The sequence below is a fragment of the Chromobacterium sp. LK11 genome, assembly GCF_001043705.1.
GTDB classification, from domain to species: domain Bacteria; phylum Pseudomonadota; class Gammaproteobacteria; order Burkholderiales; family Chromobacteriaceae; genus Chromobacterium; species Chromobacterium alkanivorans.
This window is the reverse complement of the sequence record NZ_LDUR01000013.1, coordinates 1-54,237: the sequence shown is the minus strand read 5'-3', so window position 1 is coordinate 54,237 and position 54,237 is coordinate 1. Positions and strand designations below refer to the sequence as shown.

The following is a 54,237-nucleotide window of genomic DNA, read 5'->3' as shown; positions in this document are numbered from 1 at the left end:
CGCGGCTGGGGCACGCTGGCGGCGGTGATCTCGGTGGCCACCGTGATTTCCTACCTGACCGGCCCGATCAGCGTGGCCGCGCTGCGCCGCTGCGCCGACGACCTGCCGCGCCCGTTGCGCCTGGCCGGCCTCGGCGTGATCGCGCCCTTCGCCTTCGTCTGCGCGTCCCTGGTGCTGTACTGGGCGCGCTGGCCGCTGACCGGCGAGATCATCTTCCTGATCGTGGCCGCGCTGCCGGTCTACTTCTGGTATCAGGCCCGCGCCGGCTGGCCGGAATTCGGCCGTGAACTGAAGGGCGCGCTGTGGATGGTGCTCTACCTGCCGACGATGGCGCTGCTGTCCTACATCGGCAGCCGGGACTTCGGCGGCATCGGCCTCTTGCCTTACGGCCCCGACATGGCGGTGGTGGCGGTGGTGTCGCTGGCCTTCTACTACTGGGGCGTCAACAGCGGCTGGCGCACCCGTTATCTGGACGCCGAGCACGACGCCCGCGCCGTCGCCGACATGGCGGCCGCCGAGAACGCGCCGCGCGGCAAGCTGGCCGGCCAGCAAGCTTAAGCCCCTCCCGGAGGCCGCTCAGCCGGCCTCCGTCGCGGGCGGCCCCGCGCCGCCCGCGCCTCTCTCAGCCTTCCCCCCGCTCCACGCCCTCGGCGCCCAACTCCTCTCCCAAAGCTTCCAACACCGGCAATGCCGCGCGCAAAGCGGCGCTGCGATAGGCGGCCTTGCGCGTCAGCACCGCCGCGCTGCGCGCCGGCAACGGCGTTCGCAAGCCCACCGCGCCCAGCTCCGGGTGCTGGCGCGTGATCGCCCGCGGCAGAATGGTGGCGCAATCGCTGTGACGGACGATTTCCATCACCGCGCCGATGCTGTTGGCTTGCGCCGCGATCCGCGGTTTCAGGCCCAGCTCCCGGAAATAACGATCGATGTGGCCGCGGGTGGCGAAGTCCGCGCTCAACAGCGCCCAGGGCGTCCGCGCCAGCGCTTCCGCGCCGACCGCCTCCGTCTGCCGCCGCCACAGGTGGCTGTCGCCCACCACCACGGCCAGGGTTTCGCTGAACAGCGGCCGCGCGTCGATCTCCGCCGAGCGCGCCTGATCGAAGGCGATCCCCGCGTCGATCTCGTCCTCCAGCAAGGCCAGCTCGATCGCGTCCAGCGTCGCCTCGCGCACGCAGAGCTCGATGCCGGGGTAGAGACGGCGCAGCCGCGCCGCCAGCGGCCCCAGCAGATAGCTGGCGAAAGTCGGCGTCATCGCCAGCCGCAGGCTGCCGCGCGACAGATCGCCGACATCGCGGGTGGCCCGCTGCGCCGCCTCCAGTTCGCGCAACGCGCGGCGCGCGTATTCCAGATAGGCGACGCCGGCGTCGGTGGGCCGCACCGTGCGCCCGCCGCGGTCCAGCAGCTGCGCGCCCACCGCCTCTTCCAGTTGCTTGATCTGCTGCGACAGCGTGGGCTGCGAGACATGCAGCGCCTCGGCCGCCCGGGTGAAGTTGCCGTGCTCGGCCACGGCCTGCAGATAACGGATGTGTCGGAGAATCATGCGCCCAAACTATAGGAAATAATTATGGAAATCATTTTATATCGGTCTTGGACCCTATAGAAAAAAAGCCTCATCCTTGGCGCATCCCTTCCCCGCCAAGGAGCAAGCCATGCAAACCCTCATCGACGGTTTTCTGAAATTCCAACAGGAAGCCTTTCCCCAGCGTTCGGCGCTGTTCCGCGAGCTGGCCGACAAGCAGGCGCCCGGCGCGCTGTTCATCACCTGCTCGGACAGCCGCGTGGTGCCGGAACTGCTGACTCAGCAAGAACCCGGCGAGCTGTTCGTGATCCGCAACGCCGGCAACATCGTGCCCTGCTACGGGCCGGAGCCGGGCGGCGTCACCGCCTCGGTGGAGTACGCGGTGGCCGCGCTGGGCGTCGCCGACATCGTGGTCTGCGGCCACTCCGACTGCGGCGCGATGACGGCGATCGCCAACGGCCACTGCCTGGACCATCTGCCAGCGGTGGCCGGCTGGCTGCGCCACGCCGACTCCGCCAAAGTGGTCAACGCGGCGCGCAGCCACGACAGCGCCCGCCAGCGGCTGGACGGCATGGTCAGGGAAAACGTCGTCGCCCAGCTGGCCAACCTCAAGACCCATCCCTCGGTGGCGCTGGCGATGCGCCAAGGCCGGCTGCGCCTGCACGGCTGGGTCTACGACATCGAAACCGGCGACATCCTGGCCCTGGACCACGCCAGCCAGCGCTTCGTTTCCCTGACGGATTTTCCGCTGACCCGCGCTGCCTGAAACCGGCGCATCCGACACCAACCCTAGAGAAAGGACCATCCCATGCAACAATCCAACATCAGCCAGGACCTCCGCGTCGAACTGACTGCCCGCGCCCTCGCCGCCAAGGCCTTGAAAGACCTGAGCTGGGAGCAAGTGGCCGCCGACACCGGCCTCAGCCTGGCCTATGTCACCGCCGCCGTGCTGGGCCAGCACGCGCTGCCCAAGCCGGCCGCGGAGCTGGTCTGCAAACGGCTGGGCCTGAGCGCGGCCGACGCCTTGCAACTGCAAGCCATTCCGCTGCGCGGCAGCATACCCGGCGGCATTCCCACCGACCCCACCATCTACCGCTTCTATGAAATGATCCAGATCTACGGCACCACGCTGAAGGCGCTGGTGCACGAGAAATTTGGCGACGGCATCATCAGCGCCATCAACTTCAAGCTGGACATCCGCAAAGTGGAAGACCCGGACGGCGGCGAACGCGCGGTGATCACCCTGGACGGCAAGTTCTTGCCCAATAAGCCCTATTAAGCACCCTTCACGCCCGCAAGGGCGTGAACACGTTCTGATGGCTTCCCCCAACCCAACGCGGCCCCAACCGTAGGGTGGGGGCGCGCAGCGATGCCCACGCGGAAACGGGTGCGACGCCACAGGCCGCCGGACAGCCGCGTGTTGGTGGGTATCGCCTACGGCTCCACCCACCCTACCCACGTGCCGCACACCCTACCCAAGAGCCCCCAACCGTAGGGAGGGAGGAGCGCAGCGATACCCACGCGGAAACGAATACGACGCCATCAACCTACCGGATAGCCGCCTGTTGGTGGGTATCGCCTACGGCTCCACCCACCCTACCCACGCGCCGCCAACCGTAGGGTGGGAGGAGCGAAGCGATGCCCACGCGGAAACGGACACGACGCCATCAACCTACCGGGCAGCCGTGCGTTGGTGGGTATCGCCTACGGCTCCACCCACCCTACCCAAGAGCCCCCAACCGTAGGGTGGGTGGAGCGCAGCGATACCCACGCGGAAACGGACACGACGCCATAAACCGACCGGACAGCCGCGCATTGGTGGGTATCGCCTTACGGCTCCGCCCACCCTACCCAAACGCCGCCAACCGTAGGGTGGGAGGAGCGTAGCGATACCCACGCGGAACGGGTTCGACGCCATCAACCTACCGGATAGACGCCTGTTGGTGGGTATCGCCTTACGGCTCCACCCACCCTACCCAAACGCCCCCAACCGTAGGGTGGGTGGAGCGCAGCGATACCCACGCGGAAACGGACACGACGCCATAAACCGACCGGGCAGCCGCGCATTGGTGGGTATCGCCTTACGGCTCCACCCACCCTACCCAAACGCCCCCAACCGTAGGGAGGGTGGAGCGCAGCGATACCCACGCGGAAGCGGACGCGACGCCATCAACCGACCGGACAGCCGCCTGTTGGTGGGTATCGCCTTACGGCTCCACCCACCCTACCCAAACGTCGCCAACCGTAGGGTGGGAGGAGCGCAGCGATACCCACGCGGAAAACGACCTCGGCGCCCAAAACCTGCCGAACAGCCGCGTGTTGGCGGGGTTCGCCTACAGTTTCACCCACAGCGCAGGCTGGCTTCGGACGGCCAAAGGCTCCGGCGCCGGCGCGCCCACCAGCGCCTGACGGGCGGTGACTATATTGCTGAAGCCCGCCAGGCGATAGCATTCCCGCGCACAGGTGTCGCGGTTGGTCCACTTGCCGGACGCCCACATCCGCAACAAGGCGACGCGGGCTGGTTCGTGCTCGCCACGCCATTTGTCCCATAGGTAAAAACTCGTCTGCGCCTGCCGGATCTCCAGATGGATGGCGGCGGTGTCCGCCGGATGGTCCGGGTGGTCGTCCGTCAGCGCAATGGATCCGATGCGCTCTTCATAGGCGGAGATCAAACTGGCGGCGCGTTGGAGGACGTCGCGGTGCTGGATCAGCAGCTTCATCATGGCAATGCTCTCTCTGATAGCCATCACTGCACGCCGTTAAGGTGTTCCAGCCCTTGTTTCAAGCGCTGCTGTATCGGCTCCAGCAAGGCCAGCGCTTCCTCGCTGCTGAACAGCAGCGGCTCGTCGCGGCGCTCCAGCAGCGTCACCAAGGCCTGCAGCCCGGTGTGAGCGGCGCGCATGTCCATCACGGCGCGCAGCAGGGCGGAGTCCAGCTCAATGTAATAGTGGTTCAGTTGCCAGCTCAGATCGCCCAGCAGCGCCTCGTCGGAGGAAACGACGGGCAAGCGTTGCAGGCAGAGGCGCAGTTGCTCCATGACCGGGGCAGCGGCGGGTGTGGCGGCTTGGCCTGCGCAATGGGGGCAGGCGGGAGGCGGCATGGCGGGGGGAAAGGTAGAGAAGGTCATCACGGTCTCCATGTCATCTGTGGAAACCTGCCCAGGCGAGGCTAGGGCAGGCACATGACAAGGTGGCAAGACCGGCTAACTCTACCAAAAACCGGCAATCCTTTCGGATTCCCTGCCACGGCCCGCCCCGAATGGGTACGGCGTGGCAGCAGACGTAACGGTGCCAAAGCGGACTGTCGTGTCTGCGGGAGAGTTAGTTATAGGCTTGCCAGCCCTGCGCCGCGTGATTGAGCACGACGCGGGACCAAGCCTAAACAGGCTGGGAGGGGGCGTCAAGGCATTGGGAGAGCCGCAAGCCGCGGGAAGATAAGCATGGCGTGTAATTCGCGGGATAGCCGCGCGCGGGCGTCAGGCCAATCAGGGGAGAGGAAGTATGGATTGATTAATGCGCTGCATCAGTTCGGGGCTGGCCTGCTTGCTACACATGATGTAGCGCTTGAGCCCTTCGGGAATGTCTTTGAAAGACAAGATCGTCAGTTTTTTCGCATCGATTTCTTTTTTCTGCAGCAAGTATTTGTAGTCCTCGACATCGATCAGCATATAGTCGGCGCGCTGAGAAACGATCATTTGCGCCAGTTCGCCCGGCGTCACCGTCGAATCCATCACCGCGGCGGCGGCGTGCTCAATCATCGCATCCAATTCAGGGCCATAGGAAACGCCGGCCACTTTGCCCAGCTTGAATTCAGGACTGGCGAACAGCGCTTTTAGCGTGCTGAATTTTTGGATGTTTTTTGCGGATTTGATATTGGCCAATACCAGGTGCGGCTTGTCTTGGTGAATGGCCGAGGAAAACAGCGCAAAGGCCTCGCGCTCCGGCGTTTTATACCAGCCGGGGGAACAAATCAGTTTCTTATTGGCTTGGATATTGTTGAGAATGCGTTTGGCGGGCACTTCCTCAAACTCCGCCGACACCGCCGCGCGGTGCAAGATTTCAATGGTCCGCTCCAATAAAAAACCTGCCGGTTTTCCATTCTGGCTATAGCTGTAGGGCGGTTTGTCTCGATACTGCAAAGACAGGGCCTGCTCCGCCAAGCAGCCCGGCGCGCACCCCAGCAATATGAGGGAAAAGAGTAGCCGCTTAGCCATATGTCCTCCAGCCGGGTTCCGTCGCGCGAGCATGGGCGCGATCTGGTTTGAGCATGCGGCGGCGTAACGGCTTGGGCCGTTAAGCCGCGCCCGCGTCGTATGGCTCAAGGTCGAATCTTTTGAAAAAATAAATTTAAAGCCGCGGTGATGGCTCCACTATAGGATTATTTTGCCCTGGCGGCGGCGCGTCGAACCGCTGAGTTGCGCATGCCCTGGAAGGGCTTGCCTTGCGGGGCAAGCCCGCGCCCGCCGGCCGGCTTCGGCATCCGCGCCGGGCGCAAAAAAACCCGCCGATTCATACCGGCGGGTTTGATTTGCGGACGCAGCTTACAGCGCGGCCAGCGCGGCGTCGTAGTTCGGCTCTTCGCCGATCTCGGCCACCAGCTCGCTGTGCAGCACCTTGTTGTCCTTGTCCAGCACCACCACCGCGCGGGCGGTCAGGCCGGCCAGCGGACCGGAGGCCAGCTTGACGCCGTAGTCGGCGGCGAACTGCGGGTTGCGGAAGGTGGACAGGGTCACCACATTGTCGATGCCCTCGGCGCCGCAGAAGCGCTTCTGCGCGAACGGCAGGTCGGCGGATACGCACAGCACCACGGTGTCGGCCAGCTTGGCGGCGCGTTCGTTGAACTTGCGCACCGACATCGCGCAGGTGGGGGTGTCCACGCTCGGGAAAATGTTCAGCACCTTGTTCTTGCCGGCATAGTTGTCCAGTTTGACCTCGGCCAGGTCGGCGGAGGTCAGGGTCAGCGCCGGAGCTTGCTGGCCCTTGGCCGGCAGCGCGCCGGCCACTTCAACCGGATTGCCGCGCAGAGTAACGGTAGCCATGTGGGAATTCCTTATTTGGGTTCAGGGGTGAGTGACTCCGCTAGTGTGCGGCACACTGGCCGAATTTCAACCCCTCCCAAAGTAGGGCCAAGCCCATCTCAGCCGGCCGGCCGGCTGCGCAAGCGCTCGGAACGGCCGCGCAACCACTCCAGCGTCAGCAGCATCAGCACCGAGAAACCAATCAACAGCGTGGCCGCCGCGGCGATGGCGGGGCTGAGGTTTTCGCGGATGCCGCTGAACATCGCCCGCGGTAGCGTCGTCTGGCCCGGCCCGGCGACGAACAGCGTCACCACCACCTCGTCGAAGGAGGTGCCGAAGGCGAACAGCGCGCCGGAGATCACCCCCGGCGCGATCAGCGGCAGCGTCACCTTGAAGAAAACCCGCAGCGGCGACGCGCCCAGGCTGGCGGCGGCGCGCACCAGATTGCGGTTGAAGCCCTGCAGCGTGGCGCTGACGGTGATCACCACGAAGGGCACGCCCAAGGCCGCGTGCAGCAACACCAGCGTCAGATAGCTGTTGTCCATGCCCAAGGGCGCGAAGAACAGATAGCCGGCCACGCCGACGATCACCACCGGCACCACCATCGGCGAGATCAGCACCGCCATCAGCAGGCCCTTGCCGGGAAACTCGGCGCGGGTCAGGCCGATGGCGGCCAGCGTGCCCAGCGTCATCGCCAGCACGGTGGCCAGCGGCGCGACGATCAGGCTGTTCTGCAAGGCGCGCATCCACTCCGCCGAGGAGAAGAACTCCTGGTACCAGCGCAGGGAAAAGCCGTTGAGCGGATAGACCAGGAAGGCGCTGCCGTTGAAGGACAGCGGGATGATCACCAGCACCGGCAGCACCAGGAACAGCAGCGTCAGGCCGCTCAGCAGGCGGTGCAGGTAAAACCACAAACGTTCTTCCGGCAAGGTGTGATGGCTTGGCATCGGTTTGGCTCTCCAGTATCGGTTTGGTCCAAGCGGCTATCCAGGCTGCGCTTCAGCCCAGCCGCAGCCGCTCGCTGCCCACCAGGCGGTGGTAAACCGCGTACAGCAGCAAGGTGGCCGCCAGCAGCAAGCCGCCCAGCGCGGTGGCCATGCCCCAGTTGATGGTGGTGTTGGTGTAGAAGGCGACGAAATAGCTGACCATCTGGTCGTTGGGGCTGCCCAGCAAGGCCGGGGTGATGTAGTAGCCGATGGACAGGATGAACACCAGCAGGCAGCCGGCGCCGACGCCGGCCACGGTCTGCGGCGCGTACACCCGCCAGAAGCTGGCGAAGGGATGGCAGCCCAGCGAGATCGCCGCGCGCAAATAGCTGGGCGAGATGCCCTTCATCACGCTGTAGATGGGCAGAATCATGAAGGGCAGCAGGATGTGCACCATGGCGATGTAGACGCCGACGCGGTTGAACACCAGCTGCAGCGGCTGCTCGATCAGGCCCAGGCTCATCAAGGCGGCGTTGATCAGGCCGCCTGACTGCAGCAGCACGATCCAGGCGGCCACCCGCACCAGCACCGAGGTCCAGAACGGCAGCAGCACCATGATCATCAGCAGATTGCTGCGGCGCGTGGGCAGGCTGGCCAGCAGATAAGCCAGCGGGTAGGCCAGCAGCAGGCACAGCGCGGTCACCACCAGGCTCATCCAGAAGGTGCGGGCGAACACGCTCAGGTAAATGCCCTGATCCGGCATCGCGCGGCTGAGCTCGCCCAGGTCGTCGATGCGGTGATCCAGCGACGCCAGCAGATAGTAAGGGGTGTAGGCGGACTGGTTGCGGCGTATCGCCAGCCAGTAGGCCGGATCGCCCCAGCGCTCGTCCAGCTCGGTCAGCGCCTGCTTGAACGAGGCCGGCGCCGGCTCCAGCGGCAAGGCGCGCGCGGTCTTGCCCAGCAGGCTGCGGTAGCCGGGCACTTCCATGTTCAGCCGCTTGCCCAGGTCGCCCAGCGTCTGCCGCTCGCCGGCCAGGCTCACGTCGTCGACGAGCGCGCGGTAGGCCGCTTCCGGCGGCAGCGATTTGCCGTCCCAGACCGCCAGCGCCCGCACCGTCCGCGGCAAGTTGCCCGCCACCTCGGGATTGTCGACGCTGCGCAGCAGCAGCGCGCCGATGGGCACGATGAAGGTCAGCAACAGGAACAACAGCAGCGGCGCCACCAGCGCCAGCGACTTGAGCTTGCCCAGCCGCTCCGCCCGGGCCAGCCGCGCCTTCAGGGGCCGCTCGTCCGGCGCGGACGCGCGGGAATGGGATACCGTGGAAGCCGTCATGACCTTACTCCGTTATGGCCGCCGAAAGGCGGCCTCCGCTAAATGAAGGACGAGCGCTTACTTAGCCGCCCAGGCGTTGAAACGCTGTTCCAAGCTCTCGGCGTGGTCGGCCCAGAATTCCAGATTGATCTTCAGCGCGTCCTTGATGTTCTGCGGCGCGGTGGGCAGATCCGGCAGCTCGCTCTTGTCCAGCAGCGGAATCGCCCGCTTATTGCTGGGACCGTAGGCGATGTTCTGCGAATAGACCTTCTGGTTTTCCGGCTTGCTGGCGAAGGCGATGAACTGGTAGGCCTGATCGCGCTTGGGCGTGCCCTTGGGAATCGACCAGTAATCGAAGTCGTAGAGGTTGCCGTTCCACACCACTTTCAGATTCTTGCCCTCCTTGCGCGCCACCGCGATGCGGCCGTTGAAGGCGGAGCTCATCACCACATCGCCGGAAGCCAGGTATTGCGGCGGCTGGGCGCCGGCCTCCCACCACTGCAGATAGGGCTTGATCTGATCCAGCTTCTTGAAGGCGCGGTCCACGCCGGCCGCGGTGCCCAGCGCCGGGTAAACGTCCTTGGCCGCCACGCCGTCGGCCAGCAAGGCGATCTCCAGCGTGCCCTTGGCGCCCTTGCGCAGGCCGCGCTTGCCGGGGAATTTCTTCACGTCCCAGAAATCCTTCCAGCCCGCCGGCGCGGTCTTCAGCTTGTCGGCGTTGTAGGCCAGCGCGGTGGACCAGACGAAGATGCCGATGCCGCAGGGCTGGGCCGCGCCGGGCACGAAATCCGCCTTATTGCCGATGCGCGCGTAGTCCAGCCGTTCCAGCAGGCCCTCGTCGCAGCCCCGCACCAGTTCCGGCGATTCCACTTCCAGCACGTCCCAGGACACGCTCTTGGTGTCCACCATCGCCTTGAGCTTGGCCATTTCGCCGTTGTACTCGCCGCTGACCAGCTTGAGCCCGGCGCTCTTCTGGAATGGCGCGTAATAGGCCTTGGCCTGGGCGTCCTTATTGGCGCCGCCGTAGGAAATCACCGTCAAATCCTTGGCCGAAGCCGCGCCGGCCAAAGCCAGCGCCGCGCCCAGCAGCATGCATCCTTGTTTCTTCACCATCCCCATTCTCCATTGTTGACTGCATCGTGACGCCGGCTTGGCCGGCGTGGCTTGCCAAACACTCTCTCAGCGCAGCGCCCAGGCCGTGAAGCGCTGCTCCAGGCTTTCGCCATGATCGGCCCAGAATTCCAGATCCACCTTCATCGCGTTCCTCATGTTCTGCGGCGCGGTGGGCAGCTCCTGCAGCTCCGCCTGGTTCAGCAGCGACAGCGTTTTCTTGTTGCTGGGGCCGTAACTCATGTTCTGGGAATAGACCTTCTGGTTTTCCGGCTTGCTGGCGAAGGCGATGAAGCGGTAAGCCGCGTCCTTGTTGGGCGAGCCTTTGGGAATGGCCCAGGAGTCGAAGTCGTACAGACTGCCGTCCCAGACGATCTTCAGGTTCTTGCCCTCTTTCCGCGCCGCGGCGATGCGGCCGCTGTAAACCGAGCTCATCACCACATCGCCGGAGGCCAGGTATTGCGGCGGCTGCGCGCCGGCCTCCCACCACTGGATATGAGGTTTGAGCTGGGCCAGCTTCCTGAAGGCGCGCTCGACGCCGGCCGGCGTGGCCAGCACGCGATACACGTCCTTGGCGGGAACGCCGTCGGCCAGCAAGGCGATTTCCAGCGTGTATTTGGCGCCTTTGCGCATGCCGCGTTTACCGGGGAAGCGCTTCACGTCCCAGAAATCCTTCCAGCCGGCCGGCGCGGTCTTGAGCTTGTCGGCGTTGTAGGCCAAGGCGGTGGACCAGACCAGGGTGCCGATGCCGCAGGCCTGGACCGCGCCCGGCAGAAAATCGGCCTTGCTGCCGATGCGCGCGTAATCCAGCCGTTCGAACAACCCTTCGTCGCAGCCGCGCGCCAGTTCCGGCGACTCCACTTCCAGCACGTCCCAGGACACGCTCTTGGTGTCCACCATCGCCTTGAGCTTGGCCATTTCGCCGTTGTACTCGCCGGCTAGCACCTTGATGCCGGTGGCTTGCTGAAACGGCTGGTAATAGGCCTTGGCCTGCGCCACCTTGCTGGCGCCGCCAAAGGAAATCACGGTCAAATCCCGGGCCTGAGCGGCGCCGGCCAGGCCGGCGATCAATACGGCCGCGGCCGGCAAGGCGTAACTACAGCGTGTCATCATCACTCTCCTGCGCGAGGGCGGCGGAACGGAGGAGCCGCCGCGATAAGAACCTGATTACGATCTGCTGCGCGTCGGCGATACGGCGTTGAAAACTGCTTCGAAATGCTCATGTACCGTTTGTACATTCCGCTTTCTCAGCCGTATTCGCCTTGTCTCGCTGTAGCTCGCGAGATCGTAAACACGTTCTAAGAACCAACGAGGAAGGCCGGCTTATTCCTGCAGCGTCAGCGCGTCCAGCGCCCGCGCGTGCTCCACCTGCCAACCCAGCGGCACCACGTCGCCCACCGCCAGTTGCGGGTCGAGATCGGCGATGGGCTGCTTGACGTAGAAATCGGCGCGGCCGCAGGCCTCCAGCCGCACCCGCACGTGATCGCCCAGATAAATGAATTCCGCCACCCGGCCGGAGAAGCGGTTGGCGCAGGCCTCGCTGCGCGCGTTCAGGTGCACGCGCTCCGGCCGCACCGACAAGGACACCTGGCTGCCGGTCTCGCCCACCTTCACCGCCAGCGCCGCCACCCGCTCGCCGCGTTCCAGCTCCACCAGGCAGCGCTCGCCGTCCTGGCTCAACAAAGTGCCTTGCAGCCGGTTGTTCTCGCCGATGAAGTTGGCGACGAAGGCGTTGCCCGGCCGCTCGTAAAGCTGGGCCGGCGCGTCGACCTGCTGGATTTCGCCCTGGTGGAACACCGCCACCCGGTCCGACATGGTCAGCGCCTCGCCCTGGTCATGGGTGACGTAGACCACGGTGACGCCCAGGCGCTGGTGCAGATGCTTGATCTCCATCTGCATGTGTTCGCGCAATTGCTTGTCCAGCGCGCCCAAGGGCTCGTCCATCAGCACCAGTTGCGGCTCGAACACCAAGGCGCGCGCCAGCGCCACCCGCTGCTGCTGGCCGCCGGACATCTGGCCCGGATAGCGGCCGGCGAAGGCGTCCAGCTGCACCATGGCCAGCGCCCGCTTGACCTTGTCCTGGATGTCCGTCTTGGACACGCCGCGCACCGATAGCGGAAAAGCCAGGTTTTCCGCCACCGTCATGTGCGGGAACAAGGCGTAGTTCTGGAACACCATGCCGATGTTGCGCTTGTGCGGCGGCACCCGGTTGATGGAACGGCCGGCCAGCTGGATTTCGCCGCCGGTGGGGGTTTCGAAGCCGGCCAGCATCATCAGGCTGGTGGTCTTGCCGGAGCCGGACGGCCCCAGCAGGGTGAGGAATTCGCCCTGGCGGATGTCCAGGTTCAGGTTTTTGACGATGAGGTTCTCGCCGTCATAGCTTTTCTGGACGTCGAGGAAGCGGACAAGCACATCGCTGGCTGCGGACATGGCGGCGGCACCTGAAAGTGAATGCGTACGCCAACCATGCTAGGGAGCGCGGCGCGCGCCCGCCATCGGCGGGCGGCGGATTTTGCCGTCGGGATAAACGGCGCTCGCTGTAGGGAAATTCTTAGTGCGCCGCAGCAGGCCGGGCGTTAAAACAATTGATGCTCGATCGCATAACGCACCAGATCCGCCAGCGATTGCGCTCGCAGCTTCTGCATCAGCCTGACCTTGTGGGTGCTGACGGTCTTGGCGCTGATCGCCAGCAGCTGCGCCACCTCGTTGACGTTGGCGCCCTGCGCCAGCCGCTGGAACACCTGGAACTCGCGCTCGGACAGCTGGGCATGCGGCGGCCGTTCGTCGCTGAGATTGACTTCGAACACCAGCCGGTCCGCCAGCTGCGGGTCGATGTAGCGGCCGCCGCCGGCCACCTTGCGGATCGCGGTCAGCAGCAGAGCCGGGTCGCTGTCCTTGGTGGCGTAGCCGGCGGCGCCGGCCTTGAGCGCGCGCGCCGCCATCTGCACCTCGTCGTGCATGGACAGCACCAGGATGGCCGGCGGCCGCGCCAGCGCTCGCAAGCGCGGAATCACGTCCAGGCCGCTCAGGCCCGGCATCGAAATGTCCAGCAACAGCACGTCGCAGGCGGCGGCGCGCAAGGCGTCGAACACCGCGCCGCCGTTGGCGGCTTCGCCAACCACTTGCAAATCTTCGGCCAGGCCGATCAGCTGTTTAATGCCTTCGCGCACAATGGTGTGGTCTTCCGCCACAATCACTCGAATCATGTCTTCTCCTCCCCTTCGTCCGGCCGCAAGGGCAGCCGGGCCGTCAAACTGCAGCCTTGCCCCGGCGCGCTGACGATTTCCAGGCTGCCGCCGAACATCAGCAGGCGCTCGCGCATGCCCACCAGGCCGTAGGAACTGCCCGCCTCCCCCGGCCGCCGCTCGAAGCCCTTGCCGTCGTCGACAATGCTCAGTGTCAGCTCGCCCGGCTGCGCCTGCAAATGCAGCGTCACCGTGTGGGCCTCGGCATGGCGCAGCACATTGGTCAGCGCCTCCTGCAATACCCGGAACAGGCCCACCGCCTTGGCGTCGTCCAGCCGCAGCGGCGCGTCCGGCACCAACACCAGACAGGGTATGCCGCTGCGGGCTTCGAAGCGGCGCGCCTGCCACTCCACCGCCGAGGCCAGGCCCGCGTCCAGGATGGGCGGCCGCAGCGCGGTGGCCACGTCGCGGACCAGGGCGAAAGTCTGGGCGATCAGCTTCTTGATGCTGGCCAGCCGCTGCGCCGCCGCGCCCTCAGGCCGCCCCAGGCTCAGTTCCAGCATCGAGGTTTCCAGCTTGAGCACGGTCAGCACCTGGCCCAGTTCGTCGTGCACCTCGCGCGCGATATGGGCTTTCTCCTCCTCGCGCACCGTCTCGAGGTGGGCGGCCAGGTCGCGCAGCATCGCGCGCGACGCGCTCAGTTCCAGTTCATGGCGCTTGCCGGCGCTGATATCCCACAGAATGCCATCCCACACCATGCCCGTCTCGCCGTGGCGGCGGGCGCTGGCGCGCAGATCGGCCCAGCGCTCCGCGCCGTCGCGGGTCAGAATCCGGCCCTGCCACGCCCAGTCGCGCTGCTCGCTCCACGCCGTCCGCCAGCTGTCGCTCAGACTGGCGGCGTCCTCCGGATGCGCCAGCGCCTGCAAGCCGTCCGGCCGCGCCAGCAAATCCGCGGCCGGATAACCGGTCAGCGCCAGGCTGGCCTCGCTGACGAAGGCCAGCCGCGGGTCTTCCGCCGCGTCGCCGCGCTCCAGCCGGAACACCAGGCCCGGCACATTGCCGGCCATCCCCTTGAAACGCGCCTCGCTTTCCCGCAAGGCGGCGCGTGCCTGCCGCTTCTCGCTGACGTCGTGCATGAAGGCCACCAGGTAGTCGGCGCCGCCGAAGCGCAGAAAGCTGAGCGAGACGTCCACCGGCAGGCGGCTGCCGTCGGCGCGCAGGCCGTCGGTCTCGAACTGGAGCAGGCCGCGGCGCCGCGCCCGGCTCCACAAGTCCAGCCAGCCGTCCATGTCCAGACCCGGCTGGAAGCGCGACAGCGGCTGCCCCACCGCCTGCGTCTCCGCGCAGCCCAGCATCGCCAGCGCGGCCTGGTTGGCGTAGCGCAACCGGCTTTCCCAGTTCAGCCATAGAATGCCCACCGTGCTGTGATCCACCGAGAACTGGGTCAGCCGCAAAGCCTCGGCGCTGGCCTCCCGCTGCGCCAGCGACTGCCGAGCCGCCGCCAAGGCCTGCCGCGATTGTCGCTGCTGCCGGCCCTGCCACAGCAGCGCGCCGACCAAGGCCAGGATCAGCAGACCCGCAAGCTGGCTCAGCCGCCGCCAGAACGGCAGGCTGTCGCCCAGCGGCGTTGGCTCGGCCTGCACCCAGCGCGTGTAAAGATGGCCGCGTTGCGAGGCCGGCAGCGCGCTCAGGGCCCGGTCCAGCAGCGTCGCCAGCTGCGGCCAGTCCTGCCGCGACGCCACCCGCAGCAGCCGGGTAGTTCCGCTGTCGCCCACCGCGCGCAGGGGCGAGAACTCCGGCTCGCGCAGCAACTGGTTCAGCTGCGCCTCGTCCACCACCGCGTAATCCGCCCGCTGGCGCAGCACCTGCTGCAGCGCGGAGCGATCCGAAGCGGCCGGCCAGCGCCGCAAGGCCGGGTAATTGGCGGCCAGGAAGGCCGCCGCCGCGCCCGGCTCAAGCACCGCCACCAGCGCGTTGCCGGGCAGTTGCTCCAGCTCCAGCGCCGCCGCCGGCTCGCCGCGGCCGACCAGCTTGTAGGGGATGCGCAGGAAGGGGCCGGAAAACAGCCAGTAGCGTAGTCCGGCCGGGGTCTGCTCCAGGCCGGGCGCGACATCCACTCGCCCCGCCCGCGCCGCCGCGCTCAATTGCGTCTTGTTCGGGTAAAAGGTCCAGGCCAGCTGGAGCCCAAGCTCGGCGGCCAGGCGGTTCATCAGCTCCACGTGCGCGCCGCTCAGCGACTGCCGCCGCGCGTCCAGCGCCGCGTACGGCGCTTGCGGCACCACGCCCACGCGCAGCACCGGATGCCGGCGCAGCCAGTCCCGCTCCTCCGCCGACAAGCTCAGCGCCCAGCTTGGCGACGCCAGCCACAGCGCCGCCAGTCCCGCCATCCACAATAAGGCTTTCAATGCGTCCCTCCGGCGCGCCGGACGGCGCGCATGACTCCATACTGTGGCAGCGCGGCGGCGCTGTCTAAAAAATCAAACGCAAAGCGGGAAAGGCTGTGGCAAGAGACGCAGGCTGCGGAGCGGAAGAAACGGCTGCGGGGAGGAGACAAGGCGGGCGGAACGCGGCGGAGCGGCCCCGGGCGTCGAAAATGCGCCGTCGTCGGCCAGAAAGCGCGAATTGCACTGCATGGCCGGCGACGACATCAGTATACTGTGACGCTATTTCGAAAAATTGTCGAAAATACTAAGCAGAGGCCGACAAAGGCACGCCACCGAGGTTACAGGCATGGATATTGGATTACGCGTCAAACAAGTGCGCGAGCACTTCGCGCTGTCGCAGCGCGAGCTGGCGAAACGGGCCGGCATGGCCAACGCCACCATCTCGCTGATAGAACAGAACCGGGTCAGCCCGTCCATCAGCTCGCTGTTGAAGCTGATTCAGGGCTTCCCGATGACGCTGACCGAATTCCTGACCTTTGGCGAACCGCCGCCCAGCGACCCTTACACCTTCCGCCGCGAACAGCAACCGGACCTGGGCCGCGACGGCCTGAAGCTGCTGATCATCGGCGCCTCCAACCCCAACCGTCAGATGCGCATGCTGCGCGAGCTGTATTCTCCGGGCGCGGACACCGGCAAGGAAATGATCACCCACCCGGAAGGCGAGGAATGCGGCGTGGTAGTGCGCGGCACCGTGGAGCTGACCGTGGACGGCCACATCAGCATTCTCTCCGCCGGCGACGGTTATTACTTCCCCAGCACCCTGCCGCACAAATTCCGCAATATCGGGCCGGACGAGGCCGAGATCATTAGCGCCAACACCCCGGCCAATTTCTGAGAACCAGTTTACGATCTGAGTTCCAAGAAGCTGTTCATGATCTTTTTATCCACGGGTATCCACATCGTTAATACAAAGGAAACGGCGTATTCGACGCGCCCCGGGTCCCTTCAAGCCTGCCATCGGGTGGCAGGCCCGAGGTCTTAAGCGGCTGCTTGTTCGAGCAGCGCGACGTTAGCGCGCTGCGAGTTCAGCCGCGCCTCGGTACTGACGGGAACCGGCGGGAAGCCGTAGGCCAGGCTTGCAGGGTGGCCTTTAGGAGTGGAGAGGATATTTGGCCAAGCAAATATCCTCTCCCTGCTCGCCGGGCAGCCCCGGCAATGCAAACCATCATCCGCGCAGCGGATTCAATGCATTGGGCAATGACCTTAGCCGAAAAAATCGTGAACCGGCACTGACTCAGCCTCGAGCCATCCCCGCCAGCGCCCCGCGCCCCAAGCGCTGCGGCAGCAGGCTGCCGGCCACCATGCCGAAGACGCTGAAGCCCAGGCCCACCAGCTGCGGCGGCCAGAACGGGTCCGCCGGGCCGAAGTAATCCAGCGCCAGCCAGCTGCCCAGGCCCAGCGCGATGGCCAGCAAGGCGCCCTGCGGCGTCGAACGCTTCCAGAACAGGCCGGCGAACAGCGGCGCCACCGCCGACACCAGCGTCACCTTGTAGGCATTGCCCACCATCTCGTAGATGGTGGCGTCGGACAAGAGCGCGAACACCGTGGTGACGATGGCCAGGCCCACCACGGTCAGCCGCATCGCCAGCAGGAACTGGCGGTCCGACATCACCGGGATGAAGCGGCTGAGCACGTTCTCGGTGAAGGTCACCGACGGCGCCAGCAAGGTGCCGGACGCGGTGGACATGATGGCGGACAGCAGCGCGCCGAAGAACATCACCTGCGCGAACAGCGGCGTGCGCTCCAGGATCAGACTGGGCAGAATCATCTGCGCGTCCTGCTGCATCCAGCGGCTGACCATGGTCGGATCGATCAGGGTGGCGGCGAAGCCGATGAAGATGGGCAGCATGCAGAAAGTCAGGTACAGGCCGCCGCCGACAATGGACGCGCGCGCCGCGACGTTCTCGTTCTTGGCCGACATCACCCGCTGGAAAATATCCTGCTGCGGAATCGAGCCCAGCATCATGGTCAGCAAGGCGCCGACGAAGCCGACCACGTCCTTGGGCGACAGGCTGGGAATCATGGTGAACTTGTCCTGCGCCGCCGCGTGCTGCAGCACCTTGACCGGGCCGCCGGCCATATCGCCTATCAGCCAGGTCAGGTAGAGCAGGCCGGCGACGATCACCGTCATCTGGAAGAAATCGGTCAGCGCCACCGACCACATGCCGCCGAACAGCGTGTACACCAGCACGATGCCGGCGCCCAGCAGCATGCCGGCGTTGGCGCTGATCGCGCCCTGGGACAGCACGTTGAACACCACGCCCAGCGCGGTCAGCTGCGCCGCCACCCAGCCCAGGTAGGAGGCGATGATGCACAGCGACACGAACAGCTCCACATTGCGGCCGAAACGCTGTTTGTAGAAGTCGCCTATGGTCAGCAGATTGAGCCGGTACAGCGGCCGCGCAAACAACAGCCCCACCAGCACCAGACACATGGACGAACCGAACGGGTCTTCGACGATGCCGGCGAAGCCCTTGTCGATGAAGGTGGCCGGAATGCCCAGCACCGCCTCCGAGCCGAACCAGGTGGCGAACACCATGGCGGTGACGATGGGAAACGGCAGGCTGCGGCCGGCCACGGCGAAATCGCGGGCATTGCGCACGCGGGTGGCGGCGAACAGGCCGATGCCCACGGACAGCAGCAGATAGACGACGACGAAGCCAATCAACATGGGAAGGATGTTCCTCTTCTTCTGGCGGCGCGCTCACGCGCCCAAACGGCGGCCCAAAAGCAAGAGGCCGGCGGGGGTGCCTGACACCCCGCCAGCCTCTCTCAATTCCTGAAAACCCTGATATCTTGCCTTTGCCATCAAGGGTTTGGGGGGCGATGATAACGCAGCTTTTTCCCGCTGTGTACCCATCGCCGGGCAGATTTTTCACACCCGGCCCAATTTGCCCGAATGTCATTGCCGGCGCGTCGCCGCCCGCCCCCATTTTCCGCTCGCCGTCCGCCGTCGCGGCCGGATTGCCCGGCGGTTTTCAAGCCGCCGGACAAGGGGCGCTCAGTCTCCCCAGTCCTCGATGAACAGCGCTTCTTGCTCCACCTTGCACTGCCGCTCCTGCATCTCCATCGCCAGTCCATGCAGCAAGGGCGGCAAGCCGCCGCCCATCAGCCGCGCCAGTTGCGCCTGGTCCGCCTCGCTCAAGGGCTGGGCGCCGTTGGCCAGCGTCAGTTGCTCCGGCTGCATCCGCCACGGCGACCACGGTCGGCCGGCCTGCTCCGCCACCTGGCCGGCGGCCATGGCGACGGCGATGCCGGACGGGGCCAGATCGCAGGCGATCTGCACCGGCACCCGCAGCAGAGTCAATAAATGGCGCACCGCCTCGCGCCAGCGCTGGTGCGGCTGGCCCGGCACCCAGATGGTCAGCACCGGCAACGCCTGCTGGCTCAGCGTCTGGAACACGCTGAGGTTCTCCACGATGCGCACGCTGCGGATCGCGCCTTCCACCGCGCTGACGCTCATCAAGGCCTCCGGCCCCAAGGCCACGCCCTGCTGCAACAAGGCGGCGGACAGCAGGCATTGCTGCCCGGCCCACAGGCCCAGCGGCCCGGACAGGAAAACGTGAGGGGTGTGGCCGGCGACGCCGCAGGCCTCCAGGTCGACGCCGAACTCCGCCAGCCACTGCCGGTCCGCGACGCCGAAGGCCTTGCTGCGCCCCAGCGCGCGCTGCGAAAACTGGCGCTCGGTGCCCCAGCAACCGTCCAGCAGCCATTGATCCAGCGCCTGGGCCAGCTTCAGCCGGCGCTCCAGCGTGGAGGATTGCAGATGCGGGCTCAGGCTTTCCGCCAAGCCCAACAACAGCGGATGGCGCGGCTGCCAGCCGCGCCACAGTTCCACCACCTCGGCCTGCGGCCGCGCGTCGGCCATGCCCAGCAAGTGGCGCAGGCCGTACATGTCCAGCCACTGCACCCAGAACGGCTGCAAGGGCTGGAAGCGCAGCCCGGTTTCGGCGTGCAGCTCCACCTCGCACCAGCCGGCCTCCAGCAGGCGGCGCAACAGGTTCTCCGCCAAGGTCGGGCTGTCCGCCGGCGCCAACAAGGTGCTCCAGCGCGCGCGGTCGCGCCGCGTCTTGAGCCAGCCGCGCACCATGTCCTGTTCCTCCGCGCTCAGCGGCAAGGACCGCGGCGCGGCCAGCGGCGTCAGCAGCAGATTGTGGCCGCGCGCGCCCAGCGGGGTGCGGCGAACGGAATCGGGATCGATCTGGGACAGCCAATGCGACATAGCGGACGACTCGATGAAAAGGCGGATGAGGAATAGACCATTTTTCCGCCAGAAATTCAATGCCGGCGCCGCGGATCGCCAGCGGCTTCTCAAGCCGCTTGCCAGGCGATCACCCGGTCGCGGCCGCCGGCCTTGGCCTGGTACAGCGCCTGGTCCGCCCGATGGAAAGCCTGCTGCAGCCCGCCGTTCCCCACCAGGCAAACGCCTGCGCTGACCGTCACCTGGCCATGGGGAAAGGGAGCGGCGCGCACCTGCTGGCGGAAACACTCCAGCCGCGCCTGCCCCGCCGCGTCGCTGCGCGCCGCCAGCAGCACGCCGAATTCCTCGCCGCCGATGCGGCCGTAGATCTGGTCGTGAAAGGTTTCGGCCAGCAAGGCGCTGACCTCGCGTATCGTCTGATCCCCCACCGCGTGGCCGTGGGTGTCGTTGATGCACTTGAACAGATCGATATCGATGATGGCCAGGTAGAAAACGATGTCATCGTGCCCAAGCGCGTACTCCGCCTGCTGCAGAAAGGAACGCCGGTTGGGCAGACTGCTCAGCGAATCGTAAAAAGCCTGCCGCCTCAGCTTGTTCAACAACAGATGATTGCTGCGCAGCGTCTGCACCACCTGCAGATGCACCAGCACCATGCCGCCGATGATGATGGCCAGAAAGCCGAAACCGTAAATCGCCTGCTCGCCGCCCCAGCGCAGAAACACCCGCGCGGGATCGAACACCAGCAGCAGCAGCCCCCAAAAGCTCAGCGTGTGCCATACGCTGGACATGCTGATCGACATCACCAGCGCCGACACGCCCAGCGTCGGCAACAGCAGGTATTCGCCGTAGCCGCCGGCGTCCAGCGCGCGTTTCATCGCCAGGCAATAGCCAATGGCGAACAGCACCTGCCACAACAGCAGGGAGCGGCCGCGCCGCGCCGCGATCTGCAACAGGATCAAGCCGCCCAGGCCCAGGCCCACCGCCAGGAACAGCCAGCCCGGCACCATGCCGCCGTACAGGCGGCGCACCAGCAGAAAGCCCAAAGCGCCCAACACCCCCACGCCCTGGAAACCCAGGCTGCGCCATTGGAAAGCGTCGATCAGATAAGCGTCGAAATCTTGTTCCAGCGGCCGCACCGGCGCAGGTATCGTCATCGCATCATGCTCCCGCCACACACTCGTCTGGCATTGCGTCTTGCTGTGGTATAGGCGGCAGGGCCGCGCCCATGCAATCCTCGGCGGCGCCGACTGGCTCCGCCTTCCCCGCCCGGCTATAATCGCCGCCTTCGACGCGGCGCGGCCTTGGCCGCGCGCTTTGCTTTTTGTCTTTCATGGATTGGCCGCACCCGATGTCCGCAGTCTGTCGCCGGCAGGACGCCATTGTCCTGCGCCCGATGCAAGTTCAAGATTTTCCCGCCGTGCTGCAAGTTCAGCAACACTGCTATCCGCCGTCGCTGATCGAGAGCCGCGACGCGCTGGCCTCGCGCCACCGGCTGTCGCCGGACGCGGCCGACACCCTGTTCATCCACGATCTGGCGCTGCATCCGGACGCGCGCGGCCACGGCTTGGGACCGCGCCTGGTGCAAACCGTTCTGGGCCAGGGCCGCCGACGCGGCTTGCGCCAGGCGCGGCTGGTGGCGGTGCAGGGCGCGGCGCGCTACTGGCGCCGCTTCGGCTACCAGGCCTGCGCGCGCGACGACTACACCCGCCGGACTTATGGCGAAGGCGCGGTCGGCATGCAACGCCCGCTCTAAGAACAGGTTCTAAATGCGGGCCGCGCCGGCACGCCAAAACGCCTATGCTGCAAGGAAGATTTGGCCAGCCCCCAGGCCAAGCTATGATAGAATCGCGCGCAACGTATTCAATTCCTTATGAAAATACTCATAGTCGCCCTGTGCGCGGCATGGCTCGCCGCCCCGGCCCTGGCCGGCCGTTTGCTGCCGATGGAACTGAAGGCCGGCACGGTCCGCGCCGCGGACGACGCCACCATCGAGTTCGTCAAGAAAGACCGCTCGCTGCTGGAAAGCCTGCTCGGCATCTTCATCCGCTCGGAACGCCAGTTCCCGTTGGCGCCCGGCCTGCGCATCTTCGACGAGAACAACCGTTTCCTGCTGCGCGGCCAACTGGACGGCCTGGAAGGCCGGCCGGTGGGCGTCACCTTCAATATGCAAGGCCAGATCAACCGGATCTGGGTGCTGCGCCCCGAGGAAGTGGAGCTGCTGAAGCAAAGGGAAGCCGAAGCGGCCGCCCAACCGTCCCGATAACCTCAGCCGCCCGCGGCGGCGCCTGCCGGGCCCGGCCCGGCGGGAACTGACAGAAACACGCTGGAATCTAGCCGCAATGAAAAAGGTATACATCAAGACGTTTGGCTGCCAAATGAACGAGTACGACTCGGACAAGATGGCGGACGTGCTGTCCGACTCCGAAGGCATGGTCAAAACGGACAAGCCGGAAGAGGCCGACATCATCCTGTTCAACACCTGTAGCGTGCGCGAAAAGGCGCAGGAGAAAGTGTTTTCGGACCTGGGCCGCATCCGCCCGCTGAAAGAGGCCAAGCCCGACCTGATCATCGGCGTCGGCGGCTGCGTGGCGTCGCAGGAAGGCGAAACCATCGTCAAGCGCGCACCCTACGTCGACGTGGTGTTCGGCCCGCAAACGCTGCACCGGCTGCCGGAGCTGATCAAGTCGCGCCAGTCCAGCGGCAGCTCGCAGGTGGACATCTCCTTCCCGGAGATCGAGAAGTTCGACCACATCCCGCCGGCCAAGGTGGAAGGCGGCGCGGCCTACGTCTCCATCATGGAAGGCTGTTCCAAGTATTGCTCCTTCTGCGTGGTGCCCTACACCCGCGGCGAGGAAGTCAGCCGCCCCTTCGACGACGTGCTGACCGAAATCGCCGGCCTGGCCGCGCAAGGCGTCAAGGAAATCACCCTGCTGGGCCAGAACGTCAACGCCTATCGCGGCGCGATGGCCGACGGCGAAATCGCCGACTTCGCGCTGTTGCTGGAATACGTGCACGAGGTGCCGGGCGTGGAGCGCATCCGCTTCACCACCAGCCACCCGCGCGAATTCAGCCAGCGCATCATCGACTGCTACGGCAAGCTGCCCAAGCTGGTGTCGCATCTGCACCTGCCGGTGCAAAGCGGCGCCGACCGCGTGCTGACCGCGATGAAACGCGGCTACACCGGCCTGGAATACAAGTCCATCATCCGCAAGCTGCGCGCGCTGCGGCCGGACCTGTGCCTGTCGTCCGACTTCATCGTCGGCTTCCCCGGCGAGACCGAGACCGACTTCGAGCAAACGCTGAAGCTGGTCAAGGACATGGAGTTCGATTTCAGCTTCGTGTTCATCTACAGCCCGCGTCCGGGCACGCCGGCGTCCAACCTGCCGGACGACACGCCGCACTCGGAAAAAGTGCGCCGGCTGGAAGCCCTGAACGAGGTGATCGAGGCCAAGGGCTTCGCCATCAACCAGGAGATGGTGGGCACGGTGCAGCGCGTGCTGGTGGAAAGCGTGTCCAAGAAAGACGCCACCATGCTGGCGGCGCGCACCGCCAACAACCGCGTGGTCAACTTCGTCGGCCACCCGCGGCTGTTGAATCAGATGATGGACGTGCGCATCACCGAAGCCCGCCCGCACTCGCTGGTGGGCGAGGCGCTGATCGCGGAAACCGTCTGAGCATGAGGCCCGTCCGCCATTTTTTCGCGCCGGACGCCGCGGGCGGGCGTATGCTTGGCGCTTTGCACTCACGCTGACGCCGCCATGTTCATCGTTTCGCTAAGCTATATCGCCCCGCTGTCCGACATCGACGCGCAGCTGGAAGCGCACGTCGCCTGGTTGCGGCAGGGCTACGCCTCCGGCCTGCTGCTGGCCTCCGGCCGCAAAAGCCCGCGCACCGGCGGCGTGATCCTGGCGCGCGGCGAACGCGCCGAGCTGGAAGCCCTGCTGGCGCGCGATCCGTTCGCCGTCGCCGGCCTCGCCCGCTACGAGATCACCGAGTTCCACGCCAGCATGAGCGCGCCGGAACTGGATTGTCTGCGGAACATTTGATGAACGCCGCAGCCTTAACCCTTGTCCATCGGTCGTCCCGCCCCGCCGCGGGCCGCCGACAACGACCCAGACTACGAGCCGCATGACTACATCGCACGCCGAACCCCTGAGCTTCAACCCTGTCGACAATGAACGGCTGGCCCGCCTGTGCGGCCCGCTGGACGAAAATCTGAAACAGATAGAAACCGGCCTGGACGTGACGGTGCAGCGCCGCGGCGAAAGCTTCCGCGTCCAAGGCGAACAGGCCAAGACCGCGGTGGAGGCGCTGACCCGGCTCTATCTGCTGGCGGAAAAACAGGAGCTGTCGATAGACGACGTGCAACTGTGCCTGGTGGAGCTGCGCCGCCACGCGCCCAACGGCGCCGCGGCGCCCGCCGACGACGAAGACGCGCCGGTGCTGGTGACCCGCCGCGGCGATCTGCGCGGCCGCACGCCGCGCCAGAGCCGCTACATCAAGGCCATCCAGCAACACGACATCACCTTCGGCATCGGCCCGGCCGGCACCGGCAAGACCTATCTGGCGGTGGGCTGCGCGGTGGACGCGATGGAGCGCGACACGGTCAAGCGCATCGTGCTGGTGCGCCCGGCGGTGGAAGCCGGCGAGAAGCTGGGTTTCCTGCCCGGCGACCTGGCGCAGAAGGTGGACCCGTATCTGCGGCCGCTGTACGACGCGCTGTACGATCTGATGGGCTTCGACCGCGTGACCCGGCTGTTCGAGAAGAACCTGATCGAAATCGCGCCGCTGGCCTATATGCGCGGCCGCACGCTGAACAACGCCTTCATCATTCTGGACGAGGCGCAGAACACTACGCCGGAACAGATGAAGATGTTCCTGACCCGCATCGGCTTCGGCTCCAGGGCGGTGATCACCGGCGACGTGACCCAGATCGACCTGGCCCGCCATCAGAAAAGCGGCCTGGTCGAGGTGGAGCGCATCCTGGACAAGGTGCGCGGCATCCATTTCCACCATTTCCAGAGCGACGACGTGGTGCGCCACCCGCTGGTGCAGAAAATCGTCGACGCCTACGACCAATACCAAAGCAAGCAAGATGAAAAGAGCCAAGCGTAACCCGCTGCTGGCGCGCCTGGCCGCGCGCCTGGAACTGAGCCTGGACGTGCGCAGCCAAACCGCGGCGCTGCCGCGGCCGGCCGACCTGCGCCGCTGGAGCCAGGCGGCGCTGCAAGCCGGCGTCAAACAGGCCCAGGTCAGCATCCTGATCGTGGACGCCGACGAAGGCCGCCAGATGAACCGCGACTACCGCGGCAAGGACTACGCCACCAATGTGCTGAGCTTCGCCCTCAACGAGGGCGAGCCGGTGCCCGGCCTGCCGCTGATCGGCGACCTGGTGCTGTGCGCGCCGGTGGTGGAAAAAGAGGCGGCCGAGCAAAACAAGCCGCTGCAAGCCCATTACGCCCACCTGCTGGTGCACGGCATGCTGCACTTGCAGGGCTTTGACCATGAGCAAGACGACGAAGCCGAAACCATGGAGACGCTTGAAACCGTCATCATGCAAAGGCTAGGATATCCCGACCCTTATCGAGAGGAGCAGTTCTAAGAAATGGAAGACCCCAGTAAACCGCGGCCGACTTGGCTGGAACGCCTGTCCACCATGTTGCTGCGCGAGCCGGAAGATCGCGAAGAGTTGATCGAACTCTTGCACAACGCCTTCGAGCGCAATCTGCTGGACGCGGAAGCGCTCGGCATGATCGAGGGCGTGCTGGAAGTCAGCGAGCTGACCGTGCGCGACGTGATGATTCCGCGCAGCCAGATGAACGTGATCAGCTGCGACGACCCGATCACCCGCTTCCTGCCTATGGTGATCGACTCCGGACACTCGCGCTTTCCGGTGATAGGCGACAGCAAGGACGACGTGCTGGGCATTCTGTTGGCCAAGGAACTGTTGCGCTATTTCCACGCGCCGGCCAGCTTCGACTTGAAGGCGGTGCTGCGCCCGGCGGTGTTCGTGCCGGAATCCAAGCCGCTGAACGTGCTGCTGCGCGATTTCCGCGCCACCCACAACCACATGGCGGTGGTGGTGGACGAATACGGCGGCGTGTCCGGCCTGGTGACCATCGAGGACGTGATCGAGCAGATCGTCGGCGACATCGAGGACGAATACGACACCGAGGACGACGAGGAAGACATCCTGCCGGTGCGCGGCCATCAACGCTACCGGGTCAAGGCGCTGACCGAAATCGAGGACTTCAACCATTACTTTGAAACCGATTTCGAAGACGACGACGTCGACACCGTCGGCGGCCTGGTGATCTCGCTGACCGGCCATCTGCCCAAGCGCGGCGAGGCGGTGGAAGCCTCCGGCCTGCGCTTCACCGTGTTGCGCGCCGACAACCGCCGCGTCGACACCCTGCTGGTGGAGCGGATACAAGCCGGCGAGACCAGCGAGGTCTGAAGCGGTTGACGATCCGGCGCGAGGCGCCGCGCGGCGAGTCACTTCGGAACGCGCATGCGCCGCATGTCCATTCCTGGTCCTCAGCCGCAAGGCCTTGCCTCGCTCCGGCTCACGAAACCATGAACGCTAGAACAGCCTGCGGGCGCCGGAGGCCGGATAGCACTTGGTGCCCGCGCCTCCCGTTTCTAAGATGAATATCAGCCATTTGACAATCCGTCGGCCGGCTTTTGCCGGCCGGCTTCGCCTGATGCCTACCATGCGCACTTTACTGGTCCTGCTGGCAGCCGCCTTGGCTGGCAGCCTCACACTGTTCGCCTTCGCCCCCTACCGGCTGTTCTGGATCATGCCGCTGTCGCTGGCGGCGCTGGCGGATCTGACCCAGCGCCACCCGCAACGCGCGTTCTGGATCGGCTATGTCTGGGGCCTGGCCGCCTACACCAGCAACTTCAACTGGATCTACAACAGCCTGCACGACGTGGCCGGCCTGCCGGTCTGGATCGCCTTGCCGCTGGTGCTGTTGCTGCCCGCCTATCTGGCGCTCTACCCCGGCCTCGCGATGTGGCTGAGCGCCCGCGTCACCGCCAAGCCGTGGCAGCGCTGGCTGCTGGCCTTTCCGGCGCTGTGGGAGCTGGGGGAATGGCTGCGCGGCTGGGTGCTGACCGGCTTCCCCTGGGCCGCCGCCGGCTATTCGCAGATCACCGAAAGCCCGCTGGCCGGCTACACGCCGCTGGGCGGCTCCCACCTGGTCAGCTATCTGGTGGCGCTGTCCGCCGGCGCGCTGGCGCTGATGGTCCACAGCGGCTGGAAGATGCGCGCCGGCCTGCTGATCGCCGCGCTGGCGGTGTGGGGCAACGGCTTCTGGCTGAAAAGCATCGAATGGACTCAGCCGCAGGGCAAGCCGATCAGCGTGGCGCTGGCCCAGGGCAATATCGCCCAGGAGCTGAAATGGTCGCCGGAAAACCTGGAAGAGTCGCTGCGCGTGTATTACCAGCAAGTGGCCACCGCCCGCGCCGACCTGATGCTGCTGCCGGAAACCGCGCTGCCGCTCTTCCTCGACGACCTGCCCTCCGGCTATCTGAGCATGATGGAAGGCCAGGCCCAGCGCGCCGGCATGGCGCTGGCCACCGGCGTGCCCCGCCGCACCAACGACGGCCGCGGCTATTTGAACGCGGTGGTGGCGCTGACCACGCCGGGCCGTCCGTATTTCGCCAAGGACCACCTGGTGCCCTTTGGCGAATTCATCCCGGTGCCGGGGCTGATAGGCTGGATCTACCAGTTCATGAATATGCCGATGTCCGGCTTCAGCAGCGGCGGCGCCAATCAGCCGCCGTTGGCGCTGGCCGGCGAGAAAATCGCCTTCAACGTCTGCTACGAGGACAGCTTCGGCGAGGAGTTGATAGGCCCGGCCTCCCAGGCCAGCATCATGGCCAACGTCAGCAATCTGGCCTGGTTCGGCAAGAGCGTGGCGATGAGCCAGCATCTGCAGCTGTCCCAGGCGCGCGCGCTGGAAAACGGCCGCTACATGCTGCGCGCCACCAATAACGGCATGACCGCCATCATCCGTCCGGACGGCGAGATCGCCTCGGTGGCGGCGCCCTACACCCGCCAGGTGCTGCAGGGCTTCGCCCAGGGCCGCCAGGGGCTGACCCCCTATATGCGCCACGGCAACGCGCCGGTCTTGATCGGCTGCGCGGCGCTGCTGCTGCTGGCCATGCTGCTGGGCCGCAAGCACCGGCCCTGAGCCTTGCCGCCTTCGCCTTGAAAACGCGCGATGTTTCCTCACCGGAACATCGCGCGTTTTGACATTCGGCCCCGGATTCCCGATCATCATTCGCCGGCGGCGCGAACCGGTCCCGCACCGGAACCACACCAAGAAAGACGCGCCGCCTCTACAAGGGAAAAACCATGAACGAGAGAAAACTGGAAGCCGGGATCGTCACCAACTTTTCCGAGCGCATGAGCTACGGCGGCTATCTGTGCCTGGACGAATTGCTGGCCTGCCAGAAGCCGCTGTCCAACCCGCCGCACCACGACGAGTTGCTGTTCGTGATCCAGCATCAGACGTCGGAATTGTGGATGAAGCTGATGCTGCACGAGTTGCAGGCCGCGGTGCGCTTCGTCCAGCAGGACACGCTGGGCCCCAGCTTCAAATGCCTGGCGCGGGTCAAACAGATCCAGCGCCTGCTGTTCGAACAATGGGCGGTGCTGGAAACGCTGACGCCGTCCGAGTACATGGAATTCCGCGACGTGCTGGGCAACTCCTCCGGTTTTCAGTCGCACCAATACCGCTCCATCGAATTCCTGCTGGGCAACAAGAACCAGGCGATGCTGAACGTGTTCGCCCATGAGCCGGACAAGCACGCGGCGCTGAAAGCCATTCTGGACGCGCCCAGCCTCTACGACGAATTCCTGCGCCACCTGGCGCGGCGCGGCCTGCCGGTGCCGGCCTCCAGCCTGGAGCGCGACTGGTCGCAGCCCTATCAGCGCAATCCGGAACTGATCCCGCTGTTCAAGACCATTTACGACCAGCCCCAACAACACTGGGAAGCCTATGAGATGGCGGAAAAGCTGGTGGACGTGGAGGAATACTTCCACCTGTGGCGCTTCCGCCACATGAAGACGGTGGAGCGGGTGATCGGCTTCAAGCAGGGCACCGGCGGCTCCAGCGGCGTGCGCTTCCTCAAGCAGGCGCTGGAGCTGACCTTCTTCCCGGAACTGCTGGACGTGCGCACCGAGATCGGCCGCTAAGAACCTGTTTACGATCTGCTGCGCTGCGTGGAGCGTTACACGGTGAGTACCGCTTCGAAATGCTCATGTACCACTTGTACATTCCGCTTTCTCAGCGGTTTTCGCCTTGTCTCGCTCTTGCTCGCGAGATCGTAAACACGTTCTAAAAACCGGTTCTAAGGCGGCCTAGCGCGGCGGCGCTCAACAGCGGAAGCGCGACACCAGCCCGCGCAGATTGCCGGCCAGCTGGCGCATGTCCGCCAGCGCCGCCGAGGCGGTGGACGCCGCCTGCGCGTTCTTGCTGGAACTCATCGCGATCTGCTCGACGTATTGGGCGATGTCCTGGCTGGCGGTGCCCTGTTCCTTCAGCGCGTGGGAGATGTCGTTGACCACGCCCAGCACCCCGCCGGCGCTCTGACGGATCTCGCTCACCGCCGCGCCGCCCTGCTCGGCCAGTTCCAGGCCGTTCTTGGCGCGCCGCACCGCCTCTTCCATCGAGCCGTGCGACTGGGTGGAGCTTTGCTGAATCTCGGCTATCATGCCGGCGATCTCCTCGGTGGCCTGGGCGGTGCGCTCGGACAGCTTGCGCACCTCGTCCGCCACCACCGCGAAGCCGCGGCCCTGCTCGCCGGCGCGCGCCGCCTCGATCGCCGCGTTCAAGGCCAAGAGATTGGTCTGGTCGGCGATGTCCTTGATCACCTGCATGATGCCGGAGATCACCTGCGCCTTGTCCACCAGCTCGTTGATGGTGCCGGCGGCCAGTTCCACCGATTCATTGATGCGGCGCATCTCCGCCACCGCGCGCGAAATCACCTCGCTGCCCTGCTGCGACGATTCGCCGGACTGTTCGGACAGATTGCGGGCGTCCTGGGCGCGGTCGGAAATATGGTTGATGCTGACGGTCAGCTCTTCTATCGACGCCGCCATCGAGGTGGCCGCCTCGCTCTGCTGCTCCGAGCCGTTGGCCACCTCGCTGGCATGGCTGCTGACGTCGGCGCTCATCTCCGACACCCGGTTGGCGGCGGCGGCGATGTCGCCCACCAGCTGCCGCAACTGCCCCTGCATGCCGGCCACATTGGCCAGCAGGCTGTCCCGGTCGCCGTTCTTCACCGGCACCTCCATATCCAGCTGGCCGGCGGCGATGCGCTTGACGATGTCCACGGTGACCGCCGGCTCGCCGCCCAGCTGGCCCAGCACGCTGCGCATGATGTAGCCGCCCAGGCCGGCCAGCAGCAGCAGGATCACGCCGACCTCCAGCGCCAGATTGAACAGCGATTTGTGATAGGCGGCGGCCACGTCGTCCAGATAGATGCCGGTGCCCAGCACCCAGCCCCAGCCGGGCGAGGTCATCAAATAGGAGATCTTGGGCTGCGGCGCGTCGAAGCCCGGCTTGTCCCAGACGTAGCCGGCGTAACCCTTGCCGCCGCCTGCGCTCAGCGCCTGGTCGAACAGCTGGCCCATGTCCTGGCCGCTGCCCTCTTTAACTCCGTGCAGGTTCTTGCCGATCAAGGCCGGCTTCACGCCGTGGGCGACATAGGTCAGGCCCTTGTCGAAGGCGAAGAAATACTCGCGCTCGTCGTAGCGCATGCTGCTCAGCGCCGCCGCCGCCAGCTGCTTGGCCTGCGGTTCGCTCATCTTGCCGTCCGCCGCCATCTTCTCGTAGGAGCTCACCAGCGCCGCCGCCGACTCCACCAGATTGCGCGTCTTGTCCTTGCGGTCCTGCAACATGGTGTCGCGCTCGCGCATCACCGACAGCACGCCTATCGCCGTCACCAGCAGCGCCATCGCCACCAAGAGCAGCAGCAAGCGGCCGCGCAGGCTCATTGTTGTTTTGTTCATCTCCATCTCCCCACACCTTGTTAGCTTATTCTAGACAGCGCCCATCGCTCTTTTTATGCGATTAATCCTAATTTGATACATTTTTTCCGAAAATATCAACAGCATAAAAAAACCCGGATTGCTCCGGGTCAAACTGAACGCGAGCGGTCATCCCCGCGCTCAGGGTCGTCATTCCTTAGGATTCAGTCCGCGCCGCCTCACTTCATCGTCGGCATCACGAATTCGGCGGTCATCTTGGCCGGCCAGCGGCTGGTCACCGTCTTCATTCGGGTATAGAAACGCACGCCCTCCGGGCCGTGCATATGGTGATCGCCGAACAGCGAAGCCTTCCAGCCGCCGAAGCTGTGGAAAGCCATCGGCACCGGAATCGGCACATTGACGCCCACCATGCCCACCTGGATGCGGTGGCTGAATTCGCGCGCGGCGCCGCCGGAACGGGTGAAGATGCTGGTGCCGTTGGCGAAGGGATGGGCGTTGATCAGGCTGACCGCGCTGTCGAAGTCCGGCACCCGCACCACCGCCAGCACCGGCCCGAAGATTTCCTCCTTGTAGATGGTCATCTCCGGCGTCACGTGGTCGAACAGGCAGCCGCCGAGGAAAAAGCCGTCCTCGTGGCCCGGATGGCGATAGCCGCGGCCATCCACCAGCAGTTGCGCGCCTTCGGCCACGCCCTGAGCTACATAGCCCGTCACCTTGTCCAAATGCTGGCGCGTCACCAGCGGCCCCATTTCCGCCGCCGCGTCGTCGCCCACGCCTATCTTCAGATTACGCGCCCGTTCGGCCAGCCGCTCCACCAGCGCGTCGCCGATATCGCCCACCGCCAGCACCACCGAGATCGCCATGCAGCGCTCGCCGGCCGAGCCGTAGGCGGCGCCGATCAGCGCCTCCACCGCGCCGTCCAGGTCCGCGTCCGGCATCACCACCAGGTGGTTCTTGGCGCCGCCCAGCGCCTGCACCCGCTTGCCGTGGCGCGCGCCGGTTTCGTAGATGTACTGGGCGATGGGCGTGGAGCCGACGAAACTGAGCGCGGCGATGTCCGGGTGGCCGAGCAAGGCGTCCACCGCCTGCTTGTCGCCGTGCACCACATTGAACACCCCGGCCGGCAGGCCGGCCTGCTGCAGCAGCTCGGCCAGCAACAAAGCGGCGGACGGGTCGCGCTCGGACGGCTTGAGGATGAAGCAGTTGCCGCAGGCCAGCGCCACCGGGAACATCCACAGCGGCACCATGGCCGGGAAGTTGAACGGGGTGATGCCGGCCACCACGCCCAGCGGCTGGCGCATGGAATGGCTGTCGATGCCGCCGCCCACTTGCTCGGTGAACTCGCCCTTCAGCAACTGGGGGATGCCGCAGGCGAACTCCACCACTTCCAGGCCGCGGGCGACTTCGCCGATGGCGTCCGACACCACCTTGCCGTGCTCGCTGGAAATCAGCGCCGCCAGCCGCTGCTGGTTCTGCTCCAGCAGCTCCTTGAATTTGAACATCACCCGCGCGCGCTTCAGCGGCGAGGTTTCCGCCCAGGCCGGGAAGGCCTTGCGCGCCGCCGCCACCGCGGCCTGGACCTCGTCCGGGCTGGCCAGCGGCACGCGGGCGGCGACGCTGCCCAGCGCCGGGTTGTAGACATCGCCAAAGCGGCCGCTGCGGCCTTCGCAGCGTTCGCCGCCGATGTAGTGAGGAATGGTTTGCATGGGTGGTTCCGATTTGAATGGGTTAACGCGCTGCCGTGTTTATTCGCAGGCGCGCAAGGCGGCGGCGATGGTGTCGAACAGCCGGTCGATCTCGTGTTTCTCAATGATCAGCGGCGGCGAAACCGCCAGGATGTCGCCGGTGAAGCGCACCAGCACGCCTTGTTCCCAGCATTTGAGGAAGGCGTCGAAACCACGCTGTCCGGCCGCGCCGGGGCGGCTGTCCAGCTCGATGCCGGCCACCAGGCCCAGGTTGCGGATGTCCTTGACGTAGGGCTGGCCGCGCAAGGCGTGCGCGCGCTCCTCGAAATAAGCGGACAGGCCGGCGGCGCGCTCGAACAGCTGCTCCTCGCGGTACAGGTCCAGCGAGGCGATCGCCGCGGCGCAGGCCAGCGGGTGGGCGGAATAGGTGTAGCCGTGCGGAAACTCGATCATGCGCTCGCCGGCGGCGGCCATGAAGGCGTCGTGGATCTCCGGCTTCACCAGCAGCGCGCCCATCGGCACCACGCCGTTGGTCAGGCCCTTGGCGCAGGTGATGATGTCCGGCAGCACGCCGAACTTGTTCGCCGCCCAGTCCGCGCCCAGGCGGCCGAAACCGGTGATCACCTCGTCGAAGATCAGCAGGATGCCGTAGCGGTCGCAGATTTCGCGCAGGCGCCGCAAATAGCCCTTGGGCGGAATCAGCACACCGGTGGAGCCGGCCATCGGCTCGACGATGACGGCGGCGATGGTGGACGGGTCGTGCAGGGTCAGGATCCGCGCTTCCAGTTCGTCGGCGAACTCGGCGCCGTGCTCCGGTTCGCCGCGGCTGAAGGCGTTGCGCGCCAGGTCGTGGGTGCTGCGCAGATGGTCCACCGCCGGCAAGGACACCGGGAAGTGCTTGCGGTTGCCGGCCATGCCGCCCACCGAAATGCCGCCGAAGTTGACGCCGTGATAGCCGCGCTCGCGGCCGATCAGCTTGACGCGGGCGGCGTCGCCGCGCACGCGGTGGTAAGCCACCGCCATCTTCAGCGCGGTGTCCACCGCCTCCGAGCCGGAGCCGACGAAGAAAGCCTTGCTCAAGCCCTTGGGCGCCATCGCCACCAGCTTGTCGGCGGCCTCGAAAGCCTTCGGGTGCGCCATCTGGAACGGCGGCGCGTAGTCCAGCGTCGCCACCTGGCGCTGCACCGCCTCGACGATGGGCTTGCGGTTGTGGCCGGCGGTCACGCACCACAGGCCGGCGCTGCCGTCCAGGATCTGGCGGCCCTGATCGTCGGTGTAATACATGCCGTCGGCGCTCACCAGCATGCGCGGCGCGCGCTTGAACTGGCGGTTGGCGGTGAACGGCATCCAGAACGCGTCCATCTGCGGCTGATTCATCGTTGTCTCCCCTGGCTCTCTGCCGAATGATGACAACTAATCTAGCCGGGCCACCAATACAATTACAGGTACAGTTTGCGCGGATTTGCCCATTCCCGTATCGGCAAAATCGCCAGTACAGTCCGCAAGCATGAAAAAAACCCGGCCGCAGCCGGGTTTTTGGTGTCGCGCTAATCGACTCAGAGCCTGTTTACGATCTCGCGAGCTAAGGCGAGACAAGGCGGAAACGAGCGAAAAAGCGGAATGTACTCGTGGTACATGAGCATTTTGAGCTCGGTTTCAACGCCGTATCGCCGACGCGCAGCAGATCATAAACAGGTTCTCAGACGCGGAAGCTGGAGAACAGCTGCCGCATGTCCTTGGCCGCCTGCGACAGGTCGTTCAAGGTGTCGTGCACGGTCTGCAAGGCGCCGTCGCTGTCGACGATGCGGCCGTTGATCTGCTCGGTGCTCTGCGCGATCAAGGTGGTGGCCTTGTGCTGCTCGCTGGTGGACAAGGTGATCTCGTTCATCTTGGCCATCACCTCCTGCATCGCTTGCTGGATCTGCTCGATGCGCTGCACCGCGCTGTCGGTCAGCTCCACGCCGTCGTCCACCGAGCTGACGGTGCGCTGCATATTGGTCACCGCCTGGCTGGTTTCCTCGCGGATGGTGCTGACCATGCTGGAAATCTCCACCGTGGCCTGGCCGGTGCGCTCGGCCAGCTTGCGCACTTCGTCCGCCACCACCGCGAAGCCGCGGCCCATTTCGCCGGCGCGCGCCGCCTCGATCGCCGCGTTCAAGGCCAGCAAATTGGTCTGATCGGCGATGTCCTTGATCACATTGGTGATGCCGCTGATCTGTTGCGAACGCTGATCCAGCGACACCAACATGCCGGACAAGCCCTTCACCGCCTCCACCGTGCTGTTCATCTCGCGGGAGATGCGCTGCATCTCGTCCGCGCTTTCGCTGGACACGGTGCCGGTGTGGTTGACCAGCGAGTCCGCCTCGCGCGCGGCGTCGGCGATGTGGGAAATGCTGACGGTGATCTCTTCCAGCGTCGCGGCGTTGGAGCTGGACACGTCGGAAATCTGCCGGGAATCGCGCGCCACCTGGTCCACGGTGGTGGCCACGCTCTGCACGCCGTTGGTGACGTTTTCCGCCTCGGTGCGCACCGCCACGAACATGCTTTGCAGACGCTGGATGAAGCTGTTGAACGCGGTGGCGGTCTCGGCGATCTCATCCTGGCCCTGCACTTCGATGCGGCGGGTCAAATCGCCCTCGCCCTTGGAAATCTCCAGCATCGCGTTGCGCAAGCGGCCCAGGCCGGCCAACATCTTGCTCAGCATCACGCTGGCCACCGGGATCAGCACCACCACGCACAGCGCGCCCAGGCCCACTACGGTCAGCAACAGTTTTTCCAGCGGCTCGCTGACCACGGACTTGTCTATCATCACGCCCAGCAGCCAGTTGGTGCCCTCCACCGGGTCCACTTGCACCAGCTTGGCTTCGCCGTTGACCTCGATCTCCTCCATCGCGCTGCTGGTGGACAACTGCACCAGCTTCTCGGCGGACAGCGCCGGCACTTTTTCCGCCAGCGGCTTCAACGTCAAGGTGGTGTCGGGGTGGGCGATCACCTTGCCGCTCTTGTCCACCAGGAAGGCGTAGCCGTTGCCGCGCAGCTTGGCGGACAGTACGGTCTTGACCAGATCGTCGATGAAGATGTCGCCGCCCACCACCGCCTTCAGCGTGGAGCCGTCGAACACCGGCGAAACAAAGGTCACCACCAGCTTCTTGGTGTCGAAATCGACATAGGGATCGGACACGCCCGGCTTGCCGCTGGCCTGGGCCTGCTGATACCAGGGACGCGCCACCGGATCGTAGCCCGCCGGCTGCGGCTTGAAGTCGGAACGGATCATTTTGTGGTCGGCGGTGCCGATATAGGTCATGTCGTAGCCGCCGGCCTGGCTCAGGCGCGCCAGCATCGGCATCGGTTCCGGCGTGCCCACCACCGGATTGCCGGCGATCACCACCTTGACCTTGCTGCCGTACCAATCCTTGACCAGATTGGCGTAGCCGCGCGAGGTGCTGGACAGTTCGTTATCCACGCCCTGGACAATCTCGTTGCGCATCTGGGTATACACCAAGGTCGTAATGATGGCGCCCAGCAAAACCAGCAACACCGCAATGAATACAATCAACTTTACACGCAAAGAGCGCATTTCCGTCCTCCATCCCCAATTCGACTTGGCTTGCCGCGATTGCTTGTCAATTCACGACAAAGCGCTGTTATGATCATTCTCGATGCCGGTAGGCTCTGTTCTTGTCTTAGCCGTTTCGCCTGCAAAGCTCAACAAAAAACATACAGATTGACGGCTGCAACATGCCATCCGGCTTATGACGAGATATTTATCACAAGCTGTTCTCAACGGACAGGCCCAATATCAATGATGCTCAAATAACGCGCAATGGCCAGCCTGAATCTTATGCCTGCGGATGGCATTACATTGGTGGAAAACATCGTTAATTCAGCTATTTCCGCCATCCAATGCGGCCAGTGGCGCAACGGTGCAAAAATCCCATCTATTCGCAGAATGGCCGGGGAGCTGGGCGTCAGCCCATTCACCGTGGTCGAGGCCTACGATAGGCTGGTGACCCTGGGCTATCTGGCGGCGCGGCCGGGCTCCGGCTTTTACGTGGAGGCGAGGCGGGAAAGCCGGCCGCCCGAACTGCCCGCCGCGCCGCGCGTCTGGCCGGTGGACGAATACTGGCTGCTGCGCAAGATTTACCAGCAGGACGCCAATACCCTGTTCGCCGGCTGCGGCTGGCTTCCCTCGCACTGGTACGACGCCGAAGCCCAGCAAAAAGCGCTGCGGCAACTGGCCCGCGACGCCGTCGCCGCGCCCGGCTACGGCGACCCCAAGGGCTTTCAGCCCTTGCGCGAGCATCTGGCCGACCGGCTGGCCGAACGCGGCATCCCGGCCCGCGCCGACGACATCGCGCTGACCCAGGGCGCCAGCCGCGCGCTGGACATGGCGGCCTGCGCGCTGCTGCAGGCCGGAGACACCGTGCTGGTGGACGATCCCGGCTATTGCAATCTGCTGTCCTGCCTGGCCTTTCGCGAGTTCAAGCTGGTGCCGGTGCCGTGGACCGAACACGGGCCCGATCTCGAAGCGCTGCGCGCGCTGCTGCGCCAACACCGGCCGCGGGCCTTCTTCACCAATCCCTGGCTGCAAAACCCCACCGGCGCCAGCTACTCGCCGTCCGTCGCCCACCAGGTGCTGCGGCTGGCCGAGGAACACGATTTCCTGATCGTGGAGGACAATGTTTCCGCGGACTTCGCCGGCGGCCGCCAGCCCGCGCTGGCGGCGCTGGACGGGCTCAAGCGCGTGCTCTATATCGACAGCTTCTCCAAATCGCTGTCGCCGGGGCTGCGCGTCGGCTATCTGTGCGGCCAGTCCGAGCTGCTCGAGCGCATCGTCCACTACAAGATGATGTCCGGGCTGACCTCGCCGGAACTGAACGAGAGGCTGGCGCTGGAACTGGTGTCCGAGGGCCGCTATCGCCGCCAGCTGGAGCGGCTGCGCGCGCGGCTGGCCGAAGCGCAGGCGCAATGCCAGCAGCTCTTCCTCGAACACGGCTGGCAGTTGTTCGCGCGGCCGGACAACGGCCTGTTCCTGCTGGCGCGGCCGCCCGGGGAACTGGACGCCAGGCAGTTGGCCGAACAGGCGCAGCAGCACAAGATCCTGCTCGCTCCGGGCCATCTGTTCCGCGCCTACGGCATGCCCTCGGACTGGCTGCGCTTCAACGTCGCCTTCAGCCAGGATCGTCGGCTGTGGGATTTTCTGAGTTGCCCGCCGCAGTGATAACATGCCGTAACCACAGCTTAGCGGAGCCCTCCATGCAACTTGTCGAAATGTTCGTCCATCCGTTGAAATCCTGTCGCGGCCTGTCCTACAGCCGCGCCTTCGCCGGCAAGCAGGGCCTGCTGCATGACCGCGAATGGCTGCTGGCCGGCGACAACGGCCGCTTCTTCACCGCCCGCTCCCACCCGCAGCTGGTGCGCGTGGAGGTGGATCTGATACCCGGCGGCGCGCTGTTCAAGTTCCCGGACAAGGCGCCGGTGCTGGCGATGAGCACTCAATACCAGCAAGAAGCGCCGGCCACGGTGTGGAAGGACAACTTCGCCGCCTATCACGGCGACGCCGCCGTCGATCACTGGTTCGGCGAAGTGCTGGGCGAACCCTGCCGGCTGCTGTGGCTGGGCATGCGCTCCAACCGCCGCTTGAAGGACCGCGACCACGAGATGTCCTTCGCCGACGGCTATCCTTATCTGCTGGTGAACCAGGCCTCGCTGGACGCCCTCAACGACGAGCTGGACCAGCCGGTGTCGCTGCGCCATTTCCGCCCCAATCTGGTGGTCAGCGGCGATTACGCCTGGGAAGAAGACGATTGGAAGGTGGTGCAGATCGGCGAGGTGGTGTTCGACGTCGCCAAACCCTGCTCGCGCTGCGTGCTGACTACGGTGGACCCGGACACCGGGATCAAATCGCCGGAACAGCAGCCTCTGCGCACCCTGGTCAGCATCCGCACTTTGCCGGAAGGGGTCTGTTTCGGCGTCAACCTGGTGCCGCGCAATGAAGGCGTGCTGGAGTTGGGCGCCGAGTTCAGCGTGCTGGAAACCCGCTACGAATTCTGATTTTCCGACGCCGGTCCGCCGGCGTTATTACCGATTTATGCTGAATAGATTCATGAATTTGCAAGAACTGCTCGATCAAATCCACGGCGAAGTCGCCGCCTATTACGGCCAGGGCCGCGTCGCCGACTACATCCCGGCGCTGGCCGAGGTGCCCCCGCGCCAGTTCGGCATGGCCATCACCACCCTGGACGGTCAACACTACCGCTGCGGCGACGCCGCCGTGCCCTTCTCCATCCAGAGCATTTCCAAGGCCTTCATGCTGGCGCTGACGCTGGAAGCCGACGGCGAGGAACTGTGGCGCCACGTTGGCAAGGAGCCGTCCGGCAATCCGTTCAACTCGCTGGTGCAGCTGGAGTACGAGGACGGCGTGCCGCGCAATCCCTTCATCAACGCAGGCGCCCTGGTGGTCACCGACCGCGCCGTCAGCCATTTCGAAGACGCCCACGGCGCGCTGCTGGCCCGCCTGCGCCAGGAGTCGGGCAACGCCACGCTGTGCGGCAACGCCCGCGTCGCCGAATCCGAGCGCGCCCACGGCCACCGCAACGCGGCGCTGGCCCATTTCATGAAAAGCTACGACAACCTCGACAACGAGGTGGAGACGGTGCTGCAACAGTATTTCAACAGCTGCAGCATCACGATGAACTGCGTGGAATTGGCCAACGCCGGCCTGTTCCTCGCCAACCACGGCATCACCCGCGACGGCCGGCAATCGCTGAGCCGCAGCCAGGCCAAGCAGATCAACGCGGTGATGCTGACCTGCGGCACTTACGACGCCGCCGGCGAGTTCGCCTACCGCGTCGGCCTGCCGGTGAAAAGCGGCGTCGGCGGCGGCATGCTCGCCATCATTCCCGGCAAGATGAGCATCGCGGTATGGAGCCCGGAACTGGACGGCAAGGGCAATTCGGTGCTGGGCCTGGAGGCGCTGGACCGCTTCACCACCCGCACCGGCTTGTCGATTTTTTAGGCCGTTCTCCCGCCAGGCCGCCGGACAGGAAAAAACCCGCTCAAGGCGGGTCTTTTCTTGTCCGGCAATGAAAAAAGCCAGGCTTGCGCCTGGCTTTTTCCTCAACTTCGTCGATTACTCGGCGGAGTTGTCTTCAACCGCTACGGCATCTTCCGGACGGTCCACCAGCTCTACCAGAGCCATCGGGGCGTTGTCGCCCTTGCGGAAACCGTACTTCAGGATACGCACATAGCCGCCGTTGCGGGCGGAGAAGCGCGGGCCGAGAACGTCGAAGAGTTTAACCACGATATCGCGGTCACGAGTGCGGTCAAACGCCAGACGACGGTTGGCGAGAGACGGCTTTTTGCCGAGCGTGATCAACGGCTCGGCCACACGACGCAGTTCCTTGGCTTTCGGCAGCGTGGTCACGATCACTTCGTGCTTCAGCAGCGAGTTGGCCATGTTACGCAGCATCGCCAGACGATGGCTGGTCGTGCGGTTCAGTTTACGATTACTGTAACGATGACGCATTGTTAATGTCCTTTTATCTCAAACCTTACGGCTTTTCGAGGCCAGCAGGCGGCCAGTTCTCGAGTTTCATTCCGAGAGTCAGGCCTTTGGAAGCGAGAACTTCCTTGATCTCGTTCAGCGACTTGCGGCCGAGGTTCGGAGTCTTCAGAAGCTCGGTTTCAGTACGCTGGATCAGATCGCCGATGTAATAAATGTTCTCAGCTTTCAGGCAGTTGGCCGAACGAACCGTCAGTTCAAGATCGTCTACCGGACGCAGCAGGATCGGATCGATCGGCGGCGCCTTTTCAACGACTTCTTCAACCGCTGTGCCTTGGAGATCGGCAAAGATCGACAGTTGATCCATCAGAATACGGGCAGCGTTGCGCACTGCCTGTTCCGGCTCGATCACGCCATTGGTCTCGATGTCGAGAACCAGGCGGTCGAGGTCGGTACGCTGCTCAACACGGGCGCTTTCCACAGCGAAGCTCACGCGGCGAACCGGCGAGAAGGAAGCGTCCAGTTGAATGGTACCGATGGAACGGTTGTCTTCATGATTGGATCGAACCGACACCGGCTGATAGCCGCGGCCTTTTTCGATCTTGATCTCCATGTCGATCTTACCGCCAGAGGAGATGTGACAAATCACGTGGTCCGGATTGATCACTTCCACATCGTGCGGCAGTTCGATATCGCCAGCCAAGACAGCGCCTTCGCCGTCCTTTTTCAAGGACAGCACAACACTGTCACGACCATGCAGCTTAAGCACTACGCCCTTGAGGTTGAGGAGGATGTCAACGACATCCTCGCGCACGCCATCAAGTGCGGAATACTCATGCAAAACGCCAGCGATAGTCACTTCGGTCGGAGCATAGCCCGGCATCGACGACAGCAGAATCCGGCGCAGCGAGTTACCCAGAGTATGAGCGTAGCCGCGCTCGAACGGCTCCATCGACACACGAGCGTGAGTGGCGGAAACCGGCTGAACGTCGATAAGACGAGGTTTCAGAAATTCCGAAGCGCTGTTTTGCATAGTCATTCCCTAAGAGCTAGCGATTACTTGGAGTAGAATTCCACAACGAGTTGTTCGTTGATATCGCTAGACAGTTCGGAACGTTCCGGAGCGGATTTGAAAGTGCCTTCCATTTTCTTGGAGTCAACCAGGACCCAAGACGGGAAACCACCCTGCTCGGCCAGAGCCAGACCTTCTACGATACGGGCCTGCTTCTTGGCTTTTTCACGGACGGACACTACGTCACCGGCTTTAACCTGGTAGGACGGAATGTTCACAACCTGGCCGTTCACAACGATAGCCTTGTGGCTAACCAGCTGGCGCGCTTCGGCGCGAGTGGAGCCAAAGCCCATGCGATATACAACGTTGTCCAGGCGGGCCTCGAGCAGCTTCAGCAGGTTTTCACCCGTGGAGCCCTTGCGACGCACAGCTTCCGCAAAGTAATTGCGGAACTGGCGCTCGAGTACACCGTAAATACGACGGATCTTCTGCTTTTCACGCAGTTGCACACCGTAGTCAGACAGGCGGCTCTTACGAGCGCCATGCTGGCCCGGAGGGCTATCCAGTTTGCACTTGGAATCCAGTGCACGACGCGCGCTCTTCAGGAAAAGGTCAGTGCCTTCACGACGAGCGAGCTTACACTTAGGGCCGATATAACGTGCCATGTTCTCACACTCTCCGAATTAGATACGACGTTTTTTGGGCGGACGGCAACCGTTGTGCGGTACCGGCGTCACGTCGGAGATGCTGGTGATCTTGAAACCCAGCGCGTTGAGTGCGCGAACAGCGGATTCACGACCCGGACCCGGGCCCTTGATACGAACTTCGAGGTTCTTCACACCGTATTCTTGGGCAACTTTACCAGCGTGCTCTGCAGCTACCTGAGCGGCAAAGGGTGTACTCTTGCGCGAGCCCTTAAAACCAGCGCCGCCAGAGGTAGCCCAAGACAATGCATTGCCTTGACGGTCGGTGATCGTGATGATGGTGTTGTTGAACGAAGCGTGCACGTGCACGATGCCTTCGCTAACAGACTTGCGCACTTTCTTGCGTACACGAACTGCTGTGTTTGCTTTAGCCATTATCTGTTGTTCCTATTAATTACTTCTTGCCGGCGATCGCCTTACGCGGACCCTTACGAGTGCGAGCGTTAGTGCGAGTGCGCTGACCGCGGCACGGCAGGCCACGACGATGGCGGAAGCCGCGATAGCAGCCCATGTCCATCAGACGCTTGATGCTCATGGTGACTTCACGACGCAGATCACCTTCAACGGTGAACTTGGCGACTTCGTCACGCAGAGTTTCCATTTCAGCGTCAGTCAGATCCTTCACTTTCGTGGAAGGGTTCACGCTGGCAGCAGCACAAATCTGCTGGGCGCGAGTCTGACCGATGCCGAAAATTGCCTGCAGGCCGATAACGGCATGCGCATGATTGGGGATGTTTACCCCTGCAATACGGGCCATACTCTTTCCTTAAGCCTTAAGACCTTGAAAAGTTTGCGATTGTAACACGCAAATCGAGGTCTAACAAATGTTAGCCTTGTTTTTGCTTGTGACGCGGATCCGTGCAAATCACGCGAACTACGCGATTGCGACGAATGATTTTGCAGTTGCGGCAAATCTTCTTTACCGAAGGCTGTACTCGCATGTCAGTTCCTTTCAATCCTCTAAAAGAGCAAGTGCGTTATTTCGCACGGAACACTATCCGGGACAAGCAGGACCGAGGGGAAAGCCCCTCGCTCCAAGCGGCTGTCAGACTGGATGCGAATGCCTTCGCAATCGCACCCCGCCTGAAGTGCCCGGTTACCACGTGTCCATTCACAAGCAAAACTCCGAAGCGAACTTCGGAATTTCGCACTGCATCTGGATGGTGTCTTCCTTAGCCAATAACCCAGCGTGAGCTCAAGTTGTCAGCGCGTGAGCGCGTTGCCTTTGAAGTTGGCCTTCTTCAGCAAGCTCTCGTACTGATGCGACAGCACGTAAGACTGTACCTGCGCCATGAAATCCATGGTTACCACCACGATGATCAGCAGCGAAGTGCCGCCGAAGTAGAACGGAACGTTCCACTTCAAGATCAGGAATTCCGGCAGCAAGCAGACCAGTGTGATATAGATCGCACCAATCAGCGTCAGCCGCAGAATGATCTTCTCGATGTATCGGGAAGTCTGCTCACCTGGACGAATACCCGGGATGAAGGCACCGCTCTTCTTCAGGTTGTCAGCCGTTTCCTTCGGGTTGAACACCAACGCCGTGTAGAAATAGCAGAAGAAGACGATGGCCGCCGCATACAGCAGCACGTAGATCGGCTGTCCGGGATGCAGTTTGTCTGCAATGCCCTTCAGCCAGCCCATGTGCTCGCCCTGACCGAACCAGCCGAGAACGGTGGCCGGGAACAGGATGATGCTGGACGCGAAAATCGGCGGAATCACCCCCGCCATGTTGAGCTTGAGCGGCAGATGCGTGCTCTGGCCCTGCATGACGCGGTTACCGACCTGACGCTTGGCGTAGTTCACCAGGACTTTGCGTTGGCCGCGCTCGGCGTACACCACCACATAAGTCACTACGATCACTCCGACAAACAGCACGACGGCAAACAGGATGGGCAAAGAACCCTGACTGGTCAGAGTCAAGGTCTTGCCGATCGCAGCCGGAACGCCAGCGGCGATACCCGCGCAGATGATCAACGAAATACCGTTGCCAATCCCGCGCTCGGTGATCTGCTCGCCCAGCCACATGAGGAACATGGTGCCGGTTACCAGCGATACGACTGTCGTCAGGTAGAACTCCCACTGCGGAGTCACCACCAGGTTAGGCTGCTTGTACAGCATCACCGCAATGCCGAAACTTTGGAAAGTCGCGAGCAAAACGGTGGCGTAACGTGTGTACTGGGTTATCTTACGACGTCCCGCATCGCCCTCCTTCTTCAGCTGCTTGAGGCTCGGAAGAACCTCGGAGGCGAGCTGAAGAATGATGGAGGCCGAGATGTACGGCATGATGCCGATGGCAAACACCGTAAACCTCGAGAGGGCGCCGCCCGAGAACATGTTGAACATGTCGAGCAGGCCCGTCTGCGATGAGTGGAACAACTTCGCTAGCTCGGCAGGGTTGATACCCGGAACCGGAATGTGAGCACCGATGCGATAAACGATCAGGGCACCAATCAGGAACCAGATTCGACGCTTGAGATCACCAAACTTATTGGCATTTGCCACTAGAGAAGTATTCGCCACAGATTATTGCCTTATTCTACGCTGCCGCCGGCAGCTTCGATGGCGGCGCGAGCGCCGGCGGTTACGCCAACGCCGCGCAGTTTTACTGCGCGCTCAATCTTGCCGGACAGCACCACCTTGGCGGAAGTCACCTGGATGGAAGCCAGACCAGCTTGCTTGAGAGAGAGCAGGTCGATTTCATCAACCGGCAGCAGGTTCAGTTCGGACAGGCGAATCTCGGCAACCTTGCCTGCGTTCAGCGACTTGAAGCCGCGCTTCGGCAGACGACGTTGCAGCGGCATTTGACCGCCTTCGAAACCAACCTTGTGGAAACCACCTGCACGGCTCTTCTGACCTTTGTGACCGCGGCCACAAGTCTTGCCCAGGCCGCTGCCGATGCCACGGCCTACACGGCGCTTGGCATGCTTGGCGCCGGCACCCGGCTGTACAGTGTTCAGCAGCATCTCTTAGCCCTCGAATTTCAACAAGTAGCTGATCTTGTTGATCATGCCACGGTTTTCAGGGGTATCGAGCACTTCAACAGTCTGGCGAATCTTCTTCAGACCCAGACCACGGGCGCAAGCCTTGTGAGACTCCAGGCGACCGATCAGGCTCTTTACCAGAGTGACCTTTACAGTCTTGGCGTTACTCATGGCTCACCCCCAGGATGTCCTCGACGCTCAGGCCACGCTTGGAGGCGATTTGCGCCGGGGTGTTGATGTTGCTCAGACCATCCAGAGTTGCACGCACCACGTTGTACGGGTTGGTGGAACCATGAATTTTTGCCGAGACGTTATGAACACCCATAGCATCAAAGATAGCGCGCATCGGGCCGCCGGCTTTCACACCGGTACCTTCTTTAGCGGGCTGGATGAATACAGTAGTAGCGCCGTGCTTGCCAACCACAGTGTGGTGGAAAGTGCCGTTTTTCAACGGAACCTTAACCATGTTGTGGCGAGCTTGTTCCATTGCCTTTTGTACGGCAACCGGAACTTCCTTGGAACGGCCCTTACCCATGCCGATTCCGCCATCGCCATCACCAACCACGGTCAAGGCGGAGAAAGCCATGATACGGCCGCCTTTAACCACTTTGGTGACGCGGTTGACGCTGATCATTTTCTCGACCAGACCGTCGCCACGATCTTCCGTTTCGTGTTTAGCCATTCTTCACTCCGAATTAGAATACGAGACCGTGTTCGCGAGCGGCGTCAGCCAGCGCTTTCATACGACCGTGGTATTTGAAACCAGAGCGGTCGAAAGCAACTTTCTCGATGCCAGCAGCTTTTGCTTTTTCAGCAATGCGCTTGCCGATCACGGCTGCAGTTGCCACGTTGCCGCCATTTTTGAGATCAGCGCGCACGTCGGCTTCCAGCGAAGAAGCGCTGGCCAGTACTTTGCTGCCGGTCTCATCAACGATCTGGGCATAAATGTGGCTATTGGTGCGATACACAGTGAGACGCACCATCTTGAGCTCCGCGATCCGGGCACGGGTTTTACGTGCGCGGCGGAGTCGAGCTTGTTTCTTGTCCATATCAGTGCCTCAGTTACTTCTTCTTGGTTTCTTTCAGAACCACAACCTCATCAGCGTAACGAACGCCCTTGCCTTTGTACGGCTCAGGAGCGCGGTAAGCGCGGATTTCGGCAGCCACCTGGCCAACGCGCTGTTTGTCAGCGCCTTTGATCAGGATCTCGGTCTGACTCGGGGTCTCAGCTTTAACGCCTTCAGGCATTTGATGAGCCACCGGGTGGGAGAAACCCAGAGACAGGTTCAGGGTGTCGCCTTGAGCCTGGGCACGATAGCCCACGCCTACCAGCTGCAGCTTCTTCTCGAAGCCTTTGGACACGCCGGTCACCATATTGTTCAGCAGCGCGCGCAGGGTGCCGGACATGGCACGAGCGAATTTGCTGTCGTTCTTGGCGGCGAATGTCAGTTGGCCGTTGTCCAGCTTGACATCTACCTCTTCGCACAGAGCGGTGCTCAGGGAGCCCAGGGCGCCCTTAACAGTCACTTCTGCAGCGCCGAACTTCACTTCGACGCCAGCCGGGATGACTACGGGATTCTTAGCTACGCGAGACATTTGACCCCCTTAAGCCACGACGCACAGCAACTCGCCGCCGATGCCGGCCGCGCGCGCTTTGCGATCAGTCATAACGCCTTTGGAGGTGGACAAGATAGCCACGCCCAAGCCATTCATGACTTTCGGGATTTCGGTGGAGCCCTTGTACACACGCAGGCCAGGGCGGGAAACGCGGTCAATGCGCTCGATCACCGGACGGCCAGCATAGTACTTGAGCTGGATATCGAGAACAGGCTTCTTCTCTTCGCCGGCAACGGCGAAGTCTTCGATGTAGCCTTCTTCTTTCAACACCTGCGCCAGCGCAATTTTCAGCTTGGAAGACGGCATGGAAACAGCCACCTTGGAAGCCATTTGGCCGTTGCGGATGCGGGTCAACATATCGGAAATAGGATCGTGCATGCTCATTTATGTGTCTCCTATTACCAGCTGGCCTTCACAACCCCCGGAATCTCGCCCTTCAGAGCGATTTCACGGAGTTTGTTACGACCCAGACCGAATTTGCGGAATACGCCACGCGGACGACCGGTAATGGCGCAGCGACGACGCTGGCGAACCGGGGAAGCATTGCGCGGCAGCTGCTGCAGTTGCAGGCGAGCTGCAAAGCGCTCTTCTTCCGAGAGGCTTTGATTGTTGATAGTCGCGATAAGGGCTTCGCGCTTGGCAGCAAATTTTGCAGCCAGCTTGACACGCTTCTCTTCGCGCTGAATCAGTGCAAGTTTTGCCATGTGCTTAACCCTTGAACGGGAACTTGAACGCGGCCAGCAAAGCGCGGGCCTCTTCGTCAGTCTTCGCGGTGGTGGTAACAGTAATGTTCATACCACGCAGAGCATCGATCTTGTCGTACTCGATTTCCGGGAAGATGATCTGTTCTTTAACGCCCATGTTGTAGTTGCCGCGGCCGTCGAAAGACTTGGCGGAAACACCACGGAAGTCGCGAACGCGCGGCAGCGCGATCGTCACCAGGCGGTCCAGGAACTCGTACATGCGTTCGCGACGCAGAGTTACCTTGCAGCCTACCGGGTAGTGATCACGAATCTTGAAGCCTGCGATGGATTTGCGAGCGGTGGTGACAACCGGCTTCTGGCCGGCGATCTTTTCCAGGTCGCCCACGGCGAAATCCATTACCTTTTTATCGGCAACAGCTTCGCCCACACCCATGTTCACAGTGATCTTCTCAATGCGCGGGACTTGCATGATCGACTTGTAGCCGAACTGTTTCATCAGTTCAGGCACTACGGTGTCTTTGTAGAAATCGTAGAGACGTGCCATGTTTTGTTCCTTACGCGCCAATGACTTCGCCGTTGGACTTGAACACGCGTACCTTGCGGCCGTCTTCAAGAACCTTGAAGCCTACGCGGTCAGCCTTTTGGCTTGCCGGATTGAAAATGGCGACGTTCGATGCGTCAACAGGCATGGTCTTTTCAACGATGCCGCCGGCCACGCCACGCACCGGATTCGGCTTCTGGTGTTTCTTGGCGACATTCACGCCTTCAACAACCAGTTTCTCGTCCAGAACGCGCAGAACGGTGCCGCGCTTACCTTTGTCTTTGCCGGTGATTACTACGACTTCATCACCCTTGCGAATTTTGCGCATGCGATCTCCTTACAGTACTTCAGGAGCCAGCGAAACGATCTTCATGAAGCGCTCGGTACGCAGTTCACGCGTAACAGGCCCGAAGATACGAGTGCCGATAGGCTCAAGCTTGTTGTTGAGCAGGACGGCGGCATTGCCGTCGAACTTGATCAACGAGCCATCAGGACGACGCACGCCTTTGGCAGTGCGAACCACAACCGCGTTGTAAACGTCGCCTTTTTTGACGCGTCCACGCGGTGCAGCATCCTTGATGGTCACCTTGATGATGTCGCCTACGCTTGCATAGCGACGCTTGGAACCGCCCAATACCTTGATGCACATAACGTGACGCGCACCTGTATTGTCAGCGACCTCAAGCATGGTCTGCATTTGAATCATGTGATGATTACCTTTCTAATCCAACTTTATCCGTCACTCTCACCTGCCGGTTTCTCGCATAAGAGCAAGACCAAACAGACGAAACGCCACAGAAACTGTGGCGTATCCAACGGCCAGTTTTGGACCCCGTAAGGGCGGAACTCCTACTCGATAGGAGTAGGAAGATGGCCATTATACAGGGAGCTTTCGCCCCCTGCAAGTCTTTACACCTGGCGGGATTTCTCTACCAGGGCAGTTACCACCCACGTCTTGGTCTTCGAGAGCGGACGGGACTCGCTGATAACAACGATATCGCCGGCCTTGAACTCGTTGTTCTCGTCGTGCGCGTGGAACTTCTTAGAACGACGGATAATTTTGCCGTAGATCGGGTGCTTTACTTTGCGCTCGACCAGTACGGTTACGGTCTTATCCATCTTGTCGCTGACTACGGTACCGGTCAGCGTACGTACCACTTTGGTTTCGCTCATCTTAAACTGCCTTTTCTTTCAGAACGGTGCGCACGCGAGCGATGTCGCGACGTACTTTCTTCAGTTCAGAGGTCTTGGCGAGTTGCTGAGTGGCGTGCTGCATGCGCAGAGCAAACTGGGCCTTCAAGAGGCTAAGCAGTTCCGCCTTCAGCTCGTCAACAGTTTTGGCTTTCAGTTCGGACGCTTTCATTACTGACCTACCTGTCTAGTTACAAACACAGTGGCGATCGGCAACTTGGCTGCGGCCAGACGGAAAGCTTCACGAGCGAGTTCCTCGGAAACACCATCCATTTCATACAGCATCTTGCCAGGCTGGATTTCGGCCACGTAGTACTCCGGAGAGCCCTTACCCCCGCCCATACGAACTTCAGCAGGCTTGGAGGTGATCGGCTTGTCCGGGAAGATGCGGATCCAGATGCGGCCGCCACGTTTGATATGACGGGTCATCGCGCGACGCGCAGCTTCGATCTGGCGCGCGGTCAGACGACCACGACCAACCGCCTTCAGACCGAAATCACCAAAGCTCACTTTGTTGCCACGAGTAGCGATACCCGTGTTGCGGCCTTTATGCTGTTTACGGTACTTGAGTCTAGTTGGCTGCAGCATTTCGAGCACCCTTTCTCGATTTCTTCTCGGTCGCTACCGGAGCCGGCTGAACTTGACCCGGCTTGAGCTCGCCCTTGTATACCCATACCTTGATGCCGATGATCCCGTAGGTGGTCTTGGCTTCGGAGGTTGCGTAGTCTACGTCTGCGCGCAGGGTATGCAGCGGCACGCGGCCTTCGCGGTACCATTCGCTACGAGCGATGTCGATACCGTTCAGACGGCCGGAGCTCATGATCTTGATACCTTGAGCGCCCATGCGCATTGCGTTTTGCATAGAGCGCTTCATGGCGCGACGGAACATCACGCGCTTCTCCAGCTGGGAAGCGATGCCGTCGGCGATGATTTGAGCGTCCAGTTCCGGCTTGCGAACTTCTTCGATGTTCACATGCACAGGAACGCCCAGGCGCTTTTGCAGTTCTTGCTTGAGCAGCTCGATGTCTTCGCCTTTTTTACCGATCACAACACCCGGACGGGCGCTGTGGATGGTGATGCGGGCGGACTTAGCTGGGCGCTCGATGGTCACACGGCCAACCGAAGCGTGACCCAGACGCTTTTTCAGGAATTCGCGAACTTCGATATCCTGCTTCAGCATTTCCGGGAAGTTCTGCGAATTCGCGAACCACTTGGAAGACCAGTTTTTGTTAACGGCAAGACGGAATCCCGTCGGATGAATCTTCTGACCCATTTCTTACCCCTTAATTGCCAACGGTCAACGAGATGTGGCAGGTCTGCTTTTCGATGCGGTTACCACGACCCTTAGCACGGGCGGTGAAACGCTTCAGACTAGCGCCTTTGTCAACAAAGATGCCGGTGACACGCAGGGTGTCGATGTCGGCGCCTTCATTGTGCTCGGCGTTAGCGATGGCAGATTCCAGCACTTTCTTGATGATTACCGCGCCCTTCTTCGGGGAGAAGGCCAAGATATTCAGAGCCTGATCAACGGATTTGCCGCGGATCAGATCGGCCACCAGGCGGCATTTTTGTGCCGACAGGCGAACGCTTTTCAGATTTGCAGATACTCTCATCGCTTCACCTTATCTCTTCTTCGCCTTCTTATCCGCCGCGTGGCCTTTGAAGGTACGAGTCAGCGAGAATTCGCCCAGTTTATGGCCGACCATGTTTTCGGAAACATAAACAGGCACATGGGTGCGACCGTTGTGCACAGCGATGGTCAGACCAATGAAATCCGGCAGGATGGTCGAACGACGGGACCAAGTCTTGATCGGACGCTTGTCGCTGGTTGCCCGCACCGCATCTACTTTTTTCAGCAGATGCAGATCAACGAACGGGCCTTTTTTCTGCGAACGTGCCATTGTCAATTACCCTTTTTTGGAATAGCGACGGCGTACGATCATATTGTCGGTACGCTTGTTGCGACGGGTACGGAAGCCCTTAGTCGGAGTGCCCCACGGGCTAACCGGCACGCGGCCTTCGCCAGTACGGCCTTCACCACCACCGTGCGGGTGGTCAACCGGGTTCATGGCAACGCCACGAACGGTCGGACGGATACCGCGCCAGCGAGTAGCGCCAGCCTTGCCCAGCTTGCGCAGGGAGTGCTCTTCATTACCCACTTCACCAACAGTCGCTCGGCAATCAACGTGCACCAGGCGAATTTCGCCCGAACGCAGACGCAGCTGAGCGTAAGCGCCTTCGCGAGCCAGCAGCATCGCGGATGCGCCAGCGGAACGAACCATCTGGGCGCCCTTGCCAGGCTGCATTTCCACGCAGTGGATAGTGGTACCCACCGGGATATTGCGGATCGGCAGAGCGTTACCGGCCTTGATCGGAGCTTCCGCGCCGGACAACAGCTCGGCGCCGGCTTTCACACCGCGCGGGGCGATGATGTAGCGACGCTCGCCATCGGCGTAGCACAGGAGGGCGATGTGGGCGGTGCGGTTCGGATCGTATTCGATGCGTTCCACTTTCGCCGGGATGCCATCCTTGTTGCGACGGAAGTCGATGATGCGGTAGTGCTTCTTATGGCCACCGCCACGATGACGCGTGGTGATGTGACCATTGTGGTTACGGCCACCGGTGGAAGATTTCTTTTCCAGCAGGGCGGCGTGCGGAGCACCTTTGTGCAGGTCAGGGTTTACTACCTTGACAACGGCACGGCGGCCCGCGGAAGTCGGTTTTACCTTAACGATAGGCATGCTCTATCTCCTTACTCCGCTGCGGCCGGGGTAGCGGTCAGATCAATTTCTTGACCTTCCACCAGGCTAACGTAGGCCTTTTTCCAGTCACTGCGACGACCGATGGAACGGCCAAAGCGCTTAACCTTGCCCTTGACATTGACAGTGGAAACGCCTTCAACTTTTACATTGAACAGCATTTCAACAGCAGCCTTGATTTCCGGCTTGGTCGCATCTTTGGCAACGCGGAACGCCATTTGCTGGTTCTTCTCAGCAATCATGGTGCTCTTTTCGGAAACGATGGGAGCAAGAATTACTTGCAACAGACGTTCTTGATTCATGCCCACTGCTCCTCAAGTTGCTTCACAGCGTCGCGAGTGATCACGGTCTTCTTGAAGCGCAACAGGCTGTACGGGTCAGCTTGAACCGCTTCGATAACCAGCACGTTCGTCAGGTTACGCGAAGAGAGATAGAGGTTTTCGCTCAGCTCGCTAGTGATGAACAAAGCTTGCTCCAGGCCCATGGGCTGAACGGCGCCAACGAATTCTTTGGTCTTCGGGCTTTCAACGTTCAGTTCGTCAACCACGATCAGACGCTCGTCGCGGACCAGCTGCGACAGAATCGCGGCCATGCCTGCACGGAACATCTTGCGGTTAACTTTCTGGGTGAAGTTCTCGTCCGGCTTGTTCGGGAAGGCACGGCCACCACCACGACGGTTCGGGGTGGAAGTCATACCGGCACGAGCGTTACCAGTACCTTTCTGACGGAAAGGCTTCTTGGTCGAGTGCTTCACTTCAGCACGGGTCAGCTGGGCGCGGTTGGCGCTACGAGCATTCGCCAGGAATGCGGTAACGACCTGGTGCACCAGGGCTTCGTTGTACTCGCGGCCGAACAAAGAGTCGGACACTTGCAGGCTGCCAACAGCCTTGCCTTGGGTATTGATTACATTCAATTCCATCACGCACCTGCCTTCACGCTAGGACGAACGACTACGTCACCGTTCTTGGCGCCAGGAACAGCACCTTTAACCAGAATCAGTTGACGCTCGGCATCGACACGAACGATTTCCAGGCACTGCACGGTGCTCTTGACGTTACCGTATTGGCCCGCCATGCGCTTACCCGGGAAAACGCGGCCCGGATCTTGCGCCTGACCGATGGAACCCGGCGTGTTATGCGAACGCGAGTTACCATGGGAAGCACGGTTGGAAGAGAAGTTGTGACGCTTGATCACGCCGGAGAAGCCTTTACCTTTGGAGGTGCCGGTTACATCAACCAGTTGACCAACGGTGAAGATCTCAACAGCGATGGCATCGCCCGGCTTGAAGTTGGCGGAGGCGGTCAGAGGAAACTCGACCAGACCCAGACCTGCTTCAACGCCAGCCTTGGCGAAGTGGCCCGCGGCAGCCTTAACAACACGGCTGGCCTTTTTGGAGCCATAGGTAACCTGCACGGCATTGTAGCCGTCGGTTTCAGCAGTTTTGATTTGCGTGACGCGGTTAGCGGACATGTCCAGCACAGTTACCGGGATGGTTGCGCCATCTTCGGCAAAAATGCGGGTCATGCCGACTTTGCGACCGACAAGACCTAAACTCATGTTTATTTCCTTTTTCAGGCGCCGATTACGATTGACCGGCATAAAAAACACGACAGAAAAAACAAAAACGGACTCGCCAAAATGGCGAGTCCGCTAATGTATCACAGAAAATTCAAGAATCGCAAGAACTTAGCTCGCAAACCCTTGAACTTAAGCGATTACTGCAGCTTGATTTCCACATCAACACCGGCCGGCAGGTCGAGCTTCATCAGAGCGTCGACGGTCTTGTCGGTCGGATCCACGATGTCCATCAGACGCAGGTGAGTGCGGATTTCCAGCTGGTCGCGGGAAGTCTTGTTCACGTGCGGGGAACGCAGAACGTTGAAACGCTCGATTTTGGTCGGCAGCGGAACCGGGCCTTTAACAACGGCGCCGGTGCGCTTGGCGGTTTCAACGATTTCCTGAGCGGAGCGATCGATCAGGTTGTAATCGAAAGCTTTCAGGCGGATGCGGATTTTCTGGCTAGACATTAGATTCTCCGATCCTTAAGCGATGATCTTGGCAACAACGCCGGCGCCGACGGTACGACCGCCTTCGCGGATGGCGAAACGCAGACCATCTTCCATGGCGATCGGAGCGATCAGCTCAACCGTGATCTCCACGTTGTCGCCCGGCATTACCATTTCCACGCCTTCCGCCAGAGTAACGGCACCCGTTACGTCGGTGGTGCGGAAGTAGAACTGCGGACGGTAGTTAGCGAAGAACGGGGTGTGACGGCCACCTTCGTCTTTGCTCAGCACGTATACCGAAGCCTGGAACTTGGTGTGCGGGGTGATGGAACCCGGCTTGGCCAGAACCTGACCACGCTCAACGTCTTCACGCTTGGTGCCGCGCAGCAGCACGCCCACGTTGTCGCCGGCTTGACCTTGGTCCAGCAGCTTGCGGAACATTTCCACGCCGGTGCAAGTGGTCTTCGCGGTAGCCTTCAGGCCCACGATTTCCAGTTCTTCGCCGACTTTAACAATGCCGCGCTCAACGCGACCGGTCACCACGGTGCCGCGGCCGGAGATCGAGAACACGTCTTCGATCGGCAGCAGGAACGGCTTGTCGATGGCGCGTTCCGGAGTCGGGATGTAGGAATCCAGAGCAGCAGCCAGCTTGAAGATGGCCGGTTCGCCGTATTCGGACTGGTCGCCTTCCAGCGCCAGACGAGCGGAGCCGATCACCACCGGGGTGTCGTCGCCCGGGAAGTCGTAGGAAGACAGCAGATCGCGAACTTCCATTTCAACCAGTTCCAGCAGCTCAGCGTCGTCCACCAGGTCGGCC

Annotated in this window: 64 protein-coding genes (1 of these 64 only partly in view); 16 read left to right on the top strand and 48 right to left on the bottom strand. The window is 63.0% G+C overall.

Annotation, left to right across the window (positions count from 1 at the left end):
- Nucleotides 1-558: the end of an APC family permease gene (locus VK98_RS09110; protein WP_197083008.1), read on the top strand. It extends 1,080 nt beyond the left edge of the window; the window shows 558 of its 1,638 coding nt (coding positions 1,081-1,638); its start codon lies off the left edge, out of view; it ends in the stop codon at nt 556-558.
- A 64-nt stretch (nt 559-622) separates the two neighbouring features.
- On the opposite strand, the gene cynR is transcribed toward VK98_RS09110, so the two are convergent.
- On the bottom strand, nt 623-1,537 hold the full coding sequence (gene cynR, locus VK98_RS09105) for a transcriptional regulator CynR (protein ID WP_048413733.1): 915 nt from the start codon (nt 1,535-1,537) through the stop codon (nt 623-625).
- Between the two features lie 109 nt (nt 1,538-1,646).
- On the opposite strand from cynR, the gene VK98_RS09100 reads away from it, so the two are divergent.
- Complete coding sequence (locus VK98_RS09100) at nt 1,647-2,282, top strand: carbonic anhydrase (protein WP_048413789.1); 636 nt, start codon at nt 1,647-1,649, stop codon at nt 2,280-2,282.
- 42 nt (nt 2,283-2,324) lie between these two features.
- Complete coding sequence (cynS, locus tag VK98_RS09095) at nt 2,325-2,795, top strand: cyanase (protein WP_048413732.1); 471 nt, start codon at nt 2,325-2,327, stop codon at nt 2,793-2,795.
- A 1,054-nt stretch (nt 2,796-3,849) separates the two neighbouring features.
- Here the strand turns inward: cynS and VK98_RS09090 are convergent.
- The 11 genes from VK98_RS09090 to VK98_RS09040 all read right to left on the bottom strand — a co-directional run bounded on the left by VK98_RS09090 (nt 3,850) and on the right by VK98_RS09040 (nt 15,471).
- Nucleotides 3,850-4,239: a hypothetical protein gene (locus VK98_RS09090; protein WP_197083007.1), complete on the bottom strand. Its 390-nt coding sequence runs from the start codon at nt 4,237-4,239 to the stop codon at nt 3,850-3,852.
- Between the two features lie 23 nt (nt 4,240-4,262).
- Complete coding sequence (locus VK98_RS09085; RefSeq protein ID WP_048413730.1) at nt 4,263-4,553, bottom strand: hypothetical protein; 291 nt, start codon at nt 4,551-4,553, stop codon at nt 4,263-4,265.
- Nucleotides 4,554-5,000: 447 nt separating this feature from the next.
- The gene (locus VK98_RS09080) at nt 5,001-5,837 is read right to left on the bottom strand and encodes an ABC transporter substrate-binding protein (protein WP_156187801.1); all 837 of its coding nucleotides are present in this window, start codon (nt 5,835-5,837) and stop codon (nt 5,001-5,003) included.
- Nucleotides 5,838-6,056: 219 nt separating this feature from the next.
- Entirely contained in the window at nt 6,057-6,554 is a 498-nt protein-coding gene (gene tpx / locus VK98_RS09075; protein WP_043594076.1) for a thiol peroxidase, read from the bottom strand.
- Nucleotides 6,555-6,652: 98 nt separating this feature from the next.
- Nucleotides 6,653-7,480, bottom strand: a complete 828-nt coding sequence (locus VK98_RS09070; protein ID WP_048413729.1) for an ABC transporter permease — start codon at nt 7,478-7,480, stop codon at nt 6,653-6,655.
- A 52-nt stretch (nt 7,481-7,532) separates the two neighbouring features.
- A complete protein-coding gene (locus VK98_RS09065; RefSeq protein ID WP_048413728.1) occupies nt 7,533-8,792 on the bottom strand; it encodes an ABC transporter permease in 1,260 nt (419 codons plus the stop codon).
- Between the two features lie 57 nt (nt 8,793-8,849).
- The gene (locus tag VK98_RS09060; RefSeq protein ID WP_048413727.1) at nt 8,850-9,884 is read right to left on the bottom strand and encodes an ABC transporter substrate-binding protein; all 1,035 of its coding nucleotides are present in this window, start codon (nt 9,882-9,884) and stop codon (nt 8,850-8,852) included.
- 66 nt (nt 9,885-9,950) lie between these two features.
- Nucleotides 9,951-10,994 carry an ABC transporter substrate-binding protein gene (locus VK98_RS09055; protein ID WP_048413726.1) on the bottom strand — a complete coding sequence of 348 codons (1,044 nt, stop codon included), beginning with the start codon at nt 10,992-10,994 and terminating at the stop codon, nt 9,951-9,953.
- 210 nt (nt 10,995-11,204) lie between these two features.
- On the bottom strand, nt 11,205-12,311 hold the full coding sequence (locus VK98_RS09050) for an ABC transporter ATP-binding protein (RefSeq protein WP_048413725.1): 1,107 nt from the start codon (nt 12,309-12,311) through the stop codon (nt 11,205-11,207).
- 146 nt (nt 12,312-12,457) lie between these two features.
- The gene (locus VK98_RS09045; protein ID WP_048413724.1) at nt 12,458-13,087 is read right to left on the bottom strand and encodes a response regulator transcription factor; all 630 of its coding nucleotides are present in this window, start codon (nt 13,085-13,087) and stop codon (nt 12,458-12,460) included.
- Nucleotides 13,084-15,471 carry a transporter substrate-binding domain-containing protein gene (locus VK98_RS09040; protein WP_197083006.1) on the bottom strand — a complete coding sequence of 796 codons (2,388 nt, stop codon included), beginning with the start codon at nt 15,469-15,471 and terminating at the stop codon, nt 13,084-13,086. Before VK98_RS09040 ends, VK98_RS09045 begins: the two co-directional genes overlap by 4 nt.
- Before the next feature lie 325 nt (nt 15,472-15,796).
- Between VK98_RS09040 and VK98_RS09035 the strand changes: the two genes are divergently transcribed.
- The gene (locus VK98_RS09035; RefSeq protein WP_048413722.1) at nt 15,797-16,345 is read left to right on the top strand and encodes a cupin domain-containing protein; all 549 of its coding nucleotides are present in this window, start codon (nt 15,797-15,799) and stop codon (nt 16,343-16,345) included.
- Between the two features lie 399 nt (nt 16,346-16,744).
- Here VK98_RS09035 and VK98_RS09030 read toward each other — a convergent pair whose 3' ends face one another.
- From VK98_RS09030 to VK98_RS09020, 3 genes are all read right to left on the bottom strand, one after another.
- On the bottom strand, nt 16,745-18,181 hold the full coding sequence (locus tag VK98_RS09030) for a sodium:solute symporter family protein (protein WP_048413721.1): 1,437 nt from the start codon (nt 18,179-18,181) through the stop codon (nt 16,745-16,747).
- A gap of 330 nt (nt 18,182-18,511) precedes the next feature.
- Nucleotides 18,512-19,732 carry a DUF2399 domain-containing protein gene (locus tag VK98_RS09025; protein WP_048413787.1) on the bottom strand — a complete coding sequence of 407 codons (1,221 nt, stop codon included), beginning with the start codon at nt 19,730-19,732 and terminating at the stop codon, nt 18,512-18,514.
- 89 nt (nt 19,733-19,821) lie between these two features.
- The gene (locus VK98_RS09020) at nt 19,822-20,865 is read right to left on the bottom strand and encodes a GGDEF domain-containing protein (RefSeq protein ID WP_156187800.1); all 1,044 of its coding nucleotides are present in this window, start codon (nt 20,863-20,865) and stop codon (nt 19,822-19,824) included.
- A 194-nt stretch (nt 20,866-21,059) separates the two neighbouring features.
- Between VK98_RS09020 and VK98_RS09015 the strand changes: the two genes are divergently transcribed.
- From VK98_RS09015 to kynA, 9 genes are all read left to right on the top strand, one after another.
- Nucleotides 21,060-21,464 (top strand): GNAT family N-acetyltransferase, encoded by a 405-nt coding sequence (locus VK98_RS09015; RefSeq protein ID WP_048413719.1) that lies wholly within the window; start codon nt 21,060-21,062, stop codon nt 21,462-21,464.
- Nucleotides 21,465-21,581: 117 nt separating this feature from the next.
- Complete coding sequence (locus VK98_RS09010) at nt 21,582-21,974, top strand: hypothetical protein (protein ID WP_048413718.1); 393 nt, start codon at nt 21,582-21,584, stop codon at nt 21,972-21,974.
- A gap of 76 nt (nt 21,975-22,050) precedes the next feature.
- On the top strand, nt 22,051-23,385 hold the full coding sequence (gene miaB, locus VK98_RS09005) for a tRNA (N6-isopentenyl adenosine(37)-C2)-methylthiotransferase MiaB (protein WP_048413717.1): 1,335 nt from the start codon (nt 22,051-22,053) through the stop codon (nt 23,383-23,385).
- Nucleotides 23,386-23,469: 84 nt separating this feature from the next.
- Entirely contained in the window at nt 23,470-23,757 is a 288-nt protein-coding gene (locus VK98_RS09000; protein ID WP_048413716.1) for a YciI family protein, read from the top strand.
- Between the two features lie 82 nt (nt 23,758-23,839).
- The gene (locus tag VK98_RS08995) at nt 23,840-24,826 is read left to right on the top strand and encodes a PhoH family protein (protein ID WP_048413715.1); all 987 of its coding nucleotides are present in this window, start codon (nt 23,840-23,842) and stop codon (nt 24,824-24,826) included.
- Entirely contained in the window at nt 24,807-25,313 is a 507-nt protein-coding gene (gene ybeY / locus VK98_RS08990; protein WP_048413714.1) for an rRNA maturation RNase YbeY, read from the top strand. The genes VK98_RS08995 and ybeY overlap by 20 nt, the downstream gene beginning before the upstream one ends.
- A 3-nt stretch (nt 25,314-25,316) precedes the next feature.
- A complete protein-coding gene (locus VK98_RS08985; protein ID WP_048413713.1) occupies nt 25,317-26,168 on the top strand; it encodes an HlyC/CorC family transporter in 852 nt (283 codons plus the stop codon).
- Nucleotides 26,169-26,424: 256 nt separating this feature from the next.
- Nucleotides 26,425-27,909, top strand: coding sequence for an apolipoprotein N-acyltransferase (gene lnt, locus VK98_RS08980; protein WP_053077299.1), 1,485 nt, complete (start codon nt 26,425-26,427; stop codon nt 27,907-27,909).
- A gap of 164 nt (nt 27,910-28,073) precedes the next feature.
- Complete coding sequence (gene kynA / locus VK98_RS08975) at nt 28,074-28,916, top strand: tryptophan 2,3-dioxygenase (RefSeq protein ID WP_048413712.1); 843 nt, start codon at nt 28,074-28,076, stop codon at nt 28,914-28,916.
- A gap of 180 nt (nt 28,917-29,096) precedes the next feature.
- Here kynA and VK98_RS08970 read toward each other — a convergent pair whose 3' ends face one another.
- From VK98_RS08970 to VK98_RS08955, 4 genes are all read right to left on the bottom strand, one after another.
- Nucleotides 29,097-30,734, bottom strand: a complete 1,638-nt coding sequence (locus tag VK98_RS08970) for a methyl-accepting chemotaxis protein (protein ID WP_156187799.1) — start codon at nt 30,732-30,734, stop codon at nt 29,097-29,099.
- A 197-nt stretch (nt 30,735-30,931) separates the two neighbouring features.
- Nucleotides 30,932-32,419, bottom strand: a complete 1,488-nt coding sequence (locus VK98_RS08965; RefSeq protein WP_048413710.1) for a CoA-acylating methylmalonate-semialdehyde dehydrogenase — start codon at nt 32,417-32,419, stop codon at nt 30,932-30,934.
- Nucleotides 32,420-32,458: 39 nt separating this feature from the next.
- Nucleotides 32,459-33,775: an aspartate aminotransferase family protein gene (locus tag VK98_RS08960; protein WP_048413709.1), complete on the bottom strand. Its 1,317-nt coding sequence runs from the start codon at nt 33,773-33,775 to the stop codon at nt 32,459-32,461.
- 322 nt (nt 33,776-34,097) lie between these two features.
- Entirely contained in the window at nt 34,098-35,954 is a 1,857-nt protein-coding gene (locus tag VK98_RS08955) for a methyl-accepting chemotaxis protein (protein ID WP_053077298.1), read from the bottom strand.
- Nucleotides 35,955-36,221: 267 nt separating this feature from the next.
- On the opposite strand from VK98_RS08955, the gene VK98_RS08950 reads away from it, so the two are divergent.
- The 3 genes from VK98_RS08950 to VK98_RS08940 are packed head-to-tail and all read left to right on the top strand — an operon-like array spanning nt 36,222 to nt 39,416.
- Entirely contained in the window at nt 36,222-37,619 is a 1,398-nt protein-coding gene (locus tag VK98_RS08950; RefSeq protein ID WP_048413707.1) for a PLP-dependent aminotransferase family protein, read from the top strand.
- Nucleotides 37,620-37,654: 35 nt separating this feature from the next.
- The gene (locus tag VK98_RS08945) at nt 37,655-38,452 is read left to right on the top strand and encodes an MOSC domain-containing protein (RefSeq protein WP_048413706.1); all 798 of its coding nucleotides are present in this window, start codon (nt 37,655-37,657) and stop codon (nt 38,450-38,452) included.
- Between the two features lie 52 nt (nt 38,453-38,504).
- Entirely contained in the window at nt 38,505-39,416 is a 912-nt protein-coding gene (locus tag VK98_RS08940) for a glutaminase (protein ID WP_048413705.1), read from the top strand.
- A gap of 114 nt (nt 39,417-39,530) precedes the next feature.
- Here VK98_RS08940 and rplQ read toward each other — a convergent pair whose 3' ends face one another.
- From rplQ to VK98_RS08805, 29 genes are all read right to left on the bottom strand, one after another.
- A complete protein-coding gene (gene rplQ, locus VK98_RS08935) occupies nt 39,531-39,926 on the bottom strand; it encodes a 50S ribosomal protein L17 (RefSeq protein WP_048411916.1) in 396 nt (131 codons plus the stop codon).
- A gap of 25 nt (nt 39,927-39,951) precedes the next feature.
- Nucleotides 39,952-40,935 carry a DNA-directed RNA polymerase subunit alpha gene (rpoA, locus tag VK98_RS08930; protein ID WP_039755788.1) on the bottom strand — a complete coding sequence of 328 codons (984 nt, stop codon included), beginning with the start codon at nt 40,933-40,935 and terminating at the stop codon, nt 39,952-39,954.
- A gap of 23 nt (nt 40,936-40,958) precedes the next feature.
- Nucleotides 40,959-41,579 carry a 30S ribosomal protein S4 gene (rpsD, locus tag VK98_RS08925; RefSeq protein WP_043594097.1) on the bottom strand — a complete coding sequence of 207 codons (621 nt, stop codon included), beginning with the start codon at nt 41,577-41,579 and terminating at the stop codon, nt 40,959-40,961.
- 18 nt (nt 41,580-41,597) lie between these two features.
- Complete coding sequence (rpsK, locus tag VK98_RS08920) at nt 41,598-41,993, bottom strand: 30S ribosomal protein S11 (protein WP_008955659.1); 396 nt, start codon at nt 41,991-41,993, stop codon at nt 41,598-41,600.
- A gap of 19 nt (nt 41,994-42,012) precedes the next feature.
- A complete protein-coding gene (rpsM, locus tag VK98_RS08915) occupies nt 42,013-42,375 on the bottom strand; it encodes a 30S ribosomal protein S13 (RefSeq protein ID WP_048411917.1) in 363 nt (120 codons plus the stop codon).
- Nucleotides 42,376-42,445: 70 nt separating this feature from the next.
- Complete coding sequence (gene rpmJ, locus VK98_RS23305) at nt 42,446-42,559, bottom strand: 50S ribosomal protein L36 (protein ID WP_011137711.1); 114 nt, start codon at nt 42,557-42,559, stop codon at nt 42,446-42,448.
- Between the two features lie 262 nt (nt 42,560-42,821).
- A complete protein-coding gene (secY, locus tag VK98_RS08910) occupies nt 42,822-44,141 on the bottom strand; it encodes a preprotein translocase subunit SecY (protein WP_039755684.1) in 1,320 nt (439 codons plus the stop codon).
- 11 nt (nt 44,142-44,152) lie between these two features.
- Complete coding sequence (rplO, locus tag VK98_RS08905; RefSeq protein WP_048413704.1) at nt 44,153-44,584, bottom strand: 50S ribosomal protein L15; 432 nt, start codon at nt 44,582-44,584, stop codon at nt 44,153-44,155.
- Nucleotides 44,585-44,587: 3 nt separating this feature from the next.
- Nucleotides 44,588-44,773: a 50S ribosomal protein L30 gene (gene rpmD / locus VK98_RS08900; RefSeq protein WP_011137715.1), complete on the bottom strand. Its 186-nt coding sequence runs from the start codon at nt 44,771-44,773 to the stop codon at nt 44,588-44,590.
- Nucleotides 44,766-45,284 (bottom strand): 30S ribosomal protein S5, encoded by a 519-nt coding sequence (gene rpsE, locus VK98_RS08895; RefSeq protein ID WP_043594101.1) that lies wholly within the window; start codon nt 45,282-45,284, stop codon nt 44,766-44,768. Before rpsE ends, rpmD begins: the two co-directional genes overlap by 8 nt.
- A 13-nt stretch (nt 45,285-45,297) precedes the next feature.
- The gene (gene rplR, locus VK98_RS08890; protein WP_048411919.1) at nt 45,298-45,651 is read right to left on the bottom strand and encodes a 50S ribosomal protein L18; all 354 of its coding nucleotides are present in this window, start codon (nt 45,649-45,651) and stop codon (nt 45,298-45,300) included.
- Nucleotides 45,652-45,664: 13 nt separating this feature from the next.
- Nucleotides 45,665-46,198 (bottom strand): 50S ribosomal protein L6, encoded by a 534-nt coding sequence (gene rplF / locus VK98_RS08885; RefSeq protein ID WP_019104496.1) that lies wholly within the window; start codon nt 46,196-46,198, stop codon nt 45,665-45,667.
- 9 nt (nt 46,199-46,207) lie between these two features.
- Nucleotides 46,208-46,603: a 30S ribosomal protein S8 gene (rpsH, locus tag VK98_RS08880; protein ID WP_019104495.1), complete on the bottom strand. Its 396-nt coding sequence runs from the start codon at nt 46,601-46,603 to the stop codon at nt 46,208-46,210.
- A 14-nt stretch (nt 46,604-46,617) separates the two neighbouring features.
- Complete coding sequence (rpsN, locus tag VK98_RS23300) at nt 46,618-46,923, bottom strand: 30S ribosomal protein S14 (RefSeq protein WP_081546296.1); 306 nt, start codon at nt 46,921-46,923, stop codon at nt 46,618-46,620.
- 4 nt (nt 46,924-46,927) lie between these two features.
- Nucleotides 46,928-47,467 carry a 50S ribosomal protein L5 gene (rplE, locus tag VK98_RS08870; protein WP_019104493.1) on the bottom strand — a complete coding sequence of 180 codons (540 nt, stop codon included), beginning with the start codon at nt 47,465-47,467 and terminating at the stop codon, nt 46,928-46,930.
- Between the two features lie 10 nt (nt 47,468-47,477).
- On the bottom strand, nt 47,478-47,792 hold the full coding sequence (gene rplX / locus VK98_RS08865; protein WP_048413703.1) for a 50S ribosomal protein L24: 315 nt from the start codon (nt 47,790-47,792) through the stop codon (nt 47,478-47,480).
- A 9-nt stretch (nt 47,793-47,801) separates the two neighbouring features.
- Complete coding sequence (gene rplN, locus VK98_RS08860) at nt 47,802-48,170, bottom strand: 50S ribosomal protein L14 (RefSeq protein WP_019104491.1); 369 nt, start codon at nt 48,168-48,170, stop codon at nt 47,802-47,804.
- 203 nt (nt 48,171-48,373) lie between these two features.
- Complete coding sequence (gene rpsQ / locus VK98_RS08855) at nt 48,374-48,637, bottom strand: 30S ribosomal protein S17 (RefSeq protein ID WP_043594104.1); 264 nt, start codon at nt 48,635-48,637, stop codon at nt 48,374-48,376.
- Between the two features lies 1 nt (nt 48,638).
- Nucleotides 48,639-48,827, bottom strand: a complete 189-nt coding sequence (rpmC, locus tag VK98_RS08850) for a 50S ribosomal protein L29 (protein ID WP_011137725.1) — start codon at nt 48,825-48,827, stop codon at nt 48,639-48,641.
- The gene (gene rplP / locus VK98_RS08845) at nt 48,827-49,243 is read right to left on the bottom strand and encodes a 50S ribosomal protein L16 (protein ID WP_019101458.1); all 417 of its coding nucleotides are present in this window, start codon (nt 49,241-49,243) and stop codon (nt 48,827-48,829) included. The genes rpmC and rplP overlap by 1 nt, the downstream gene beginning before the upstream one ends.
- Nucleotides 49,227-49,928 carry a 30S ribosomal protein S3 gene (rpsC, locus tag VK98_RS08840; protein ID WP_048413702.1) on the bottom strand — a complete coding sequence of 234 codons (702 nt, stop codon included), beginning with the start codon at nt 49,926-49,928 and terminating at the stop codon, nt 49,227-49,229. Before rpsC ends, rplP begins: the two co-directional genes overlap by 17 nt.
- Before the next feature lie 10 nt (nt 49,929-49,938).
- On the bottom strand, nt 49,939-50,268 hold the full coding sequence (rplV, locus tag VK98_RS08835) for a 50S ribosomal protein L22 (RefSeq protein WP_019099946.1): 330 nt from the start codon (nt 50,266-50,268) through the stop codon (nt 49,939-49,941).
- Nucleotides 50,269-50,277: 9 nt separating this feature from the next.
- Nucleotides 50,278-50,556, bottom strand: a complete 279-nt coding sequence (rpsS, locus tag VK98_RS23295; RefSeq protein WP_019099947.1) for a 30S ribosomal protein S19 — start codon at nt 50,554-50,556, stop codon at nt 50,278-50,280.
- 6 nt (nt 50,557-50,562) lie between these two features.
- Nucleotides 50,563-51,396 (bottom strand): 50S ribosomal protein L2, encoded by an 834-nt coding sequence (gene rplB / locus VK98_RS23290; RefSeq protein ID WP_082158849.1) that lies wholly within the window; start codon nt 51,394-51,396, stop codon nt 50,563-50,565.
- Nucleotides 51,397-51,407: 11 nt separating this feature from the next.
- Nucleotides 51,408-51,716, bottom strand: coding sequence for a 50S ribosomal protein L23 (rplW, locus tag VK98_RS23285; RefSeq protein ID WP_019100830.1), 309 nt, complete (start codon nt 51,714-51,716; stop codon nt 51,408-51,410).
- Entirely contained in the window at nt 51,713-52,333 is a 621-nt protein-coding gene (gene rplD, locus VK98_RS08820; protein WP_048413700.1) for a 50S ribosomal protein L4, read from the bottom strand. Before rplD ends, rplW begins: the two co-directional genes overlap by 4 nt.
- On the bottom strand, nt 52,333-52,971 hold the full coding sequence (rplC, locus tag VK98_RS08815) for a 50S ribosomal protein L3 (RefSeq protein ID WP_048413699.1): 639 nt from the start codon (nt 52,969-52,971) through the stop codon (nt 52,333-52,335). Before rplC ends, rplD begins: the two co-directional genes overlap by 1 nt.
- 158 nt (nt 52,972-53,129) lie before the next feature.
- On the bottom strand, nt 53,130-53,441 hold the full coding sequence (gene rpsJ, locus VK98_RS08810; RefSeq protein ID WP_011137734.1) for a 30S ribosomal protein S10: 312 nt from the start codon (nt 53,439-53,441) through the stop codon (nt 53,130-53,132).
- Nucleotides 53,442-53,456: 15 nt separating this feature from the next.
- The coding region (locus tag VK98_RS08805; RefSeq protein WP_048413698.1) for an elongation factor Tu at nt 53,457-54,237 on the bottom strand (781 nt) is incomplete at its 5' end.

What these genes read in the sequence shown, in the direction of transcription:
- cynR (WP_048413733.1), bottom strand. Translation starts at nt 1,537, where the DNA reads ATGATTCTCCGACACATCCGTTATCTGCAGGCCGTGGCCGAGCACGGC.
- VK98_RS09100 (WP_048413789.1), top strand. Translation starts at nt 1,647, where the DNA reads ATGCAAACCCTCATCGACGGTTTTCTGAAATTCCAACAGGAAGCCTTT.
- cynS (WP_048413732.1), top strand. Translation starts at nt 2,325, where the DNA reads ATGCAACAATCCAACATCAGCCAGGACCTCCGCGTCGAACTGACTGCC.
- VK98_RS09090 (WP_197083007.1), bottom strand. Translation starts at nt 4,239, where the DNA reads ATGATGAAGCTGCTGATCCAGCACCGCGACGTCCTCCAACGCGCCGCC.
- VK98_RS09085 (WP_048413730.1), bottom strand. Translation starts at nt 4,553, where the DNA reads ATGGAGCAACTGCGCCTCTGCCTGCAACGCTTGCCCGTCGTTTCCTCC.
- tpx (WP_043594076.1), bottom strand. Translation starts at nt 6,554, where the DNA reads ATGGCTACCGTTACTCTGCGCGGCAATCCGGTTGAAGTGGCCGGCGCG.
- VK98_RS09070 (WP_048413729.1), bottom strand. Translation starts at nt 7,480, where the DNA reads ATGCCAAGCCATCACACCTTGCCGGAAGAACGTTTGTGGTTTTACCTG.
- VK98_RS09065 (WP_048413728.1), bottom strand. Translation starts at nt 8,792, where the DNA reads ATGACGGCTTCCACGGTATCCCATTCCCGCGCGTCCGCGCCGGACGAG.
- VK98_RS09060 (WP_048413727.1), bottom strand. Translation starts at nt 9,884, where the DNA reads ATGGTGAAGAAACAAGGATGCATGCTGCTGGGCGCGGCGCTGGCTTTG.
- VK98_RS09055 (WP_048413726.1), bottom strand. Translation starts at nt 10,994, where the DNA reads ATGATGACACGCTGTAGTTACGCCTTGCCGGCCGCGGCCGTATTGATC.
- VK98_RS09050 (WP_048413725.1), bottom strand. Translation starts at nt 12,311, where the DNA reads ATGTCCGCAGCCAGCGATGTGCTTGTCCGCTTCCTCGACGTCCAGAAA.
- VK98_RS09045 (WP_048413724.1), bottom strand. Translation starts at nt 13,087, where the DNA reads ATGATTCGAGTGATTGTGGCGGAAGACCACACCATTGTGCGCGAAGGC.
- VK98_RS09035 (WP_048413722.1), top strand. Translation starts at nt 15,797, where the DNA reads ATGGATATTGGATTACGCGTCAAACAAGTGCGCGAGCACTTCGCGCTG.
- VK98_RS09030 (WP_048413721.1), bottom strand. Translation starts at nt 18,181, where the DNA reads ATGTTGATTGGCTTCGTCGTCGTCTATCTGCTGCTGTCCGTGGGCATC.
- VK98_RS09025 (WP_048413787.1), bottom strand. Translation starts at nt 19,732, where the DNA reads ATGTCGCATTGGCTGTCCCAGATCGATCCCGATTCCGTTCGCCGCACC.
- VK98_RS09020 (WP_156187800.1), bottom strand. Translation starts at nt 20,865, where the DNA reads ATGACGATACCTGCGCCGGTGCGGCCGCTGGAACAAGATTTCGACGCT.
- VK98_RS09015 (WP_048413719.1), top strand. Translation starts at nt 21,060, where the DNA reads ATGTCCGCAGTCTGTCGCCGGCAGGACGCCATTGTCCTGCGCCCGATG.
- VK98_RS09010 (WP_048413718.1), top strand. Translation starts at nt 21,582, where the DNA reads ATGAAAATACTCATAGTCGCCCTGTGCGCGGCATGGCTCGCCGCCCCG.
- miaB (WP_048413717.1), top strand. Translation starts at nt 22,051, where the DNA reads ATGAAAAAGGTATACATCAAGACGTTTGGCTGCCAAATGAACGAGTAC.
- VK98_RS09000 (WP_048413716.1), top strand. Translation starts at nt 23,470, where the DNA reads ATGTTCATCGTTTCGCTAAGCTATATCGCCCCGCTGTCCGACATCGAC.
- VK98_RS08995 (WP_048413715.1), top strand. Translation starts at nt 23,840, where the DNA reads ATGACTACATCGCACGCCGAACCCCTGAGCTTCAACCCTGTCGACAAT.
- ybeY (WP_048413714.1), top strand. Translation starts at nt 24,807, where the DNA reads ATGAAAAGAGCCAAGCGTAACCCGCTGCTGGCGCGCCTGGCCGCGCGC.
- VK98_RS08985 (WP_048413713.1), top strand. Translation starts at nt 25,317, where the DNA reads ATGGAAGACCCCAGTAAACCGCGGCCGACTTGGCTGGAACGCCTGTCC.
- lnt (WP_053077299.1), top strand. Translation starts at nt 26,425, where the DNA reads ATGCGCACTTTACTGGTCCTGCTGGCAGCCGCCTTGGCTGGCAGCCTC.
- kynA (WP_048413712.1), top strand. Translation starts at nt 28,074, where the DNA reads ATGAACGAGAGAAAACTGGAAGCCGGGATCGTCACCAACTTTTCCGAG.
- VK98_RS08970 (WP_156187799.1), bottom strand. Translation starts at nt 30,734, where the DNA reads ATGAACAAAACAACAATGAGCCTGCGCGGCCGCTTGCTGCTGCTCTTG.
- VK98_RS08965 (WP_048413710.1), bottom strand. Translation starts at nt 32,419, where the DNA reads ATGCAAACCATTCCTCACTACATCGGCGGCGAACGCTGCGAAGGCCGC.
- VK98_RS08960 (WP_048413709.1), bottom strand. Translation starts at nt 33,775, where the DNA reads ATGAATCAGCCGCAGATGGACGCGTTCTGGATGCCGTTCACCGCCAAC.
- VK98_RS08950 (WP_048413707.1), top strand. Translation starts at nt 36,222, where the DNA reads ATGGCCAGCCTGAATCTTATGCCTGCGGATGGCATTACATTGGTGGAA.
- VK98_RS08945 (WP_048413706.1), top strand. Translation starts at nt 37,655, where the DNA reads ATGCAACTTGTCGAAATGTTCGTCCATCCGTTGAAATCCTGTCGCGGC.
- VK98_RS08940 (WP_048413705.1), top strand. Translation starts at nt 38,505, where the DNA reads ATGAATTTGCAAGAACTGCTCGATCAAATCCACGGCGAAGTCGCCGCC.
- rplQ (WP_048411916.1), bottom strand. Translation starts at nt 39,926, where the DNA reads ATGCGTCATCGTTACAGTAATCGTAAACTGAACCGCACGACCAGCCAT.
- rpoA (WP_039755788.1), bottom strand. Translation starts at nt 40,935, where the DNA reads ATGCAAAACAGCGCTTCGGAATTTCTGAAACCTCGTCTTATCGACGTT.
- rpsD (WP_043594097.1), bottom strand. Translation starts at nt 41,579, where the DNA reads ATGGCACGTTATATCGGCCCTAAGTGTAAGCTCGCTCGTCGTGAAGGC.
- rpsK (WP_008955659.1), bottom strand. Translation starts at nt 41,993, where the DNA reads ATGGCTAAAGCAAACACAGCAGTTCGTGTACGCAAGAAAGTGCGCAAG.
- rpsM (WP_048411917.1), bottom strand. Translation starts at nt 42,375, where the DNA reads ATGGCCCGTATTGCAGGGGTAAACATCCCCAATCATGCGCATGCCGTT.
- rpmJ (WP_011137711.1), bottom strand. Translation starts at nt 42,559, where the DNA reads ATGCGAGTACAGCCTTCGGTAAAGAAGATTTGCCGCAACTGCAAAATC.
- rplO (WP_048413704.1), bottom strand. Translation starts at nt 44,584, where the DNA reads ATGCTGCTGAACACTGTACAGCCGGGTGCCGGCGCCAAGCATGCCAAG.
- rpmD (WP_011137715.1), bottom strand. Translation starts at nt 44,773, where the DNA reads ATGAGTAACGCCAAGACTGTAAAGGTCACTCTGGTAAAGAGCCTGATC.
- rpsE (WP_043594101.1), bottom strand. Translation starts at nt 45,284, where the DNA reads ATGGCTAAACACGAAACGGAAGATCGTGGCGACGGTCTGGTCGAGAAA.
- rplR (WP_048411919.1), bottom strand. Translation starts at nt 45,651, where the DNA reads ATGGACAAGAAACAAGCTCGACTCCGCCGCGCACGTAAAACCCGTGCC.
- rplF (WP_019104496.1), bottom strand. Translation starts at nt 46,198, where the DNA reads ATGTCTCGCGTAGCTAAGAATCCCGTAGTCATCCCGGCTGGCGTCGAA.
- rpsH (WP_019104495.1), bottom strand. Translation starts at nt 46,603, where the DNA reads ATGAGCATGCACGATCCTATTTCCGATATGTTGACCCGCATCCGCAAC.
- rpsN (WP_081546296.1), bottom strand. Translation starts at nt 46,923, where the DNA reads ATGGCAAAACTTGCACTGATTCAGCGCGAAGAGAAGCGTGTCAAGCTG.
- rplE (WP_019104493.1), bottom strand. Translation starts at nt 47,467, where the DNA reads ATGGCACGTCTCTACGATTTCTACAAAGACACCGTAGTGCCTGAACTG.
- rplX (WP_048413703.1), bottom strand. Translation starts at nt 47,792, where the DNA reads ATGCGCAAAATTCGCAAGGGTGATGAAGTCGTAGTAATCACCGGCAAA.
- rplN (WP_019104491.1), bottom strand. Translation starts at nt 48,170, where the DNA reads ATGATTCAAATGCAGACCATGCTTGAGGTCGCTGACAATACAGGTGCG.
- rpsQ (WP_043594104.1), bottom strand. Translation starts at nt 48,637, where the DNA reads ATGAGCGAAACCAAAGTGGTACGTACGCTGACCGGTACCGTAGTCAGC.
- rpmC (WP_011137725.1), bottom strand. Translation starts at nt 48,827, where the DNA reads ATGAAAGCGTCCGAACTGAAAGCCAAAACTGTTGACGAGCTGAAGGCG.
- rplP (WP_019101458.1), bottom strand. Translation starts at nt 49,243, where the DNA reads ATGCTGCAGCCAACTAGACTCAAGTACCGTAAACAGCATAAAGGCCGC.
- rpsC (WP_048413702.1), bottom strand. Translation starts at nt 49,928, where the DNA reads ATGGGTCAGAAGATTCATCCGACGGGATTCCGTCTTGCCGTTAACAAA.
- rplV (WP_019099946.1), bottom strand. Translation starts at nt 50,268, where the DNA reads ATGAGAGTATCTGCAAATCTGAAAAGCGTTCGCCTGTCGGCACAAAAA.
- rpsS (WP_019099947.1), bottom strand. Translation starts at nt 50,556, where the DNA reads ATGGCACGTTCGCAGAAAAAAGGCCCGTTCGTTGATCTGCATCTGCTG.
- rplB (WP_082158849.1), bottom strand. Translation starts at nt 51,396, where the DNA reads ATGCCTATCGTTAAGGTAAAACCGACTTCCGCGGGCCGCCGTGCCGTT.
- rplW (WP_019100830.1), bottom strand. Translation starts at nt 51,716, where the DNA reads ATGAATCAAGAACGTCTGTTGCAAGTAATTCTTGCTCCCATCGTTTCC.
- rplD (WP_048413700.1), bottom strand. Translation starts at nt 52,333, where the DNA reads ATGGAATTGAATGTAATCAATACCCAAGGCAAGGCTGTTGGCAGCCTG.
- rplC (WP_048413699.1), bottom strand. Translation starts at nt 52,971, where the DNA reads ATGAGTTTAGGTCTTGTCGGTCGCAAAGTCGGCATGACCCGCATTTTT.
- rpsJ (WP_011137734.1), bottom strand. Translation starts at nt 53,441, where the DNA reads ATGTCTAGCCAGAAAATCCGCATCCGCCTGAAAGCTTTCGATTACAAC.